The sequence below is a fragment of the Sporanaerobacter acetigenes DSM 13106 genome (assembly GCF_900130025.1).
GTDB classification, from domain to species: Bacteria; Bacillota; Clostridia; order Tissierellales; family Sporanaerobacteraceae; genus Sporanaerobacter; species Sporanaerobacter acetigenes.
This window is the reverse complement of record NZ_FQXR01000006.1, coordinates 1-57,671: the sequence shown is the minus strand read 5'-3', so window position 1 is coordinate 57,671 and position 57,671 is coordinate 1. Positions and strand designations below refer to the sequence as shown.

At 32.1% G+C, this 57,671-nt stretch carries 49 protein-coding genes, 1 other RNA gene and 2 riboswitches (1 of these 52 running past the window's edge); of the genes, 48 read left to right on the top strand and 2 right to left on the bottom strand.

All coding sequences use genetic code 11. The features are described from left to right. From queG to BUA21_RS07105, 46 genes are all read left to right on the top strand, one after another. On the top strand, positions 1–487 hold the 3' end of the coding sequence (queG, locus tag BUA21_RS07330; protein ID WP_072744165.1) for a tRNA epoxyqueuosine(34) reductase QueG. The gene continues 527 nt to the left of window position 1, outside the view; 487 of the gene's 1,014 nt are visible here — the last part of the coding sequence; its start codon lies off the left edge, out of view; the stop codon is at positions 485–487. A gap of 122 nt (positions 488–609) precedes the next feature. Further along, positions 610–1,797 (top strand): glycine C-acetyltransferase, encoded by a 1,188-nt coding sequence (locus BUA21_RS07325; protein WP_072744164.1) that lies wholly within the window; start codon positions 610–612, stop codon positions 1,795–1,797. An 82-nt stretch (positions 1,798–1,879) separates the two neighbouring features. Then, positions 1,880–2,161, top strand: a complete 282-nt coding sequence (locus tag BUA21_RS07320) for a DUF503 domain-containing protein (protein WP_072744163.1) — start codon at positions 1,880–1,882, stop codon at positions 2,159–2,161. Between the two features lie 8 nt (positions 2,162–2,169). Continuing rightward, the gene (gene nth / locus BUA21_RS07315) at positions 2,170–2,817 is read left to right on the top strand and encodes an endonuclease III (protein ID WP_072744162.1); all 648 of its coding nucleotides are present in this window, start codon (positions 2,170–2,172) and stop codon (positions 2,815–2,817) included. Between the two features lie 36 nt (positions 2,818–2,853). After that, entirely contained in the window at positions 2,854–4,845 is a 1,992-nt protein-coding gene (locus BUA21_RS07310; protein WP_072744161.1) for a cell division protein FtsA, read from the top strand. Between the two features lie 99 nt (positions 4,846–4,944). Beyond that, a complete protein-coding gene (locus tag BUA21_RS07305) occupies positions 4,945–6,336 on the top strand; it encodes a VanW family protein (protein WP_072744160.1) in 1,392 nt (463 codons plus the stop codon). 37 nt (positions 6,337–6,373) lie between these two features. Next, on the top strand, positions 6,374–7,045 hold the full coding sequence (locus BUA21_RS07300) for a DUF2225 domain-containing protein (protein WP_072744159.1): 672 nt from the start codon (positions 6,374–6,376) through the stop codon (positions 7,043–7,045). A gap of 46 nt (positions 7,046–7,091) precedes the next feature. Further along, positions 7,092–7,270, top strand: a riboswitch (cobalamin riboswitch). Between the two features lie 105 nt (positions 7,271–7,375). After that, positions 7,376–8,344, top strand: coding sequence for an ABC transporter substrate-binding protein (locus tag BUA21_RS07295; RefSeq protein WP_072744158.1), 969 nt, complete (start codon positions 7,376–7,378; stop codon positions 8,342–8,344). 15 nt (positions 8,345–8,359) lie between these two features. Continuing rightward, a complete protein-coding gene (locus BUA21_RS07290) occupies positions 8,360–9,409 on the top strand; it encodes a FecCD family ABC transporter permease (RefSeq protein ID WP_200796535.1) in 1,050 nt (349 codons plus the stop codon). Positions 9,410–9,425: 16 nt separating this feature from the next. Beyond that, the gene (locus tag BUA21_RS07285; protein WP_072744156.1) at positions 9,426–10,679 is read left to right on the top strand and encodes an ABC transporter ATP-binding protein; all 1,254 of its coding nucleotides are present in this window, start codon (positions 9,426–9,428) and stop codon (positions 10,677–10,679) included. Between the two features lie 77 nt (positions 10,680–10,756). Continuing rightward, complete coding sequence (locus BUA21_RS07280) at positions 10,757–11,590, top strand: Cof-type HAD-IIB family hydrolase (RefSeq protein WP_072744155.1); 834 nt, start codon at positions 10,757–10,759, stop codon at positions 11,588–11,590. A gap of 62 nt (positions 11,591–11,652) precedes the next feature. Then, positions 11,653–12,120, top strand: a complete 468-nt coding sequence (trmL, locus tag BUA21_RS07275) for a tRNA (uridine(34)/cytosine(34)/5-carboxymethylaminomethyluridine(34)-2'-O)-methyltransferase TrmL (protein ID WP_072744154.1) — start codon at positions 11,653–11,655, stop codon at positions 12,118–12,120. Positions 12,121–12,187: 67 nt separating this feature from the next. After that, the gene (locus tag BUA21_RS07270) at positions 12,188–13,789 is read left to right on the top strand and encodes a Na/Pi cotransporter family protein (protein WP_072744153.1); all 1,602 of its coding nucleotides are present in this window, start codon (positions 12,188–12,190) and stop codon (positions 13,787–13,789) included. A 121-nt stretch (positions 13,790–13,910) separates the two neighbouring features. Further along, positions 13,911–14,013, top strand: a riboswitch (glycine riboswitch). Positions 14,014–14,147: 134 nt separating this feature from the next. Beyond that, the gene (locus BUA21_RS07265) at positions 14,148–14,525 is read left to right on the top strand and encodes a GrdX family protein (RefSeq protein WP_072744152.1); all 378 of its coding nucleotides are present in this window, start codon (positions 14,148–14,150) and stop codon (positions 14,523–14,525) included. A 77-nt stretch (positions 14,526–14,602) separates the two neighbouring features. After that, positions 14,603–15,547 (top strand): thioredoxin-disulfide reductase, encoded by a 945-nt coding sequence (trxB, locus tag BUA21_RS07260; RefSeq protein WP_072744151.1) that lies wholly within the window; start codon positions 14,603–14,605, stop codon positions 15,545–15,547. A gap of 23 nt (positions 15,548–15,570) precedes the next feature. Next, positions 15,571–15,888: a thioredoxin TrxA gene (gene trxA / locus BUA21_RS07255; RefSeq protein ID WP_072744150.1), complete on the top strand. Its 318-nt coding sequence runs from the start codon at positions 15,571–15,573 to the stop codon at positions 15,886–15,888. Positions 15,889–15,954: 66 nt separating this feature from the next. Next, positions 15,955–17,241, top strand: coding sequence for a glycine/sarcosine/betaine reductase component B subunit (locus tag BUA21_RS07250; RefSeq protein ID WP_072744149.1), 1,287 nt, complete (start codon positions 15,955–15,957; stop codon positions 17,239–17,241). A 35-nt stretch (positions 17,242–17,276) separates the two neighbouring features. Next, positions 17,277–17,753 (top strand): glycine/sarcosine/betaine reductase complex selenoprotein A, encoded by a 477-nt coding sequence (gene grdA / locus BUA21_RS07245; protein WP_084604197.1) that lies wholly within the window; start codon positions 17,277–17,279, stop codon positions 17,751–17,753. Between the two features lie 39 nt (positions 17,754–17,792). Beyond that, positions 17,793–19,100 (top strand): glycine reductase complex selenoprotein B, encoded by a 1,308-nt coding sequence (gene grdB, locus BUA21_RS07240; RefSeq protein ID WP_084604196.1) that lies wholly within the window; start codon positions 17,793–17,795, stop codon positions 19,098–19,100. A 103-nt stretch (positions 19,101–19,203) separates the two neighbouring features. Then, positions 19,204–20,742 (top strand): glycine/sarcosine/betaine reductase complex component C subunit beta, encoded by a 1,539-nt coding sequence (grdC, locus tag BUA21_RS07230; protein WP_072744146.1) that lies wholly within the window; start codon positions 19,204–19,206, stop codon positions 20,740–20,742. Between the two features lie 10 nt (positions 20,743–20,752). Continuing rightward, on the top strand, positions 20,753–21,934 hold the full coding sequence (gene grdD, locus BUA21_RS07225) for a glycine/sarcosine/betaine reductase complex component C subunit alpha (protein ID WP_072744145.1): 1,182 nt from the start codon (positions 20,753–20,755) through the stop codon (positions 21,932–21,934). 135 nt (positions 21,935–22,069) lie between these two features. Then, on the top strand, positions 22,070–23,095 hold the full coding sequence (locus BUA21_RS07220) for a BMP family lipoprotein (protein ID WP_072744144.1): 1,026 nt from the start codon (positions 22,070–22,072) through the stop codon (positions 23,093–23,095). A gap of 60 nt (positions 23,096–23,155) precedes the next feature. After that, positions 23,156–24,721: an ABC transporter ATP-binding protein gene (locus BUA21_RS07215; protein WP_084604195.1), complete on the top strand. Its 1,566-nt coding sequence runs from the start codon at positions 23,156–23,158 to the stop codon at positions 24,719–24,721. Next, a complete protein-coding gene (locus BUA21_RS07210; RefSeq protein WP_072744143.1) occupies positions 24,702–25,781 on the top strand; it encodes an ABC transporter permease in 1,080 nt (359 codons plus the stop codon). The genes BUA21_RS07215 and BUA21_RS07210 overlap by 20 nt, the downstream gene beginning before the upstream one ends. A 28-nt stretch (positions 25,782–25,809) precedes the next feature. Beyond that, the gene (locus BUA21_RS07205) at positions 25,810–26,703 is read left to right on the top strand and encodes an ABC transporter permease (protein WP_072744324.1); all 894 of its coding nucleotides are present in this window, start codon (positions 25,810–25,812) and stop codon (positions 26,701–26,703) included. 169 nt (positions 26,704–26,872) lie between these two features. Further along, a complete protein-coding gene (gene rpoN, locus BUA21_RS07200; RefSeq protein WP_072744142.1) occupies positions 26,873–28,252 on the top strand; it encodes an RNA polymerase factor sigma-54 in 1,380 nt (459 codons plus the stop codon). A gap of 71 nt (positions 28,253–28,323) precedes the next feature. Continuing rightward, positions 28,324–30,315, top strand: coding sequence for a BglG family transcription antiterminator (locus tag BUA21_RS07195; protein WP_199228929.1), 1,992 nt, complete (start codon positions 28,324–28,326; stop codon positions 30,313–30,315). Between the two features lie 105 nt (positions 30,316–30,420). Continuing rightward, a complete protein-coding gene (locus BUA21_RS07190; RefSeq protein WP_327198040.1) occupies positions 30,421–30,744 on the top strand; it encodes a PTS sugar transporter subunit IIB in 324 nt (107 codons plus the stop codon). A gap of 29 nt (positions 30,745–30,773) precedes the next feature. Then, the gene (locus BUA21_RS07185; protein ID WP_072744140.1) at positions 30,774–31,094 is read left to right on the top strand and encodes a PTS lactose/cellobiose transporter subunit IIA; all 321 of its coding nucleotides are present in this window, start codon (positions 30,774–30,776) and stop codon (positions 31,092–31,094) included. 142 nt (positions 31,095–31,236) lie between these two features. Continuing rightward, complete coding sequence (locus BUA21_RS07180) at positions 31,237–32,628, top strand: PTS sugar transporter subunit IIC (protein WP_084604194.1); 1,392 nt, start codon at positions 31,237–31,239, stop codon at positions 32,626–32,628. Between the two features lie 52 nt (positions 32,629–32,680). Next, positions 32,681–34,036: a GH1 family beta-glucosidase gene (locus BUA21_RS07175; RefSeq protein WP_072744139.1), complete on the top strand. Its 1,356-nt coding sequence runs from the start codon at positions 32,681–32,683 to the stop codon at positions 34,034–34,036. A 17-nt stretch (positions 34,037–34,053) separates the two neighbouring features. Continuing rightward, positions 34,054–35,421: an alpha-L-fucosidase gene (locus BUA21_RS07170; RefSeq protein ID WP_072744138.1), complete on the top strand. Its 1,368-nt coding sequence runs from the start codon at positions 34,054–34,056 to the stop codon at positions 35,419–35,421. Between the two features lie 326 nt (positions 35,422–35,747). Beyond that, entirely contained in the window at positions 35,748–36,782 is a 1,035-nt protein-coding gene (locus tag BUA21_RS07165) for a sugar-binding transcriptional regulator (protein ID WP_268801901.1), read from the top strand. Positions 36,783–36,824: 42 nt separating this feature from the next. After that, entirely contained in the window at positions 36,825–37,829 is a 1,005-nt protein-coding gene (gap, locus tag BUA21_RS07160; protein WP_072744136.1) for a type I glyceraldehyde-3-phosphate dehydrogenase, read from the top strand. Positions 37,830–37,894: 65 nt separating this feature from the next. Next, positions 37,895–39,088 carry a phosphoglycerate kinase gene (locus BUA21_RS14925; protein WP_200796534.1) on the top strand — a complete coding sequence of 398 codons (1,194 nt, stop codon included), beginning with the start codon at positions 37,895–37,897 and terminating at the stop codon, positions 39,086–39,088. A 12-nt stretch (positions 39,089–39,100) separates the two neighbouring features. Beyond that, complete coding sequence (gene tpiA / locus BUA21_RS14920; RefSeq protein ID WP_200796533.1) at positions 39,101–39,847, top strand: triose-phosphate isomerase; 747 nt, start codon at positions 39,101–39,103, stop codon at positions 39,845–39,847. 13 nt (positions 39,848–39,860) lie between these two features. After that, positions 39,861–41,399 (top strand): 2,3-bisphosphoglycerate-independent phosphoglycerate mutase, encoded by a 1,539-nt coding sequence (gene gpmI, locus BUA21_RS07150; protein WP_072744135.1) that lies wholly within the window; start codon positions 39,861–39,863, stop codon positions 41,397–41,399. Between the two features lie 3 nt (positions 41,400–41,402). Then, positions 41,403–42,695 carry a phosphopyruvate hydratase gene (eno, locus tag BUA21_RS07145; protein WP_072744134.1) on the top strand — a complete coding sequence of 431 codons (1,293 nt, stop codon included), beginning with the start codon at positions 41,403–41,405 and terminating at the stop codon, positions 42,693–42,695. 157 nt (positions 42,696–42,852) lie between these two features. Next, on the top strand, positions 42,853–43,080 hold the full coding sequence (gene secG, locus BUA21_RS07140; RefSeq protein WP_143147147.1) for a preprotein translocase subunit SecG: 228 nt from the start codon (positions 42,853–42,855) through the stop codon (positions 43,078–43,080). Positions 43,081–43,100: 20 nt separating this feature from the next. Then, positions 43,101–45,080, top strand: a complete 1,980-nt coding sequence (locus BUA21_RS07135; RefSeq protein WP_072744133.1) for a sodium-translocating pyrophosphatase — start codon at positions 43,101–43,103, stop codon at positions 45,078–45,080. A gap of 184 nt (positions 45,081–45,264) precedes the next feature. Beyond that, positions 45,265–46,032, top strand: coding sequence for an alpha/beta fold hydrolase (locus BUA21_RS07130; protein ID WP_072744132.1), 768 nt, complete (start codon positions 45,265–45,267; stop codon positions 46,030–46,032). 1 nt (position 46,033) lies between these two features. Further along, positions 46,034–47,671, top strand: a complete 1,638-nt coding sequence (locus BUA21_RS07125) for a UDP-N-acetylmuramoyl-tripeptide--D-alanyl-D-alanine ligase (RefSeq protein WP_072744131.1) — start codon at positions 46,034–46,036, stop codon at positions 47,669–47,671. Between the two features lie 23 nt (positions 47,672–47,694). Next, positions 47,695–48,867, top strand: coding sequence for a D-alanine--D-alanine ligase family protein (locus tag BUA21_RS07120; RefSeq protein WP_072744130.1), 1,173 nt, complete (start codon positions 47,695–47,697; stop codon positions 48,865–48,867). A gap of 107 nt (positions 48,868–48,974) precedes the next feature. Then, positions 48,975–51,086 (top strand): ribonuclease R, encoded by a 2,112-nt coding sequence (gene rnr / locus BUA21_RS07115; RefSeq protein WP_072744129.1) that lies wholly within the window; start codon positions 48,975–48,977, stop codon positions 51,084–51,086. A 244-nt stretch (positions 51,087–51,330) separates the two neighbouring features. Then, positions 51,331–53,043: an ABC transporter ATP-binding protein gene (locus BUA21_RS07110; RefSeq protein ID WP_072744128.1), complete on the top strand. Its 1,713-nt coding sequence runs from the start codon at positions 51,331–51,333 to the stop codon at positions 53,041–53,043. A 44-nt stretch (positions 53,044–53,087) separates the two neighbouring features. Further along, the gene (locus tag BUA21_RS07105; RefSeq protein ID WP_072744127.1) at positions 53,088–54,788 is read left to right on the top strand and encodes an ABC transporter ATP-binding protein; all 1,701 of its coding nucleotides are present in this window, start codon (positions 53,088–53,090) and stop codon (positions 54,786–54,788) included. 75 nt (positions 54,789–54,863) lie between these two features. On the opposite strand, the gene BUA21_RS14710 is transcribed toward BUA21_RS07105, so the two are convergent. Together BUA21_RS14710 and BUA21_RS07100 are read right to left on the bottom strand one after the other, a co-directional pair. Then, positions 54,864–55,004: a hypothetical protein gene (locus BUA21_RS14710; RefSeq protein ID WP_158281618.1), complete on the bottom strand. Its 141-nt coding sequence runs from the start codon at positions 55,002–55,004 to the stop codon at positions 54,864–54,866. Then, positions 55,001–56,323, bottom strand: a complete 1,323-nt coding sequence (locus BUA21_RS07100; RefSeq protein WP_072744126.1) for a hypothetical protein — start codon at positions 56,321–56,323, stop codon at positions 55,001–55,003. The genes BUA21_RS14710 and BUA21_RS07100 overlap by 4 nt, the downstream gene beginning before the upstream one ends. Before the next feature lie 187 nt (positions 56,324–56,510). Between BUA21_RS07100 and smpB the strand changes: the two genes are divergently transcribed. Then, positions 56,511–56,972 (top strand): SsrA-binding protein SmpB, encoded by a 462-nt coding sequence (gene smpB / locus BUA21_RS07095; RefSeq protein ID WP_072744125.1) that lies wholly within the window; start codon positions 56,511–56,513, stop codon positions 56,970–56,972. A gap of 5 nt (positions 56,973–56,977) precedes the next feature. Beyond that, positions 56,978–57,328: a transfer-messenger RNA gene (gene ssrA / locus BUA21_RS07090) on the top strand. Positions 57,329–57,671 lie beyond the last annotated feature (343 nt).

Genomic DNA, 57,671 nt, shown 5'->3' with positions numbered 1-57,671 from the left:
TATTCTAAGTCAGTGTGGAGATTGCAATCTTTGTTTAAGAGCTTGTCCTACAGGAGCTCTAGAAGCACCTTATAAATTCAATCCCAAGAAATGTATATCTTATCTTACTCAAACTAAAGATGAAATACCTTATGAATTGAGAGAAAAGATGGGAATAAAAGTTTATGGATGTGATACTTGTCAAATTGTTTGTCCTAAAAATAAAAGTGCTTTAAATAGCAAAAACAATGAATTTGTTCCCGTCAATACGAAAGGATATATAGATATAGAAGAAATTTTTAATATGTCCAATAGTGAATTTAAGAAAAAGTATGGTTCTATGGCAGGAAGTTGGAGGGGGAAAAATATATTAAAAAGAAATTGCATTATAGCTATTGGAAATATGAAAGATGTAAACAATATTGAATTTCTAGAAAAAGCACTAAAAGATCCAAGCCCAATGATTCGGCAATATGCAAATTGGGCAATAAAGAAAATAAAGACCTAGAATTTGTTAAAATTTTTTCATAAATAAATGATTTATAGTTTGTGAAAATAAAAATATTTGTGATATACTATAAATTGATGATTGTAAACCTTTTCTCAAATTTAATTTTAGGAGGGGAAACCATGGGAAATGTACATGAATTGAATTTTTTAAAGGAAAAAATACAAGGATTAAAGGATGATGGAGTTTATAGAAAACTTCCTGTACTTGAAGGACCTAATGAGGCAGAAATTATTCTAAATGGCAAAAAGGTTATTAACTTATCTTCAAACAACTATTTAGGATTTGCCAATCATCCAAGACTTAAGAAGGCCAGCATTGAAGCTGTAGAAAAATATGGCGTTGGTGCAGGTGCAGTTAGAACTATTGTAGGAAATATGGATATTCACGAAAATTTGGAGAAATTGTTGGCTGAATTTAAACGTGAAGAAGCTGCTTTTATCTATCAATCAGGATTTAATTGCAATGCTGGAACTATTCAAGCTATAACTGAAAAAGGTGATCTAATTATTTCAGATGAATTGAATCATGCTTCAATTATTGATGGAACTAGGCTTAGTAAGGCTGACAAAGCAATATTTAATCACTCAGATATGGATAGCTTGGAAGATGTACTTAAAAAGAATAGAGATAAATATAGAAATGTTTTAATCATTACTGATGGTGTATTCAGTATGGATGGGGACATTGCAAAACTACCTGAAATAGTAGAATTAGCTGAAAAATATGAAGCTATGACTTATGTAGATGATGCTCACGGCTCAGGAGTATTGGGAGAAAGTGGAAGAGGAACTGTTGACCACTTTGGTCTTCATGGAAGAGTAGATTTTTCAATAGGTACTCTTTCAAAGGCTATAGGAGTAGTAGGAGGATATGTAGCAGGAAGCCAAACTATGTATGAATGGTTAAATCACAGAGCTAGACCAGTTCTATTTAGTACATCACTTCCTCCAGCAGCAGTGGGAGCCATAACTGAAGCTGTAACAATGCTTATGGAATCCACTGAATATACAGATAGACTTTGGGATAATGCAAAATATTTTAAAGCAAAGCTTGGTACACTAGGATTCAATACAGGTCATAGTGAAACGCCTATCACTCCAGTTATCATAGGAGACGAAGCAAAAACTATGGAATTCAGTAGAAAGTTACTTGAAGCAGGTGTATTTGTATCAGCAATAGTATTCCCAACAGTTCCAAGAGGAACAGGAAGAGTTAGATGTATGGTGACAGCAGCGCATACAAAAGAACAACTTGATAGAGCAGTAGCTGCTTTTGAAAAGGTAGGAAAGGAAATGAATATTTTATAAGATTTAGGAAAGGGGGTTGTACCCCCTTTTTATATATTCTAAAATAGATTGTATAAACTTAAAATATAACGAGGTGATTTCTATGATAATTGGTGCATGCACTATAAAATTAATTATATATGAATCAAATTCTTTGAAAGATAAAAGACATGTGATAAAAAGTATCATAGGGAAAATACAATCTAGATTTAATGTATCTATTGCAGAAATTGATTTAAATGACAGTTGGCAAAGTTCTATCATTGGTTTTGCTTGCGTCACAAATGATACTACTCATGCCAATCAGATAGTAAACAATGTGTTGAAGTTTATAGATGGAGATAGTAGAGTGGAGATTATAGACTATAATATTGAAATACTGTAGGTGATAATATGGGAAAAAATTTAAGTAAAAAACAAGTAAAAGAGGTATTAAATATACTTGAAGAACTTTATCCTCATGCTAAAGCTGAACTAAATTTCTCAAACCCCTTTGAACTTTTAATAGCTACAATTCTTTCTGCTCAATGCACTGATGTGAGAGTCAACAAAGTTACACAAAAGCTCTTCAAAGAATATAAAACTCCTGAAGATTATTTAAAATTGAGTGAAGAAGAATTAGGAGAGAAAATTAGAAGTTGTGGGTTTTATAACAACAAAAGTAAGAATATTTTGGGAACTTGCGAAATGTTAGTTAAAGAATATGGTGGAAATGTTCCAGATACGAGAGAGGAACTTATGAAACTTCCTGGGGTGGGGAGAAAAACAGCCAATGTAGTTTTAAGTAATGCTTTTTCTAAAGATGCTATTGCTGTTGACACCCATGTATTTAGGGTATCAAATAGAATAGGATTGTCAAATAGTGACAATGTGTTAGACACAGAAAAAGATTTAATGAGAAATATTGAAAAAAGCATGTGGTCTAAAGCCCATCATTTATTGATTTTTCATGGAAGACGTATATGCAAAGCTAGAAAGCCCCTATGTGAAAAATGCCCATTAGATAGTTATTGCATATATTATAAAGAAAACGTACAATAAAAGAGAGAGGAAAAACGAAAGAAAGGGTTGTTAGGGATGTTAGATTTCAATGCAACTGTAAAAAATCCTGAAGATTTAATATTTTCACTTGATATAGGCACTAGAACTGTCATAGGTATAGTTGGCATATATGAAGACGAAAAATTCAAAGTTTTAGAAAGCTGTATCAAGGAACACAACAAAAGAAATATGTATGATGGTCAAATCCATGATATAGAAGGAGTAACCAAAATAGTTAAAGAAGTCAAAGAAGAATTAGAAGAAAAACTAGAATTGCCTTTGAAAAAAGTTTCTATTGCTGCTGCAGGCAGAGCTTTGAAGACTAGTAGAATTAGGATAGATAAAGAAATTGATAAAACTGTTGAGATAAGTAACAATATGATAGAAGCTTTAGAGCTTGAAGCAGCACAAAAATCTCAGGAATTAATAGATGAAGAAAAAAGCAAAAATGACTTAAAGTATTATTGTATTGGTTATAGTGTAGTAAATTACTATTTAGATGATAGCTTTATTGAAAATTTAGAGGGGCATAAAGGTGAAAAAATTGGGGTAGATCTTTTGGCGACATTTTTGCCACAAGTAGTTATAGATAGTTTATATGTGGTAGTCAATAGAGCTGGTCTTGAAGTTTCGAATATTACATTGGAGCCTATTGCAGCTATAAATGTAGCTATAAAAGAAAATTTAAGATTGCTAAATTTAGCATTAGTAGATATTGGTGCTGGGACATCAGATATTGCCATAACCAAAGATGGTACTATAATGGCTTATGCTATGACAGCTACTGCAGGTGATGAACTGACAGAAAGTTTAGCAAGAGCATATCTTTTAGATTTTGATTCAAGTGAAAAACTTAAAATTAATTTAAATAAAGAAAACACTCATGAATTTTCTGATATAGTAGGGGTAAAATATAAATTAACTACAGAAGAGATTATTTCAAATATTGAAAATGAAATAGATAAATTGGCTAAAGAAATAAGTGAAAAAATAATTGAGTACAATGGGAAGGCTCCAAGTGCAGTATTTTTAGTAGGTGGTAGTAGTCAAATTCCTACATTAAATGAACATATTGCCAATTGTCTGGGACTTCCAAAAGAAAGAGTTGCCATTAGAGATATTAGTTTTATTGAAAATGTAGAAGGCATTGAAGATGAGCTTAAAGGACCAGATATAGTTACTCCTATTGGGATTGCCATGGAAGGAGTCAACAGCAAATACAAAAATTTTATTCAAATATATATAAATGGAGAGGAGATAAGGGTATTCAATACAGAAAATATAAAGGTATCGGATGTACTGATTCTTATTGGATACAATCCTAGAAAATTGATTCCTCAAAGGGGAGAAGATTTCATATATTATGTAAATGGGAAGAAAAAGCTCATAAAGGGAGAGCTGGGAAAACCAGCAGAAATATATGTAAATGGTACATTTGCCAATTTGAATACAGAATTAAAGGATAGAGATTTTATTGATTTGAGAGATAGTACCAAAGGAGATAAAAAAATATTATATCTTTATGATTGCATTCCTAAATCTAAAGTGATAGTTTTAAATAATGAAGAAGTAAATTTGATTAGGGAATTGCAAATAAATGGTCTAGAAACAGAAGAAAATATAATCATAAAAGAAGGAGACAGAGTAGAATATTTTGAAATAAATACTGTTTATGAATTGATAGAATATATGAATATGAATATACATGATTTGAAAATATATAGAAATTCTAAAGAAGTGGATTTATATACTGAATTGGAAAATGGCGATGTATTGACGATTGGAACCCAAAATGGGACAAGCAATATAAAAGATAGCCAAAGGGAAATATGCTTGAGTATAAATGGAAAAGAAAGAAATTTTCAACATGAAAAGAAAGAATTTGTTTTTGTTGACATATTTAACTACATTGATTTTGACCTTTCAAAACCTAGAGGGAAACTAGTACTTAAATTGAATGGAAGAGATGCAGAGTATTTGGAAAGGTTAAAAGATGGAGATACGATTGAAGTCTATTGGGAAAATTGATTTGTGTCCGCACCTTTAATAGATTACATAACTTCCATATTATGAAAATACAATTTAATTAAACAAACAAATAAAAATATTAAAGGGTGGAGGCATGGCATGAAAAAAGAAAAACAGAACAATAAAAAAAGAAATTTAATTTTACTTTATATTGTAATAGTATTGGTACTATTAGGTGTTGGCAGCTATGGAATATCATCTGTATTGAAGAGAGATACGATATATGAAGGAATAAAAATAGGGAAGTTTGATGTAAGCAATATGACAAAGGCTGAAGCACTAAATAAGATAAAAGGAGAATTGGAAGAAGATTTAGCTGGAAAACAGATGATCTTAAGATATGAAGACAAAACTTATAATGTGAAAATCACCGATCTTGGCTTTCATTACAACTATGAAAAGGCAGTAAACGAGGCTTATAGTATAGGTAGAGAAGGAAACATTGTAAATAAGTTAAAGACTATAATTGACACAAAAAAATATGGGAAAACTCTAGGATTAGAGACGTCTTATGACAAAAATCTTATAAATGATTTAGCTCATGAAATATCTCAAGATATAAATCTAGAAAGTAAAGAGGCGGTATTTAATTTTAATGGAGGAAAAATGCATGTTACTGATGAAATAGTTGGTAGAAAAGTAAATACAGAGTTGTTGAAGCAATTGATTGATGAGAATGTGTATAAGTTGGAGGATGTTGATATACCAGTTGAGAAAATCCAACCAAAGGCTACTAAAGCCCAATTAAGTAGAATAAATGGAGTTATAGGCCAGTTTAGTACTTCTTTTAAAACTAGCAGTAGTGATAGGAAAGAAAATATAAGAGTTGCTGCAAAATCTATAGATGGCAAACTTTTAATGCCAGGAGATAATGTTTCATTTAATGAAACTACTGGTCCAAGAAGCAAGCAAAATGGATATAAGGAAGCAAATGTCATTTTAGAAGGTGAATTTACTCCAGGGACTGGTGGCGGTGTATGTCAGGTATCTACTACATTATATAATGCCCTTTTGAGTGCAGATGTAAAGGTTGTTGAAAGACATCCTCACTCAATACCAGCAAAATATGTAAGCTATGGTCAAGATGCAGCAGTGTCTTTTGGTAGTCTTGACTTGAAGTTTAGAAATGATTTTGATTTTCCTATTTATATTCATACCAAAGTATCAAGTGACACTATTTATATTTATATATATGGCGATTTAAATACTAAGAACTACAATGTAAAAATAGATTCTGAACTTGTAGAAAAAATAGAACCTTTGGTTGAAACAATATTAGATAACAGCTTAAAACCAGGAGAAAAAGTTCTTCAACAAGCAGGAAGAACGGGATATAAGACTAAAACTTATAAGTCAATAATAAAAAATGGCAAAATAGTTAAAAAGGAATTATTGCATTCTGATTATTACAAATCAAGAAAATATATTTATAAGATTGGACCAAAGGTAGAAGAGAAAATTGAAACATCTACAGAAGAAGCTGAAGAATAGATATTGTTATACTATTAGGAGAAATGAGGGAAGGAAATTGGCAGAAGTAGGAGAACTATATGAGAAAAAAATAAATTGTCCAGTGTGTGGTAAAGAGTTTAAGACTAGCAAGGTAAGGCTTTCTAAACTCAGATTAGTTAAAAGAGATTCGGATTTTTTGCCTTATTATGAAGGGGAAAATCCTGTGTTTTATGGTGTGTTTGTGTGTCCACATTGTGGATATGCTGCATTAGAAGAAAATTTTAATAAAATAAATTTTCAAGGAAGAGAGACAATAAAAAAAGAGGTTTCATCTAAATGGAACGAAAGAAGTTTTTTAGGAAAGAGAACCATTGAAGAAAGTATTGCTGCATATAAACTGGCGCTATTTTGTGGAGAACTCTTGGAGGATAAAAATTATGAACTTGGAAATATATGCGTTAGATTGGGATGGCTTAATAGATTAAAAGAAGATGAGGATGAAGAAGAGAGATTTTTAAGTTTAGCTAGAGAACTTTTTAGCAATGCTTATTATAATGAACCTTTAAACAATGAATCTATGAATCCATTGACTGCAGCTTATTTGATTGGAGAAATTTCCAGAAGAATGGGAGATAGAGATGAAGCAATAAAGTGGTTCAATACGGTACTTAAGGATCCTGAAATTAAGAGTAATATTGCATTAGAAAAAATGGTTAGGGAACAATGGCAAGTAGTTAAGGAAGAATAAATGGCCTTGAATGTTTAAAAAATATTTGATATTATTTTTGAGAGCTAAATTAAATATTAAATTGGGTGTTTCTAATGAAACTTAAAAGGGAAAGTGGTGAAAATCCACTGCAGCCCCCGCTACTGTGTGTGAGGACGAATCAACAGAAGCCACTGGATTTCTGGGAAGGCGTTGATAGTAGGAAGATTCACAAGTCAGGAGACCTGCCTAAATTTAGAGCCTCGGAGGGAGGGATGTATAGAATTGTATAGTTTTTGCCCTATTCTCTAGTTACTGAGGACTAGGGTTTTATTTTTGACTAGAAAAGATCATAAAATGGAGGGAAAACTTATGAAAAAAATTAGCTCTAAAAAATTAATTGTATTATTTTTAGTTTTGGCAATGGCTTTAACTACCTTTACAGCTTGTGGCAAAACAAATTCAAATGAAGATGTAAAACAAAATGAAGAAGTAGTAGAGGAAAAGGAAAATAAAGTTCAATATCCTATGGAAGTAGAAGATCAGTTTGGAAATAAAGTGACAATAGAAAATGAACCTAAAACAATAGTTTCATTGGCTCCAAGTCATACTGAAATACTTTTTAGTCTTGGATTAGGAGATAAAATCGCAGGTGTAACTGAATACTGTGATTATCCAGAAGAAGCTAAATCAAAAGAAAAGGTTGGAAGTTTTACTGGAGTAAATATTGAAAGAATAATTGAATTAGATCCTGACATTGTATTTCAATTTGGTCCTGGCGATGAAGAAGTAAATGCAAAAATAAGAGATGCAGGAATTGTTCTTTTGTGCTATGAACCAGATTCTATTGATGAAGTCATGAATTTGATTCAAAGTATTGGCACTGTGACAAACACTGAGGATGAGGCCACAAAAGTTGTAGATGATATGAAAGCAAAAAAAGATGAAATTGTAAATAAAGTAAAAGATGAAGAAAAAGTTAAGGTGTTCTATGAAATATGGAATGATCCATTGATGGCAGCAGGTCCTGGTTCTTTTATGGATGAACTTATGACTCTAGCTGGAGGCGAAAATATAGCAAGTGATGCAGAAGGAGAATATCCACAGTTTGATATGGAACAATTAATAGAAAGAAATCCTGATGTTTATTTAGGAGCTAAAGATAGCGAAGAAAAAACTGTTGAGTCAATAAAAGAAAGACCTGGGTTTGAAAATATAAATGCTGTAAAAAATAATAGAGTGTACTTATTGGATCCAAATATAGTTTCAAGACCCGGACCAAGAATAATAGATGCATTGGAATTAGTTGCAAAGTCTATTCATCCAGATGCATTTAAATAAAAAGTAGGGATTTTTATGAGTTTAAAAAGGTCTAAAAATAAATATGCTACTATTGTTGTATCTTTGGTGCTTGCATTGATATTTTCTGTAGTGCTTTTTTCTACTATTGGGACAGCAAATATAAAAATTTTAGATACTTTTAAAATAATTGGCTCTAAGCTTCCCTTTATTGGTGGGAAAATAAATATTGATGGTATACCAGACTCTCACAAAACTATAATTCTAAAAATAAGGTTGCCTAGAGTTTTGCTTGGGGTCTTAGTTGGAGCTAGTCTATCAAGTGCAGGAGTTGCTTTTCAAGGAATGTTTAAAAATCCTATGGCTGATCCCTATGTTATGGGAATTTCATCAGGGGCGGCCTTAGGGGCTTCTCTTGCTATAATTTTGGGCATGAGAAAAACAATATTTGCAATATCACCTATATCATTTTTTGCTTTTATAGGTTCTCTTATAACGGTATTTTCTGTGTATTTTATTTCTAGAGTAAAAAATAAAGTGCCAGTTACAAATTTATTGCTTTCAGGAGTTGCTATTGGTCAATTTTTAACTGCTATAATGTCTTTTTTGATGGTCATATATTCAAAGGATATGGAAAAAATAATATTTTGGACTCTAGGCAGCTTATCGGGGAAGGGATGGGAACCCCTTATAAGAATAGCTCTTCCGACTATAGCATCTATTGCAATTTTAAATTTTTTTGCGAGAGACTTAAACATTATTTTAACTGGTGAAGAATCAGCCAAAAGTTTAGGTGTAGAGGTTGAAAAAATAAAAATATATATATTGGTATTGTCATCTTTTATGACTGCTATGGTGGTATCTGTAAGCGGTATAATAGGTTTTGTGGGGCTTATAATACCTCATATTGTAAGGCTTTTGGTTGGACCGGATCATAGAATATTGCTTCCATCTGCTGCTCTAGTAGGGGGAATATTTATGATATTTGCAGATACTATAGCTCGAACTATCATTTCTCCTGTTGAAATTCCTGTAGGAATTATAACTGCCATGTTTGGAGGACCGTTTTTTATATATTTGCTGAGAAAGAAAAAGAAAGGAATTTAAATTTAGGAGTGAAACTATGGTTAAAGCAATAGAAGTCCAATCATTAAATTTTGGATATAAAGATGATTTAGTACTTAAAGATATTTCTTTCTCATTAGAAGAAGGACAATTTATGAGCATCATCGGACCCAATGGGTCTGGAAAATCTACATTACTCAAAAACATATGCAATTTAGAAAAGCAAAATAGTGGGAAAATAGAAATCCATGGTAAAAATATTGTTCAATATAAATCCAAAGAATTGGCAAAAAAGATTGCTCTTGTTCCTCAAGATACTTTTATATCCTATGATTTTCCAGTATTTGATGTAGTACTCATGGGTAGATTCCCTTATTTAGGTAGATTTGATAAAGAAACAGATGAAGATTTTGAAATAACTAAGGAAGCTTTAAAAATCACCAATACTTTTTATTTAAGAGATAGAAATATAAATGAAATAAGTGGAGGGGAAAGACAACGTGTCATTATAGCTAGAGCATTAGCACAAGAACCAGAGATCATATTTTTAGATGAACCAACCAGTCATTTGGATATAAATCACCAGATGGATTTATTAAATATCTTAAGAAATTTAAACAAAGAAAAAAATACAACTATTGTATTGGTTATTCATGATATAAATTTGGCTTGCAGATATAGTGATATAATTATGCTTTTAGACAAAGGCGAAATCTTAAGTATTGGAAGTCCTAAAGAGGTAGTGACTAGAGAAAATATTGAAAAAGCTTATGGATTAAATACCATAATAGAAGAAAATCCTTATACAAATAGTCTTTATATAGTTCCATTATCGTTAAATGGTATAGTCAAAAAAGCAAACAAAAAAGAAAAAATTCATATCATATCGGGTGGAGGTACGGGTAGAGAGATAATCAGCAAATTAGAAGAAGCAGGATATGATCTTTCTCTAGGAGTAATAAATGTAGGAGATAGTGATTGGCAATTGGGGAAAAAGCTGTCCATAAAGATGGTGGAGGAAGAACCATTTTCTCATATCAGCGAGAAAGCTTTCAAAAGAAATATTCAGTTTATAAAAAAAGCGGATATAGTAGTCTTAGGTAGTACTCCTTATGGAAAAGGAAATATGAAGAATTTAGAGGCAGCACATTTAGCACTTAAGATGGGGAAAACAGTGTATTTTTTAGATGCTTATTCTAAAGATAATAAGTTTGACTATGCAGACGGAGAGGCAGAAAAATTGTTGAATGAAATGAAGAAAAAAGGACTTCTGGCGATAAATTCTATAGATGAAATAATTAAAAAGGCTTAACATAAGCCTTTTTTGTATTATATTTCGCATACTTTTATGGTATACTTTATGTGATTTATAGAAATGGAGGTAGAAATATGAGTTATAAATTAATTGCAACTGATATGGATGGAACATTATTAAATAGTCAAAACAAGATAACAGACAGGAATAAAGAAGCGATTTTAGAAGCTTTAGAGGAAGGAGTTAAAGTGATTCTCTGTACAGGTAGAATATTTACCTCTGCTCTTTATTATGCAAAAGCCTTGGAACTTGATACTCCTATAATTGCTTGCAATGGTGCATATATAGGAGAACAAGATAAATCAAAAATAATTTATGAAGAGCCAATTTCGCTTCAAACTTTTAGAAAAATAGTAGAAATTGCAGAAGAGGAAAAGATGTATTATCATTTCTATGATGATAGTACTTTTTATGCAAGGGAGTTAAATGATACTATAATGAATTATATGAATTGGAACAAAGAAAGAGATGAAATGGATAGAATAGATATTAGAATAGTAGAAGATCCATTAGATGCAATTGAAGAAGAAAATAGCAAGGTATATAAAATAGTATTTGTAGATGAAAATAGGAGGAAACTGAAAAATTTTAGAAAGAAGATATCAACAATTGAAGGAATAGAAGTGGTGAGTTCCTGGTGGAGCAATATAGAAATCATGAATGAGGGTGTTTCTAAAGGAAAGGCTTTAAACAAATTGTGTGAAATGTTAAATATAAGTATGGATGAAGTAATAGCCATTGGAGATAATGAAAATGACATACCCATGTTAAAAACTGCAGGACTTGGAGTAGCTATGAAAAATGGAGAAGAAGTTGCTAAAGAGGCTGCTGATTATATTGCTGATACCAATGATGAAAGTGGAGTTGGAAAAATTATTGAGAAATTCATATTAAAAAAAGATAAATAGTTAGGATTATGTTATAATTTTTTTAGATGCTTGAAAACTTAGAAAAGAGGGGATAATGTATTATGGCTTTAAATATTGTTTTGGTAGAACCAGAAATACCACAAAATACGGGCAATATCGCAAGAACTTGTGCTCTTACTGAAACAGTTCTTCATTTAGTAAGACCTTTGGGGTTTTCTGTAGATGATAAACACTTAAAAAGGGCAGGGCTTGACTATTGGGACTTAGTTGAAATACATTATTATGACAGCTTTAAAGAATTGCTTGAGGTAAATAGTAGAGAACACTTTTTTTATTCTACAACCAAAGGAAAGCAAAGATATACTGATATGAAGTATTTTGATGGATGTTTTTTAGTGTTTGGGAAGGAAACCAAAGGACTTCCTATGGATTTGCTTGAAGAAAATTGGGATAGAACTATTAGAATTCCAATGAAGGAGGGAATTCCAAGATCATTGAATCTTTCCAATTCTGTAAACATAGTCCTCTATGAAGCATTGAGACAAATTAATTTTCCTGGGCTAGAATAAATTTCTGATGTATTGTATATAAGGTTTATTTGGTATGTTCAAACAAAAGAGTTAGGGGGATTATTAAATGGAAATAGCTTTTGGAGTTTTAGGTGGTTTAGGACTTTTTTTATATGGTATGAATATTATGGGTACAGGACTACAAAAAGCTGCTGGAGAAAGACTTAAAAAGCTCATAGAAGTATTAACTAACAACCGCCTTATGGGAGTGCTGGTAGGTGCACTGGTCACCATGATTATTCAAAGTAGTAGTGCTACTACTGTAATGGTTATTGGTTTTGTAAATGCAGGGCTTATGACTTTAAATCAAGCGGTTGGAGTTATAATGGGAGCGAATATTGGAACTACTATTACAGCTCAACTTATAGCTTTTAATCTCACTGACATGGCTCCAGTGGCCGTAGCAATAGGAGTTGCAATTTGGATATTTACGTCTAAAAAAAGAGCTAAGGATTTAGCTGAAATACTTATTGGATTTGGTATTTTATTTATAGGAATGGACATGATGAGTGGTAGTTTAGCTCCATTAGCCGACAATCCTTCGTTTGTTAATATTATGACAAGCTTGAATGATTCTTTTTTAGGAGTACTTGTAGGACTTGGACTTACAACTATACTTCAAAGTAGTAGTGCTTCTATTGGACTTTTACAAGCTCTTGCAAAACAAAATTTGATAAGTATAAATATTGCATTTCCAATATTATTTGGAGATAATATCGGGACTACAACCACTGCACTATTGTCAAGTATAGGAACCAATAAAACTGCCAAAAGGGCCGCTATTATACACTTTTTATTTAATCTTATAGGAACAGTTATTTTTATGACTATATTGAGGATACCAATTCAAAAAATTGTTGTAGCCTTAAATCCCGGGAATGTACAAAGGCAAATTGCCAATGCTCATACATTGTTCAATATCATAAATGTAATGATTCAATTTCCATTTGCTAATTTTTTGGTTAAAGTTGCCAATAAATTAGTTCCGGGAGATGTTGAGGAAGAAACAGCTGGGCTTAAATTTTTAGATTCACGTATTATTGAAACACCTTCTATAGCAGTAGGTCAAGCTTCAAAGGAAATATATAGGATGGCCAGGATAGTTGAAGAAAATTTAAAGACTTCAGAAAGAGCTTTCATGGAGAAAGATGAGAAATTAATAAATGAAGTATTTGAACAGGAAAAAGTTATCAATAGGCTTGAAACAGATATTACAGGGTACATAGTGGAGCTTTCTAAAGCTCCATTGACAGATGAACAACATTCTACAGTTAATATATTGCTAAATGCCATAAATGATATTGAAAGAGTTGGAGATCATGCAGACAATTTAGCAGAACTGGCTCAATATAGAATTGACAATAAAATATTGTTTAGTGATGAAGCTATTGAAGAGTTAAAGATAATGTTTGGAAAAGCAGAAAAAGTTTATATAGAAGCAATTGATGCTTTTAAAACTGATGATATGGACAAAGCTGAAGATGTACTTAAACTTGAGGAAGAAGTGGATTATTTAGAGAAAAAATATAGAGCAAACCATATTGAAAGATTAAACAATCAATCATGTCAACCTAGTTCAGGAGTGGTTTTTTTAGATATAATAAGTAATTTAGAAAGAGTTTCTGACCATTCATCTAATATAGCACAATATGTATTAGGAATAAATTAAAAAAGAATGTTAGAAATTTGTCTATTTATAAATTTTATAGTTGTAATTAATAATTTTATATATTATAATAGTGGTGAAATGGTAAGGCAAACATTTAGTTAAATAAATATGCATAAACTGGATGAAAAATGCGGGAGAGATCAAGTTTTTTGACGCCGAAGGAGTAAGTATGGGATTTGCCATTCTATTACGAAGCTCTCAGGCAAAGGGACCGTGTTTGGACAGTTCTCTGGGAAGCGTAAGCACCGAAGGAGCAATCCTTATATAAAGGAGAAACTCTCAGGTTATGAAACAGAGTAGATGGGCACAGGGATGTCTTTCTATTCTGTTTTTTTATCAAGTTTTAAGGAGAGTATATATGGGTAAAAATATTGTGATAACCAATAATCCATTAGTAAAATCAAAGTATCAAGATGAAATTTCTTTAGAGTATTATGATATAGGATATTTAGAATTGCTCATGAAAGTGAGAGATAAAGTTCATTTAGGATACAAATTGTTAACTCATCCCTTGTCCAGCAGCGTAAAGCCAAATGAAACTCCATATAAGACTATTATTATTTCAGAGAATAGTAGTTTAGATGCAGATTCCCTTTTAATTATTGAAAACAGCATATTGACTACAAAAAAATTTTTAAAAGATATAGCTGTGTCCAATTGGGAAGATAAAATATTGGAGGATTTTCAAGTGGTAGATTTGTCAATAATAGAACCGGCAATAAATAAGATTTTATAGTATAAGAATGAGTATTTTTGGTAAATTTAATACCAAACTGCAAAATAAATTAACTTTATTTAGAGGAGGAGATGGAGATGTCAGACATTTATGATGTTGTCATAATAGGAGCTGGTCCTGCAGGACTTGCAGCAGGACTATATGCAGCAAGAGCAAAGCTTAAAACTCTAATAATAGAGAGAGAAAAAGCTGGTGGGCAAATAGTAGTTACAGAAGAAGTAGCAAATTATCCAGGTTCAGTTGAAAATGCTAGTGGACCATCGTTAATAGCTAGAATGGTTGAACAAGCAGATGAATTTGGAGCAGAAAGAATTCTTGATACAATTGTTGATATGGAATTAGATGAAAAGATCAAAGTACTTAAAGGTAAGAAAAATGAATATAAAGCCAAAGCTGTTATATTAGCCACTGGAGCAAAACCAAGACCAATAGGTTGTCCAGGAGAAAAAGAATTAACAGGCAAGGGAGTTTCATATTGCGCTACATGCGATGGAGCATTTTTCACAGATTTAGAAGTATATGTTGTTGGTGGTGGAGATGCAGCTGTAGAAGAAGCTATGTACTTAACTAAGTTTGCTAGAAAAGTAACTATAATTCATAGAAGAGATGAACTAAGAGCAGCTAAATCTATTCAAGAAAAAGCATTTAAAAATGAAAAGATGGATTTCATGTGGAATTCAGTAGTTACAGATTTAAAAGGCGACGGTATTTTAGAATCAATGACTGTAAAGGATACTGTTACAGGAGAAGAAAGAGAAATTGTAGCTGATGAAGAAGATGGAACTTTTGGTGTATTTGTATTTATTGGTCTAGTGCCAGCAACTGCTATTTTTGAAGGTAAGGTTGATATGGAAAGAGGATATATACCTACAGACCAAGATATGAAGACAAATATACCTGGTGTATTTGCAGCAGGAGATTGTAGAGTTAAATCCTTAAGACAAGTAGTTACAGCTACTGCAGATGGAGCTATTGCTGCTACTCAAGCAGAAAAATATATAAATGAAGTTTTTGATGTTTAAAAAAATTTATAGGAGGGATTCTAATGTTAGAACTGACTAAAGAAAATTTTGAAGAAGAAGTTTTAAAGGCTGAAGGATATGTATTGGTAGATTTTTGGAGTGATGGATGTGAACCATGTAAAGCTTTAATGCCACATGTTCACGGTTTTGAAGAAGTATATGGAGATAAAATTAAATTTTGTTCATTAAACACAATGAAAGCTAGAAGACTAGCTATATCACAAAAGATAATGGGATTGCCAGTTATAGCAATATATAAAGATGGCGAAAAAGTAGATGAAAGAGTAAAAGAAGATGCTACAGTTGAAGGCGTAGAAGAAATGATTAAAAAGTATATTTAGCTTTTAGTTCCAGGCTATGACTTGGAATTAAAATAAATATTTTTCAAATTAAGGGGAGGTGACTATATGCGTCTAGAATTAGGTTATGTATTTATTAAAGACGTTCAATTTGGCAGTGAAAGCAAAGTAGAAAATGGAACATTGTATGTAAACAAGGAAGAATTGATTAATTTAATCAAAGAAGATGAACACTTTGAAAGTGTTGATATTGAACTAGCTAGACCAGGTGAAAGCGTTAGAATTACTCCTGTAAAAGATGTCATTGAACCAAGAGTTAAAGTGGAAGGTCCAGGAGGGATATTCCCTGGAATGATTTCCAAGGTAGATGTCGTTGGTTCAGGTAAGACTAATGTACTAAAAGGTTGTGCAGTAGTTACAACAGGTAGGATTGTTGGTTTCCAAGAGGGAATCATAGATATGACAGGACCAGGAGCAGAATATACACCATTTTCCAAATTGAACAATATTGTTTTAGTTTGTGAACCTAAGGAAGGATTGAAACAACACGAGCATGAAAAGGCCTTAAGAATGGCTGGATTCAAGGTAGCTGCTCATTTAGGTAAATTAGCAAAAGAAATTAAACCTGAGGAAGTTGATACTTTTGAAACATTGCCAATGCTTGAAGGTATAAACAAATATAGCGACTTACCAAAAGTTGCTTATGTTCAAATGCTTCAAAGTCAAGGATTGTTGCATGATACTTATGTATATGGTGTAGATGCTAAACAAATTGTACCAACGATTCTTTATCCAACAGAAATAATGGATGGTGCTATAGTTAGTGGAAACTGTGTTTCTGCATGTGATAAAAACACAACTTATCATCATCTAAACAATCCAGTAGTTCAAGACTTGTATAAAAAACATGGAAAAGAATTAAACTTTGTTGGTGTGATAATTACAAATGAAAATGTTTATCTTGCAGATAAGGAAAGATCATCTAACTGGACAGCTAAACTAGCTGAATTTTTAGGATTAGATGGTGTAGTTGTTTCACAAGAAGGATTTGGAAACCCTGATACTGACCTTATTATGAATTGCAAGAAGATTGAACAAAAAGGAGTAAAAACAGTTATTATTACTGATGAATATGCTGGTAGAGATGGAGCCAGTCAATCTCTTGCAGATGCTGACAAATTAGCAAATGCAGTAGTTACAGGTGGAAATGCAAATGAAGTTATAACATTGCCACCTATGGATAAAGTAATTGGTCATGTAAAATTTGTTGATACAATTGCAGGTGGATTTGATGGTAGTTTGAAAGAAGATGGCTCTATAGTTGTAGAGTTACAAGCTATAACAGGAGCAACAAATGAACTTGGATTCAATAAATTGACAGCAAAAGGATTTTAAAGATAGAAAAAACATATTGAAAGGAGAGTGTTGAAATGTCATTGTTTGATGATAGAAAAATTATTATCATTGGCGACAGAGATGGTATTCCAGGACCAGCTATGGAAGAATGTCTAAAGAGTACATCTGCTGAAGTTGTTTTTTCATCAACTGAATGTTTTGTCTGAACTGCAGCAGGTGCTATGGACTTAGAAAATCAAAAGAGGGTTAAAGAATTAACTGAAAAATACGGTGCAGAAAATATAGTAGTATTAATCGGTGCTGCTGAAGGAGAAGCTGCAGGATTAGCAGCTGAAACTGTAACAGCAGGAGACCCAACTTTTGCAGGTCCATTAGCAGGAGTCCAGTTAGGACTTAGAGTATATCATGCTGTAGAACCAGAATTTAAAGAAGCAGTTGATCCAGAAGTTTATGATGAACAAATAGGTATGATGGAAATGGTTTTGGATGTAGATGATATAATTAATGAAGTAAAATCTATAAGAGATCAATATTGTAAATTTAACGATTAATAAGTATACCCGTCGAAATACGAGAGAGGGGGGAAGACGATGGAAAAAATAAGAGTTGTTCATTATATAAATCAGTTCTTCGCTGGAATAGGTGGAGAAGAAAAAGCTGATTATAAACCAGAAGTAAGAGAAGGCGTTGTAGGGCCAGGTATGGCTCTAAATGCAGGATTTAAAGGTGAAGCAGAAATAGTAGCAACAGTAATATGTGGTGATAGCTATTTCAATGAAAATTTAGAAGAAGCTAAAAAAGAAGTAATTGAAATGGTTAAAAAGTATAATCCAGATTTATTCATTGCTGGGCCAGCATTCAACGCAGGTAGATATGGTGTTGCTTGTGGAACTATAACTGATGCTGTACAAAGTGAACTTGGTATACCAGTACTAACAGGTATGTATGAAGAAAATCCTGGTGCTGATATGTTCAAAAAGAGTGTATACATTGTTTCAACTAAAAACAGTGCAGCAGGTATGAGAGATGCCGTTAGCAAAATGGTACCATTGGCGCTTAAACTTGTTAAAAATGAAGAAATTGGCTCACCTGAAGAAGAAGGATATATGTCAAGAGGCATAAGAAAAAATTTCTTTGCTGAAAAGAGAGGTTCTGAAAGAGCTGTTGAAATGTTGATTAAGAAGTTAAAAGGTGAGGAATTTGTCACAGAATTCCCAATGCCTGATTTTGACAGAGTTGAACCAAATCCAGCAGTTAAAGATTTGAGCAAAGCAAAGATTGCACTAGTTACTTCAGGAGGTATAGTTCCTAAGGGAAATCCAGATCATATTGAATCTTCCAGTGCTTCAAAATATGGAAAATATGATATTGAAGGATTCGACAATTTAACTAGTGAAACTCATGAAACAGCTCATGGTGGATATGACCCAGTATATGCAAATGAAGATCCAGATAGAGTATTGCCTGTAGATGTATTAAGGGATCTTGAAAAAGAAGGTAAAATTGGTAGCCTTCACAGATATTTCTATACAACTGTAGGTAATGGAACTGCTGTTGCAAGTGCTAAAGGTTTTGCAGCAGAATATGCAAAAGAATTAGTAGCTGATGGCGTAGACGCAGTTATATTGACTTCAACCTGAGGCACCTGTACACGTTGCGGTGCAACAATGGTTAAAGAAATTGAAAGGGCAGGAATTCCTGTAGTACACATGTGTACTGTAACTCCTATTTCCATGACTGTAGGAGCTAACAGAATTGTACCTACTATTGCAATTCCTCACCCATTGGGAAATCCAAAGCTTGATCCTGAAGAGGAAAAAGCACTTAGAAGAAAATTAGTAGAAAAAGCACTAAAAGCTTTAACAACTGAAGTAGAAGAACAAACAATTTTCGAGTAATAAAAAATTGAATTAAAGAATATTTCATAGATGAGTAGTATTTATACTACTCATCTATGAGTAATAAAACTATATTTAATTATACTGTCGGAGGTGGAATATTATGACTTATGCTGTAGTAAAAGGTGCTGGATATATATTAGTACATACACCAGATATGGTGCTACACAATGGAACTACTCAATCAACTGAAAGAATTATCAATCCAGATTCAGATTATTTAAAAGAATTGCCAAATCATTTAAGAAGTTTTGACGAAGTAGTAGAATATTTACCTAATCAAGTTTATATTGGAAACATGACTCCAGAAGAATTGGGAAAATATGAACAACCTTGGGTTGACAAGAAAGCTGAAGGTGCAAATAAGGTTGGAAAATTCGGAGAAATAATGCCACAAGATGAATTCATCGGACTTATGAAAATAGCGGATACTTTTGATTTGGTGAAATTAAGCAAAGAATTTTCTGTAGATGTAATTAAAAAATTAGGAGATCATCATTTCATAAGTGAAGAATTGATTTCAAGAATCAAAGAAGGAGAAGAAATTGAAGAAATTAAAAAGCTTATAAAAGAGCAAGGGGCTGAACCATTATATAATAATGGAGAAGTTGTAGGTTGTGTAAAAAGAGCTCATGATGTAGATACAAACCTTAGTGCTCATGTTATATTTGAAAATTTAGCAGTAAAAGCTTCAGGAGTATTAGCTGCATTAAATTTAGTAGAGAAGAATAATATAAATCCAGAAGATGTTGAATATGTAATTGAGTGTTCAGAAGAAGCATGTGGTGACATGAACCAAAGAGGTGGAGGAAACTTTGCAAAATCAGTTGCTGAAATGGCTGGATTTGTGAATTCAACAGGCTCAGATACAAGAGGATTCTGTGCTGGACCTACTCATTCACTTATTGAAGCAGCAGCACTTGTTCAATCAGGTATATATAAAAATGTAGTAGTAGTTGGTGGAGGCGCTACTGCTAAACTTGGAATGAATGGTAAGGACCATGTGAAGAAAGGTTTGCCAATATTGGAAGACGTACTTGGAGGATTTGCAATATTAATAGGTCAAAATGACGGTGTAAACCCAGTTCTTAGAACAGATTTAGTTGGTAGACATACTGTAGGAACAGGTTCATCTCCACAAGCAGTTATAACTTCTCTTGTTACTGCACCTCTTGACAAAGGCAATTTAAAAATCACAGATATAGATAAATATTCAGTAGAAATGCAAAATCCAGACATAACAAAACCAGCTGGAGCAGGAGATGTGCCAAAAGCAAACTATAAGATGATTGCCGCATTAGGTGTTAAGAGAAATGATATTGAAAGAACAGAATTAAATTCCTTTATTGAAGAACACGGTATGGAAGGATGGGCACCAACTCAAGGACATATACCTTCAGGAGTACCATATATAGGATTTGGAAGAGAAGATATATTGTCAGGTAAAATAAATAGAGCTATGATAGTTGGTAAAGGAAGTCTTTTCTTGGGTAGAATGACAAACCTATTTGATGGTGTTTCTATAGTTATGGAGAAAAACTCAGGAAAAGTAGAAGAAGAAAAGGGAGCATCAGAAGAAGAGATAAGGAAACTTGTAGCAGAAGCTATGAGAGGTTTTGCATCTCATTTATTAGAAAATTAGAGGTGATAAAATGGCTGAAAACAATGTAAATAAAATGATAGGAAAAGTTTTTAATGACATAGCTGATGCAATAGAAACAGGAGAATTTGGAGAAAAGATAAGGGTAGGTATAACTACTTTTGGAAGTGAACATGGTGTAGATAATGTTGTTAAAGGAGCAGAAATAGCTCAAAATAGAGATTCTTCCATAGAAGTTGTTTTAATTGGACCAAAAGTTGATAGTCCATTAACTCAAGTAGTTGTAGAAAACGAAGAAGAAGGCTACAAAAAGATGGAAGAGCTATTGGATTCTGGAGAAATTCATTCTGCAGTAACTATGCACTACAGTTTTCCAATAGGTGTTTCAACAGTAGGAAGAGTTGTAACTCCGGGCAGAGGAAGAGAAATGTATATTGCTACTACTACTGGAACATCTTCTCCTCATAGAGTTGAGGCTATGGTTAAAAATGGTATTTATGGCATAATAGCAGCAAAGACTATGGGAATAGAAAATCCTACAGTTGGAATTTTAAACTTAGATGGTGCTAGGCAAGTAGAAAGAGCATTGAAAGATCTTGACAAAAATGGGTACAAAATAAACTTTACAGAGTCTTTAAGAGCAGATGGCGGTTGTGTCATGAGAGGAAACGACTTGTTGGCAGGTGTACCAGACGTTATGATTACAGACACTCTTACAGGGAATATTTTGATGAAAGTATTCTCATCATATACAACTGGAGGAGACTTTGAAGCTATGGGTTATGGCTATGGACCTGGAATAGGGGAAAACTATGATAGATTAGTTCTCATATTGTCAAGAGCTTCAGGAATACCTGTCGTAGCCAATGCAATCAGCTATGGTGCTAGTTTAGCTAAAGGAAATGTAAAAGAATTGGCAAAGAAAGAGTTTGCTAAAGTAAATAAAGCAGGATTTAAAGAAATATTAAAGGGTCTAAATAAAGAAACTAAAAAACAAGATGATGAAGAGGAAGTAGTTGCTCCACCAAAGGAAACTGTAACAGGAACTATTGCAGGTATAGATATAATGGAACTTGAAAATGCAGTAAAGGCTCTTTGGAAAAAAGGCATTTATGCTGAAAGTGGAATGGGATGTACAGGACCAATATTGATGGTCAACGAAGGAAAATTAGAAGCTGCAATAAATATTTTAGCAGAGGAAGATTATATTACAAAAGAGTCTACAATTTGTTAATACTTCACAAAAACATTCCTATGAATTGAGTTGATTTTTGTGGAAATAAACAAAAACAGTTGAAGGATTTTAGAAAATGGTGTAGAACTATATATAGTAGACTAAATTAATAATCCATTAAAGGGGGAGTCAAAAATGCCAAAAAAGGTAATGGCAGTAGTCATGATTGCAGTATTAGCATTTAGTCTTGCTGCTTGTTCCAGTGGTGGCGGTGGAGACAAGTTGAAAGTTACTATGGTTACAGATGTTGGTGGGGTGAATGACCAGTCATTCAACCAATCTGCTTGGGAAGGACTTCAACAAGCAGGAAAAGATTTAGATATAAAAGTATCATATCAAGAGTCACATCAAGATGCTGACTTTGTTCCAAACTTAGAAACTGCCCTTGATGCAGGTAATGATCTTATCTGGGGAATTGGATACAAACTTGGTGATCCTATATTAGAAGCTGCAAAAAAGAGTCCTGATACTAAATATGCTATAGTAGACTTTGCATATGAGGATACTCCTGAAAATGTAGTAGGCGTTGTATTCAAACAAGAACAACCTTCATTTTTAGTAGGCTATATAGCTGCTAAAATGACTCAAACTGGCAAAGTAGGCTTTGTAGGTGGTATGGAAGGCGACGTTATAAGTGCTTTTGAAAATGGATACCATGCTGGAGTTGAATATGCAAACAAAGTAAATGGTACAAATGTAGAAGTTATAATTCAATATGCTGAATCATTTACTGATGCAGCAAAAGGTAAAGCTATTGCAAACAGCATGTACCAACAAGGAGCAGATATAGTATTCCATGCTGCTGGAGGAGTTGGCGATGGTGTTATAGAAGCAGCTAAAGAACAAGACAAATTTGCAATAGGTGTAGATAGAGATCAAAACTATATGGCACCTGACAATGTTATTACATCAGCTATGAAACGTGTAGACGTAGGTGTTTATAATGTAGTTAAAGACTTAAAAGACGAAAAATTCCCTGGTGGAACAACTGTAGTTTATGGTCTTGAAGAAGGAGCAGTAGATATAGCTCCAACATCAGACAAACATGTTCCAAAAGAAATACTTGATGAAGTCGAAGATTTAAAGAAAGACATCATTGATGGGAAAATTGAAGTTCCATTTAACGAAGATACTTTCAATGATTTCGTAAATTCACTATAATAGGAAAATGGGCAGCTCAGGCTTTTGCCTGGGCTGTTATATTAGATAGGAGGGGCCCTATTGAACAACATAGATTTTTCAACTAAAGTCATTGAAATGAAAGGCATCACAAAGAAATTTGGAGATTTTGTGGCAAATGATAATATTGACTTAACAGTTCATAAGGGAGAAATTCATGCACTACTAGGGGAAAATGGGGCAGGAAAAACTACTCTCATGAATGTGCTATATGGATTGTATTTGCCGACAGAAGGAGAAATATTTATAAATGGCGAAAAAGTTCAAATTACAAATCCAAATATTGCTATAGAAAAGGGAATTGGAATGGTTCACCAGCACTTTATGTTAGTGGACAAGTTTACTGTTGTAGAAAATATAATCTTAGGTAAGGAAACAACAGTGAAGAAAGGAAATTGGAATACAGGACATTTAGATATAAAAAGAGCGACTAAAGAAGTTGAGGAATTATCTCAAAAGTATGGATTATATGTAGATCCAAATGCTAAAATTGAGGATATTACGGTTGGAATGCAACAAAGGGTAGAAATATTGAAAGCTCTTTATAGAGGAGCGGATATATTGATACTAGATGAGCCTACTGCCGTTTTAACACCTCAAGAGATAGAAGAACTTATTCAAATCATGAAAAGTTTGACCGGTCAAGGGAAAACGATTATCATCATTACTCACAAATTAAGAGAAATAAAACAAGCTGCAGATTATTGTACTATAATTCGTAGAGGAAAGAAAATTGATACTGTTAAGGTAAGTGATGTTTCAGAAGAAGATTTAGCTGAAAAAATGGTAGGAAGACAGGTAAATTTTGTTGTTGATAAAAAAGACATTGAAAAAGGTGAAGTGGTTTTAAATGTAGATAATATTGTTGTAAAAGATAATAGAAAGTTAAAAGCAGTAGATGGGCTGTCCATTGAGCTTCACAAAGGTGAAATACTGGGAATAGCAGGAGTTGACGGAAATGGCCAAAGTGAGTTAATTGAAGGACTCACGGGACTTAGGCCTATTGAATCTGGGCAGGTCATATTAAATGGAGAAGACATTACTAACAAAACACCTCAACACATCATAGAAAAAGGAATGAGTACTATTCCTGAAGACAGACAAAGAAGAGGATTGGTAATGGATTTTAGCATGGCTGAAAATTTTATTTTAGAAAAATATCACAAAGAGCCATTTTCTCATGGGAACAAATTAAATCATGATGAAATTAGAGAACATGCAAAAGAATTGATAGATAAATTTGATGTAAGGCCTCGAAATGAGGATCAGCTTGCTAAAGCATTGTCGGGTGGAAATCAACAGAAGGTCATTATAGCTAGAGAAGTGACAAATGACCCAGATGTTCTTATAGCAGCACAACCAACAAGAGGACTTGATGTTGGGGCAATTGAATTTGTTCATAAATCACTGGTTGAACAAAGAGATAGAGGAAAGGCAGTACTCCTAATTTCCTTTGAATTAGATGAAGTAATGAATTTATCAGATAGAATAGCAGTCATATTTGATGGGAAAATAGTAGCTGTACTCGATGCAAAGAAAGCCGATGAAAAAACCTTAGGATATTTAATGGCAGGAGGAGGTGTAGACGATGAAAGAAAACAGGCTTAAATTTACTCTTATTGCAATTCTTATAGGTCTTGTAATTGGAGCAATAATATTATTAGCAGTAGGATACAATCCACTGGAGGCTTATGGAATAATGATTGCAGGCGTATTTGGTAGCCCTAAATATATTTCATGGACTATCATAAAGTCTACACCACTTATTTTAACAGGTATCTCTGTAGCATTTGCTTTTAAAACTGGACTTTTCAATATAGGTGCAGAAGGCCAATTTATAGTAGGAGCTTTGGTGGCAACAATGGTAGGATATTTTTGGCATTTACCACCAGTTCTTCATGCAATAGTGGCACTATTGTTGGCTTGTTTAGCAGCGGGACTTTGGGGAGGATTTGCTGGATTTTTGAAATCTAAATTTGGCGTCAATGAAGTTATAACTACTATAATGCTCAATTGGATTGCACTATATTTGAGTAACTTTTTTGTGTATTGGGATAAATTCAAGAGACCAAATAGTGAAGCTTCTCAAAAAATATTAAGCTCTGCAAGTATTGCTTTTCCTAAAGGATTGGGTAGTTCATTGGGTAGCTTTTTCGATGCACCTGTAAATTTTGGTTTCATAATAGCCATATTAGTTGCATTCCTCATAAAATATATATTAAATGATACTACACTTGGGTATGAATTGAGAGCAGTAGGATTCAATAAAGATGCTGCTGAATATGGTGGTATCAATGTCAAGAAAAATATGGTTACTGCCATGATGATTGCTGGGGCTATATCAGGGCTTGCAGGAGCTGTTCATGTACTGGGAGTGACAAATGAAATATCAATACTATCTGCTATGGAAGGCAATGGTTTTGATGGTATAGCTGTATCTTTAATAGGAGGTAATAGTCCTATAGGATGTATATTTGCTGGATTATTGTTTGGAGCTCTTAAATATGGTGGATACAAGATTCAACCAATGATGGGAGCGCCATCTGAAATAATCAACATAGTCATTGGCATTATAGTATTTTTCATAGCTATGCCTAAGATGATAGAAGGACTGACAACTATGAGGTCTAGAAGAAAGAGGGGTGGAGAAGTTGAACGCTCTAAATGATTTAGGTTTAATAATAGGAATTAGTTTAATGTATGCTGCACCTCTTATGTATACAGCTCTTGGAGGAGTAATGACAGAAAACTCTGGAGTTGTAAATATAGGTCTTGAAGGGATGATGACCATAGGAGCTTTTGTTGGTGCAACAGTAGGTTTTTATTCAGGAAATCCTTGGTTAGCTTTTTTGTGTGCCGGACTTGCAGGGGGAGTATTGGCGTTACTTCACGCAGTGGCATGTGTGACGTTTTCAGCAGATCAGGTAGTTTCTGGTATTGCTATAAACTTTCTAGGACCTGGACTATCTCTTTTCTTAAGTAGAGTATTTTTTGATGGGGCTACTATGACTAAACCTATACCTTTGGATCAAAAGATGCCAAGGCCATTAAATGGAGTATTTGCTCAAAATTCGTTTTTAGATCTAGTATTTAATCAATATGCAACGGTTTATCTTGCATTTTTGCTAGTTTTTATAGTTTGGTATATATTGTATAAGACTAAAATTGGTCTTAGAATAAGAGCAGTTGGAGAACATCCAAGAGCAGCAGATACATTGGGAATTGATGTCTACAAGGTAAAATATCTAGCTGTAATCTTATCTGGAGTTTTTGCTGGATTTGGTGGAGCAGCTATGAGTTTGGCTGCAGTATCAAATTTTAGAGCAACTCTTATTTCTGGACAAGGCTTTATAGCATTGGCTGCTATGATATTTGGAAAATGGACGCCACAAGGTTCTATGTGGGCATGTTTGTTATTTGGTGTGGCTCAAGGTTTGGTTGTATATTTAGGTGGAACAGATATAAGAGTTTCATCACAACTATTAGCTATGATACCTTATGTAATCACGCTCATAATTCTTATGAGTTTTGTTGGTAAAGCAACAGGTCCAGCAGCAAATGGAATACCGTATGAAAAAAACGAGGAATAATATAAGAAAGCTTTCAATTCAATTTTGGATTGGAAGCTTTTTTGATGTAATAGAAAAGCTTATATATAAAATGAAAATGTCGAATAATAAATAATTTTGTTTATTATTTATTTTTTTGATATAATAATCATATATAAGTATTAAAACCTATTAGTGGGAGTGAGCTTTAATGAGATTAGGTTATGATTTGACCCTTGAACAAGCTCAGAAATTAGTGATGACACCTGAGTTGAGACAAGCGATTCAACTACTTCAATTTACTAGTCAAGAATTAAATGAATATTTAGAAAACCAAATTGAAATAAATCCTATGCTAGAAAAAGAAAGCATTTCTGATGATTATGAAAACATAGAGGAAATTACGAATGAAACTGAAGAAATAGATTGGAAAGAGCTTTTAGAAAGTTATGATGATATAAGTTATACTGGTCCAAAAGGGAAAAATGATAAAGAAATAACTTATGAAAACTTTGTTTCTTATTCTGCTTCTTTGAAAGAGTACTTGCTTATTCAACTTGGTCTTACTATTTGTGAAGGTCTTGAAAGAAAAATAGGAAAATATATAATTGAAAACATTGATGAAAATGGTTATTTAACTGTTTCAATAGAAGATATTTCTGAAACTTTAAATGTTTCTACTGAACAAGTGGAAAAGGTTTTACTCGAGATACAGTGTTTTGACCCTGTAGGAGTAGGAGCTAGAAATTTAGAGGAATGTCTATGTATTCAACTTAAAGATAAAAGTATAGAGGACAAAAATATATATGATGTAGTTGAAAATTATTTAGAAGATGTGGCTCAAAATAGACTTCAAAAAATATCCAAAGAACTGGGATTAGAGCTGGAAGAAGTTCAAAATATTTGTGATTTCATAAAAACATTAGAGCCAAAGCCAGGCAGGAGTTTTTCTATAGATGGAGGAGAAGTGAAATATATTACTCCAGATGTTATACTCCAAGAAATAGATGGAGAATATTTGGTAGTACTAAATGATATTACGGCACCTAGACTTAATATAAATAGTTTTTACAAAGAACTCATGCTTAAATCAGATGATACAAATATCACTTCGTTTTTGACAGACAAGTTGAATTCAGCAATGTGGATTATAAAAAGCATTGAGCAAAGAAAAATGACTATTTATAATGTGGTATATTCTATATTGAAGTTTCAAAAGGATTTTTTTGAAGAAGGTGAAAAGGGACTAAAGCCATTGACTCTTAAAGATGTAGCTGATGACATAGGTGTCCATGAATCAACAGTGAGCAGAGCTACAAGTGGAAAGTATATTCAAACTCCAAGAGGATTGTTTGAACTAAAATATTTTTTTACTACTGGAATTTCTGGAAATGATGGAGATGTTTCTTCTATCTCAATAAAATCAATGATAAAAGATTATATTGAAAAGGAAAATCCAAAGAAACCACTAAGTGATCAACAAATAGCAAATATGCTAAAAGAAAAAGATATATCAATATCCAGAAGGACTGTTGCAAAGTATAGAGATGAACTCAATATACCATCTTCATCAATGAGAAGAAGATATTAAAAGCTACTTTTCTAAAAAAAGAATAGTAGCTTTTATTTTTATGACTTATGGGACGTATGGTATAATATACTGTGGATATTATAGCTATTGAAATGGCTAGCTATGGAGTTTTTTTCATAGCTATGTTTTTTCAACATCTTGAAACAGGGGGTATAAATTTGTTTTCAGAGCGTCAGAAAGAAATTTTATCATATTTAATAGAAAGTAATGAGGAAGTAACTGCAAAGTGGATAGCAAAACAATTGGGACTTAGCGATAGGACTATTCGCAATGAAATTCAGTATATGAAAGCTGATTGTGATTCAGTAGGTGTATCTATTGAATCTATAAGAGGGAAAGGCTATGTAGTCCACATTACAGATCGGGAGTTATTTGAAAGTAGCTTTAACAAGATTGTTAAAGTTAAGGATAATACCAGAACTGTTAATTTTTCATACAAAAAGAATAGAATAGAGTATTTAATAAGAAGACTTATATTGGAAAGGGATTGTATAAAGATAGAAGATCTTGCAGATGAACTATTTGTATCCCAATCTACAATGCAAAATGATTTAAAGGCAGTGAAAGATATATTGAGTGAATATAGTTTGAAGCTTGTCAATAGACCCTATTATGGGACATATGTTGAAGGTCATGAATATATGAAAAGGGTTTGTCTATCAAGTTTTATGCTTGGCAATGATGGGGTTTTAAATATTGATACTGCAGCATTTGAGCTCTACGAAAATATTAGAGATGTTATCATAAAGAAAGTAAATAAATATAATGTGGAAATATCTGATCTTTCCCTTTGTAATTTAACTATTCATATTATGATTGCATGTAAAAGAATTGAAAAAGATTTAATTATAGAAGATTTAAATGATTATTTAGTTGTAGAATATCCTATGGAAAGAAAAATGGCTGCTGAAATTGTTAAAGAAGTGGAAGAGCATACTGGGTTAGTATTTCCAAACTCAGAGGTGGATTACATTATCATCCACTTATTAGGGACAAAACTATTATATAAAGAGACATTAATTGAATATAGAGGATTTAATGACGCTAAAAGCATTGTTCAATGTATGGTAAATAGACTGAAAAGAGAATTAAATTGGGATTTGAAAGATGATAATGAATTTATGCAAGCATTAACTTTACACATTCGTTCTGCAATAAATAGACTTAAATATAATATGAATATAAGGAACCCACTATTAGATGAAATTAAGACAAAATATCCTGATGCATTTGATGGTGCTGTTATTGCTAATAAGTGTATAGAGGACTATTTGTCTGTAGAGGTGGGAGAGCATGAAATTGCCTATATTGCAATACACATTGCTGCAGCTTTAGAAAGAATGAAATTAAAAAGAAAAGAACCAAAAAGGGTTGTAATAGTATGTGCTTCAGGGGTTGGAAGTGCAAAATTGTTATACTATCATTTGAAAAAATTATTTGAGCATAATTTACAAGTTGTGGATTCAATTAATTATTATGAATTAAGTAAATATGACTTATCTACAATTGACTTTGTAATTAGCACAATACCTATTAAAGAGGATTTAGGAGTACCTGTTCAAGTGGTAAATACATTCTTAGGTGAAGATGATATTGTCAATATAAAGAATAGACTATTTTTAGGTGAACAGGATAGAATATCTCCCTTCTTACACCCTTCAAGAGTTTTTGTTCATATGGAATTTGATAATAAGGAAACTGTTTTAGAATTCATGTGCAACGAATTATATAAACAGGGGATAGTACCAGAAAATTATCTAAATCTAGTGCTAGAAAGGGAATCAGTTGCAGCAACTTGTTTTGGTAATTTAGTGGCAATTCCTCATCCTATAAAATTGGTAACAGAAGAAACTTTTTGGACTGTTTGTACACTGAAATATCCAATACTGTGGGATGACAATCAAATGGTACAGTTTATATGTTTGTTGAACATTCAAAAGGATAAAAAAGAAGATTTAAATAGTATGTATACCAAGTTGATTTCTGTCGTTGAAGATAAAACAGTTGTTCAAAAGTTAATTAATAGTAATTCTGTTGATGAAATCATTAATATTTTAATTTAGGAAGAGAAAGTTTCCGTTATTAAAGGAAAAGTATTGTGTTCAAGATCAAAGATTTTTTAGGTATACTGAGAATGTAAGATAATAAAGTGAGTTAGGAGGATGTATATGAAAACGATTATGTTAGTTTGTACAGCTGGTATGAGTACAAGCTTAATGGTAAACAAGATGAAAAAGGTAGCAGTAGAACAAAATATAGATGCAGATATTTTTGCAGTTCCAGCTATTGAATTAGAAAGTATTATAGATACTAAAGATATTGATGTAATATTGTTGGGTCCACAAGTAAAATACATGAAAAGTAAATTTGAAAGTAAGTTAGAAGGGAGAAATATTCCTATAGATGTAATTAATATGCAATATTATGGAATGATGGATGGAAAAAAGGTTTTAGAACAGGCTTTAGATATAATCAACAAAAATAGCAACTAATGAACTTTATAGGGAAAAGGAGATGTACTATGTTAGACGAAAAATTAGAGAGAGCTGCCTTTACTATAATAAGTAATGTAGGTACAGCAAAGAGTTTGACTATGGAAGCATTGTATAATGCAAAAAAAGGGAAATTTAATTTAGCAGAAGAAAAACTAAATGAAGCCAAACAATACTTTTTGGAAGGTCATAAGGGTCATGCGGCACTTATACAGAAAGAAGGCAGTGGAGAACAATTAGATTTTTCTATTATACTTATGCATGCTGAGGATCAACTTGCAACTACAGAAACCACTTTTGAGTTAGTTAAAGAAATGATTGAGATGTACAAGAAGTTTGGTATCAATTAAGAAAAATATAATTAATTTATATAAGTGTACAAGCTGAATAGCTTTAGTTTTGCTTGCTAATGTAAAAAAGAAACATATTTGTATTTCTTTACATATTACAAATATGTTTAAATTTAAACTGTTAAACTAAGGAGGAGTATAAATGAGCAAAGAAAACGGTGTCATGGCTAATTTTACAAGTCTATTGGAAGAGAAATTAGTACCAATAGGAGAAAAAGTTTCATCACAGCGTCATTTAAGGGCAATAAGGGATGGAATGGTTGCAGCAACACCATTGACATTATTGGGGGGTGCTATTTTAATTATTAGTTCTCCACCAGTAGATCTTAATGTAATACAACCTACTAATTTTTTCTATAGGTTTTTGATTGCATGGAAAAAGTTTGCAATGGCATATGGTATGGAGCTGGAATTGCCTTTTAGAATGACCATGGGTATTATGGCTCTTTTTATAGCAATAGGAGTTGCATATAATTTAGCAAAATCATATAAGATGGATCCTATTGGATCTCTTGTTGTATCAGCAGTTACATTTTTAGTTGTATCTGCTCCATCTGATTTAGGAGTTATGTCTAGTTTAATTAATGAGAATATGACTGGAGCGGAAGTTTTAAAAAATCAATCTATCTTAATACCTTCCCAATATTTAGGAGCAGAAGGAATTTTTACAGCAATTATTATTGGTATTGTTACAACCGAAATTACACGTTTGTTAAAGGATAAAGGGTTTGTTATAAAGATGCCTGATTCTGTACCACCTGCAATTACAGCATCTTTTGAATCTATTATTCCAATGACTGTATCTGTACTATTGTTTTATGGTATTAGTTTACTTGTTCAATCAAAATCAGGTATGCTTATTCCACAAGTTATAATGAAGGGATTACAACCAATAGTTGGAGCAGTAGATTCCCTTGGTGGAATTATTGTAATATCAATTATTACTCAATTGCTATGGCTGGTTGGATTACATGGTTCTAGTATAGTAAGTGGTGCCGTTGGTGTATTTGAAATTGGGAATTTAGCTAATAATGCAGATTTAATAGCAGCAGGTAAAGCACCTATCTTTATTTATACTCAATCCTTTAGAGCATTTTTCATGATAATAGGAGGTGCAGGTGCAACTTTTGGTTTAGTGCTATTATTACTTAGAAGCAAGTCTTCTCAATTGAGGAATCTTGGCAAATTAGCTATTGTACCTTCAATCTTTAATATTAATGAACCAGTTATATTTGGTGTACCATTAGTTTTTAATCCTGTTTTAGCTATACCTTTTATATTAGTTCAAATAGTAAATGGAACAATAACATATGGTCTCATGAAAGGGAATATCATAAGAAAAACTTTTGCAAATGTACCTTGGACAACTCCTGCTCCAATTGGTGCAGCACTTGCCACCATGGACTTTAAGGCATTCTTTTTAGTATTAATATTATTAGGAATAGATGTACTTATTTGGTATCCTTTCTTTAAGGCATATGAAAGACAGTTATTAAAAGCAGAGAATGAACAATTAGATAATGAGATATCCTAGTTTAGGATATCTCTAATATTAAATAACAGTTTAGTATACTAGGAGGAATAATATGAAATTAGAATTTCCAAAGGATTTTTTATGGGGCTCAGCTACAGCCTCTTATCAAGTTGAAGGAGCAGTTAATCAAGATGGTAAGGGAATGACATCTTGGGATAAATACTATCACATGCCTAATAGAAAGTATAATGGGGATGTTTCAACTGATCATTATAATAGATATAAAGAAGATATTAAGTTGTTGAGTGAAATCAATCAAAAGACATATCGTTTTTCAGTTTCCTGGGCAAGAATATTTCCAAATGGAAGCGGAGAAATAAATGAAAAGGGATTACAATTTTATGACAATTTAGTAGATGAGTTATTAGCTAACAATATTGAACCAAATTTAACACTATATCATTGGGATATGCCACTGGCTCTAATGTATAAAGGGGGCTGGTTAAATAGAGAAGTTGTTGATAATTTTGTAGAATATTCAAAAGTACTTTTTACCCATTTTAGGGGACGTGTTAAATTGTGGTCAACAATAAACGAACCTGCTTCTGAAGTTATGGGTGGCTATATTCAAGGGGCACATCCACCTTTAAGAAAAAATTATACAGAAGCACTACAAGTTGCACACCATTTAAATTTAGCCCATGCTAAGGCAGTTAAACTTTTTAACGAAATGAATATGGAAGGAGAAATTGGTATAGTATTAAATCCAATACCAATTCATCCAGCATCTAATAAGGAAGAAGATATAATTGCAGCAAAAAGAGCTTATGATTTTTATTCTGATTGGTATATTGCTCCTATTTTGGCTGGTAAGTATCCAGAAATAATGTTGGAAGAATGTCAAAAAAAATATAATTCTCCCAAAATTGAACCAGGAGATATGGAAATTTTAAAGGGAGCTAAGGTGGATTATTTAGGAGTTAACTATTATATGCGTCGAGTTGTTGCTAACAATCCAGATTCTACAGGAAATATTGATGATTGTTTCAAAAATGTTCGTGTAAAAGATGGTAATTATACTGAATGGGGATGGGAAATATATCCGGAAGGATTGTATGAACTTCTAAGTAGGATTCAAAAGGATTATGGGAAAATAGACTTTTATATAACTGAAAATGGAATGGGATTCTATGACAAGGTAGAAAGTAATGGACAGGTCGTTGATGATGATAGACTTGACTATATCAGACAACATATTATCCAAATACATCGCTGTCTAGAAGATGGAATTAATATTAAAGGCTATTATGTATGGTCTGCAATTGACTTATTATCTTGGACAAATGGATTTGAAAAGAGATATGGATTGATTAGGGTAGATTTTGATACATTAGAGAGAAGTATTAAAAAGAGTGGACGTTGGTATGCTGATTTTATAGCTAATAATTATATTGAATATAATGAGTAAATAGGTGGTGGTATAATATGGTAAAAAAGTATTTACCCAATTGGGAATCATTAGATAGTAGAACAATACCAAGTTGGTTCAACGATGCTAAGTTTGGAATATTTCTACACTGGGGAGTTTATTCTGTACCTGCGTGGAGAAAGATAAATGACGAGCGATTTGGTTCATATGCAGAATGGTATTATGCAAGTGTTTATGGAAATTATAAAAACAATGACGACGATTTTCATAAAAAAGTATATGGGGAAGACTTTGAGTATAGAAAATTTGCTAATTATTTTAAGGCTGAATTATTTGATCCAGAGTTGTGGGCAGATATATTTTATAATGCTGGGGCTAAATATGTAGTTTTGACATCAAAACATCATGAGGGATATTGTTTATGGCCAACTAAAAATAAACATAAAGTTAATTGGAGAGTGACAGATGTAGGACCTAATAAAGATCTTCTTGGAGAACTATCTAAAGCTGTAAGAAAAAGAGGAATGAAAATGGGTGCCTATTATTCAATGATAGATTGGGAAACGAACAAAAGTCATAGACCCGAAAATGGATATTTTGTACCAGAAAAGGATAGAAAGAAATATGGTATAGAAGAATCAAGATATGTGGATGAAATATTAATACCCCAATTAAAGGAATTGGTCAATAATTATGAACCAGCTGTGATTTTTACAGATGGTGGGGAATGGGATTTGACAGAAGAAGAGAGCAAGGTTAAGGAATTTTTGGCTTGGCTTTATAATAATGCTCCTAATAAGGATGAGGTAGTTATAAATGATAGATTTTGTGTAGGTATGCCTGGGAATCATGGAGATTATTATAGTACAGAATATAAGGATATAGACGGTTTTGAAAATATCCACCCTTGGGAAGAGAGCAGAGGTATAGGCAAATCATATGGATTTAATAGAGCTGAAAATTTAGAGGATTATAGTACTTCTGAAGAGTTAGTACATGAACTTATAGATATTGTGTCAAGGGATGGTAACTTGTTGTTAAATGTAGGCCCTACTGCGGATGGCAGGATTCCTGTAATTCAACAACAAAGATTATATGATATTGGGGAATGGTTAAAAGTGAATGGAGATTCCATTTATTCAACTACATCTTCAAAAGTGTTTAATTCTGGGAATTCAAATATTTACTTTACTCAGGATAAAGGTGGAAAGAATATATATTGTATTTTGACTAAATGGTGTGATGATGAGTTTGTAATTTACTGTAATGAGGATGTAAATATAAATAGTATCAATTTATTAAATTATGGTGGAGATATAACATACAGTCAAAATGGAAATGAAATAATTATCAATTCACCTACAATAGCACCAAATACATATGGTGGTAAATATGCATATGTATACAGAATAAAATTAGATTAATTTATGGTAGAAATTTTTAAAAAGCAATCATATTAAGCTAATGATTGCTTTTTTTAATTACAACAGCAGGTAACTTCCTATTTTCACATCATTACCACTTATATTATAACGCATAACAATGGATAATCTAAAAAAAGAATAGTAGCTTTTATTTTTATGACTTGAAAAATAAAAATTTTTATCTTATAATGATAGTGAGAAGTGAGACTATATTTTTTTATGGATAGTGGGACAAATAATTCACATAGGGACAAATAATGACCACATAATTGAAATGTTATTTATATATTTAATAGCTGATATTTTGGTTATGATAGATTTAAGAGGTGTTTTCATTGAATGATTTGATAGAATTAGAAAAAAAGATAGTTCCTGAAATAGTTGATATTCTTGAAAAAAGATATGATATTTTAAGAAGCGTATATTTATGTCAACCTATTGGGAGAAGGGCATTAGCTACTCAACTAAATATAGGCGAAAGGACAATCAGAACTGAAGTTGCTGTTTTAAAAGACCAAGGACTATTAAATATTGAATCTATGGGTATGTATGTAACAGAAGATGGGAAAAATGTATTAGATGATTTAAAAGATGTTATTCACAGTTTAAAGGGTTTAAGCGATTTGGAGATGTCATTGGAAAAAGTACTAGGAGTTAAAAAAGTAATAATTGTCCAAGGAAATTCAGATGAAGATGAGTTAGTTTTAAAAGATATGGGAAGGGCTTCAGCCAAATATTTAAGAAGTGTTATTTCATATAATTCTGTCATTGGAATTACTGGTGGAACTACTATGGCACAGGTTGCAGAAGAAATGTGTCAAGAAAAGAAATATAGTGATGTACTAGTTCTTCCTGCAAGAGGAGGGCTTGGGAAAAATGTTGAAATTCAGGCTAATAGTATAGCTGCAAAATTAGCTCAAAAATTGGGAGGAAATTATAGACTTCTACATGTACCAGACAATATTGAAGAAGAAACTATAGCAGCCCTTTTAAAGGTGCCAGAAGTAAATGAATTTGTAAATACAATGAAGAATATTGATGTATTGGTATTTGGTATGGGTAGAGCAGATGAGATGGCTAAAAAGAGAAAATCATCAGAAGAAAAAATAGAAAAATTGATAGAAAAAGGAGCAGTAGCAGAAGCTTTTGGACATTATTTTGATAGAAATGGCGATACTGTTTGGGAGTCCATGACTGTGGGACTATCACTTATAGATTTTAAAAAAGTAGGTAATGTAATTGGTGTAGCAGGAGGAGAAAGAAAAGCTGAAGCTATTATTTCAATTTGTTCTATCAGAGAAGATATGATATTAGTAACTGATGAAGGTGCTGCAAAGAAAATATTAGACATTGTTAATTAAGCTACATATGTAGCTAAAATATATATTAAGGAGGAATATATTATGGCTTTAAAAGTAGGTATAAGTGGATTTGGTAGAATAGGAAGAGACGTTTTGAGAATTTATATGGAAGAGGGAATTGATGATTTTGAAATAGTAGCATTAAATGCTTCTGGAGATTTAAACACATTAGCACATTTGTTTAAATACGATTCACTTTATGGAAAATTCAATGGAACTATGGAAGTAGTAGAAGATGGATTTATTATCAATGGAAAGAAAATTAAAGTAGTAGCTCATAGAAATCCAGAAGAAATTCCTTGGAAAGAACTTGGAGTAGATTTAGTTATTGAATCAACAGGTGCATTTAGAGACAGAGAAGGCGTTATGAAACATATAAATGCAGGAGCCAAAAAAGTACTTATTACTGCGCCAGCTAAAAATGAAGATATAACTATAGTTATGGGAGTAAATGAAGACAAATATGATCCAGCAAAGCACAATATAATATCAAATGCTTCTTGTACAACTAACTGTTTAGCACCAGTAGCAAAAGTAATAGTTGATAAATTTGGAGTAAAGAAAGGTCTTATGACTACAGTTCACTCTTATACAAATGATCAACAAATTCTAGATAAGAGACACAAAGATTTGAGAAGAGCTAGAGCAGCTGCAGAATCAATTATCCCAACAACAACTGGAGCAGCAAAAGCTGTTGCACTTGTAATTCCAGAACTTAAGGGAAAATTAAATGGATTTGCAATGAGAGTACCTACTCCAACAGTATCTGTAGTAGATGTTGTATTTGAAGTTGAAAAGGCAACAACAGCAGAAGAAGTAAATCAAGCACTAAAGGAAGCTAGTGAAGGCTCAATGAAGGGAATACTAGGATTTTCAGATGAACCACTAGTATCAGTAGACTATAAGGGAGATCCACGTTCATCAATAGTAGATGGACTTTCTACAATGGCTATAGACAATATGGTGAAAGTTGTTTCTTGGTATGACAATGAATGGGGATATTCTCGCAGAGTTGTTGATCTAGCAGGCTATATTGCAAACAAATAAGTATATTAAACCGGTCTTGATTTCAAGACCGGCTTTTACCAATTACTAAAATTAGGGGTGATAATATGCTAAATAAAAGAACCGTTGAAGATTTACAGCTTGAAGGAAAAAAAGTATTAGTTAGATGTGATTTCAATGTTCCTATGGATGAAAATAAAAACATTACTGATGATAGAAGAATAACTTCTGCTCTTCCAACTATAAATTATTTACTAGACCATGGTGCAAAAGTAATACTTATGTCTCATTTAGGAAGACCAAAGGGACAACCAAATCCTAAATATAGTTTAGAACCAGTGGCAAAGAGATTGTCTGAACTATTAAAAAAGGAAGTAATATTTGCAGATGATGAAAAAGTAGTTAGTGAAAATGTAAAAAATATAGTAGCTAATATGAAATCAGGAGATGTAGTTCTATTACAAAATACTAGATATAGAAGTGAAGAAGAAAAGAATGGTGAAGAATTTGCAAAAGAACTAGCTTCTCTTGGAGATCTATATGTAAATGATGCTTTTGGAACTTCTCATAGAGCTCATGCCTCAAATGTAGGAGTATCCAACTTCTTGCCATCAAGTGTTGGTTTTTTAGTTAAAAAGGAAATTGAAGTTATGGGAAAGGCTCTAGAAAATCCTGAAAGACCTTTTGTAGCTATATTGGGTGGTGCAAAGGTATCAGATAAAATTGGTGTTATAGAGAATTTAATTGAGAAAGTTGATACCATACTTATTGGTGGAGGAATGGCTTATACTTTCTTGAAAGCTAAAGGCTACAATATAGGTAAATCTCTTCTTGAAGAAGATAAAATAGATTTAGCTAAAAGTTTAATGGAAAAAGCCAATGCAAAGAATGTAAAATTGCTGTTGCCAGTAGATACAGTAGTAGCTAAAGAATTTAAAAATGATACAGAGTATAAAACAGTTAATGTAGATAGTATTCCAGAAGATATGATGGGATTGGACATAGGAGAAAAAACAGTTAAGCTATTTAGTGAGGAAATTGAGAATGCTAAAACTGTTGTATGGAATGGACCTATGGGAGTATTTGAAATGGAGAACTTCAAAGTTGGAACTGATGAAATAGCTAGAGCTATGGCAGAAACTTCTGCTGTGACAATAGTTGGAGGTGGAGACAGTGCTTCAGCTATTGAAAAGGCTGGATTTGAGGACAAAATGACTCATATTTCAACAGGCGGTGGTGCTTCATTAGAATTTTTGGAAGGAAAAGTATTGCCAGGTATTGCAGCTATTAGCGAAAAATAAGGGGGAGAAGTTATGCGTACTCCAATAATTGCAGGAAATTGGAAGATGAATAATACAGTAGATGAAGCGGTGAATTTGATTAAAGGTATAAAAAATGGAGAAAGAAATGCTGATGTGGAAGTAGTTGTATGTGTTCCTTTTACTGATTTATGGCAAGTAAAAAAAGAAATAGAGGGAACAAATATAAAACTTGGTGCACAAAATATGCATTGGGAAGACAGTGGAGCTTTTACAGGAGAAATTTCTCCACTTATGCTTAAAGAAATAGGGATAGATTATGTGATTATAGGTCATTCAGAAAGAAGACAGTATTTTAATGAAACAGATGAAACTGTAAATAAAAAAGTGAAATCTGCATTGAAATATGATATAAGGCCTATAATATGTGTTGGAGAGACTTTAGAAGAAAGAGAAAAAGGTACTGAAAAAGATGTAGTTAAAAGACAAGTAAAAGCTGCATTGGAAGATATAGAAGGAAAATATATAAAGGATATAGTCATAGCTTATGAGCCCATTTGGGCTATAGGAACTGGGAAAACTGCTTCAAACAAAGATGCCAATGATATGATAAGTTTTATTAGACAGACAGTTTCTGATAAGTATGGTGAAGAGATTTCTCAAAAGATGAGAATCCAATATGGTGGAAGTGTTAAACCAAACAATATAAAGGAACTTATGGCTGAAAGTGATATAGATGGAGCACTAGTAGGTGGAGCTAGCTTGAAAGCAGATGATTTTTTGAAACTTATAAATTTCTAATGGAGGCTTTATTATGCACAATAAAAAACCAGTAATGCTCATGATATTAGATGGCTGGGGATTGGAAGAGAAAAAAGAAGGAAATGCAATTAAACTTGCAAAAACACCTAATTATGATAGACTTTTAAAAGAATATCCCAATACAAAATTAAGTCCCAGTGGACTTTCTGTAGGATTGCCAGATGGGCAAATGGGAAATTCAGAAGTAGGCCATTTAAATATTGGAGCAGGAAGAATTGTATACCAAGAATTAACCAGGATAACTAAATCTATTGAAGATGGAGATTTTTTTCATAAAGAAGAATTCTTACAAGCTATAGAAAGCGCAAAAGCAAATAATAGCAAGATTCATGTAATGGGTTTGGTATCTGACGGTGGTGTACATAGCCACAATACCCATCTTTATGCACTATTAGAGTTATTCAAAAAGGAAGGCATTGAAAATGTGTGTATTCATGCTTTTCTAGATGGAAGAGATGTATCTCCGACAAGTGGCAAAAACTATATTGAAGAACTAGAGAAAAAGATAAATGAAATAGGCGTAGGGAAAATTGCTACAGTATCAGGTAGATACTATGCTATGGATAGGGACAAGAGATGGGAAAGAGTGAAACTTGCCTATGATGCTATGGTGTTAGGGAACGGTAAAAAAGAAGTAGGTGCTGTAGAAGCCATTGAAAAATCCTATGCAGAAGATGTTACAGATGAGTTCGTAGTGCCAACAGTTATTTATAAAGATGAAAAGCCTGTAGCAACTATTGAAGATGGAGATTCTATTATATTTTTCAATTTTAGACCTGATAGAGCCAGAGAAATAACTAGAGCTATAGTTGATGAAAAATTTGAAGGATTTGAAAGACAAAAGAAAGTTGAAACTTTTTATGTTACAATGACTCAATATGATAAGACTATTGAAAATGTCCACATAGCATATAAACCAGAAAAATATAAAAATACATTAGGTGAATATGTAAGCAAACTTGGAATGAAACAGCTAAGAATTGCAGAGACTGAAAAATATGCTCATGTGACTTTCTTCTTTAATGGAGGAGTAGAAGAGCCAAATGCAAATGAAGATAGAGTTCTCATTCCGTCTCCTAAAGTAGCTACTTATGACATGCAGCCAGAGATGAGTGCTATTGAAGTAAAAAATGAAGTTATAAATAGAATTAAAATGGATGAATATGATCTTATCATTTTAAATTTTGCAAATCCTGATATGGTAGGGCATACAGGTGATTTAGAAGCTACCATAAAAGCTGTAGAGACTATAGATACTTGCATAGGAGAAATAGTAGAAGAAATTTTAAATAGAAATGGAAAACTTATGATTACTGCAGATCATGGAAATGCAGAAAAAATGATTGATGAAGAAGGTCATCCTGTTACATCTCATACAACAAATAAAGTTCCTTGTATCATTATAGGAGAAGGAAAAGTTCATTTGAGAGAGGGAAAACTTGCAGATATTTCTCCAACATTACTTCGTATGATGAATATTGAAATTCCAAGTGAGATGACAGGTCAATCACTAATTTTGAAGGAGGAATAAAAAATGACAATGATAACTGATATTTATGCAAGAGAGGTACTAGATTCAAGAGCAAACCCTACTGTAGAAGTAGAAGTTTGGACAGAAAATGATGCTTTTGGTAGAGCACAAGTTCCATCAGGAGCTTCAACAGGAGCTTTTGAAGCTGTTGAGCTTAGAGATGGGGACAAAGCTAGATATTTGGGAAAAGGTGTTATGAATGCAGTAGATAATGTAAATAATATTATTGCTCCAGAAATTATAGGAATGGATGTATTTGATCAAGTTGGAATAGACATGAAAATGATTGAACTTGATGGAACACATAACAAGGGGAAACTTGGAGCAAATGCAATACTAGGAGTTTCTTTGGCAGTAGCTAAAGCTGCAGCTAATGAACTTGGACTTCCACTTTATCAATATATTGGAGGAGTGAACGGGAAAGTACTTCCAGTTCCAATGATGAATATATTGAATGGTGGGAAACATGCTGACAACAATGTAGATATCCAAGAATTTATGATATTGCCAGTTGGAGCAGTAAACTTTAGGGAAGCTCTAAGAATGGGTGCGGAAGTATTCCATAATTTGAAAGCAGTATTAAAAGGGAAGGGTTTAAATACTGCGGTTGGTGATGAAGGTGGATTTGCTCCAAACTTGACAAGCAATGAAGAAGCTCTTGCTACTATAGTAGAAGCTATAGAAAAGGCTGGATATAAACCAGGAAAAGATGTTTGTTTAGGAGTAGACGTAGCTGCTACAGAAATATATGATGAAGAAAGAAAAATCTATAAATTAGCTGGAGAAGGAAAAGAATTAACTGTAGAAGAAATGGTTGATTTTTATGAAGAATTAGTAAACAAATATCCAATAATATCTATTGAAGATGGTCTAGCTGAGGAAGATTGGGATGGATGGAAGCTATTGACTGACAGATTAGGAGACAAGGTACAAATAGTTGGAGACGATTTGTTTGTTACAAATACTGAAAGAGTAGAAAAGGGTATCCAATTACAAGTTGCAAATTCAGTGCTTATAAAATTAAATCAAATAGGTACACTTACAGAAACATTAAATACTATAGAAATGGCTAAAGTTCATGGATATACTGCAGTTGTATCTCATAGATCAGGTGAGACAGAAGATACAACTATTGCAGATTTAGTAGTTGGTGTAAATGCAGGACAAATAAAAACTGGTGCACCATCTAGAACAGATAGAGTTGCAAAATATAATCAACTTTTAAGACTTGAAGATTTTCTAGGAGATACTGCAGAGTATAGAGGAATGGATGCTTTTTATAATTTAAAAAAGTAAAATGGGAATAAATAAATAGTAAGGGTATCCTTACTATTTATTTATGTTCTAGACCTTTTACCATTTTCTATTGATTTTATATAGTCTCTGTGTTAAAATATTGTTGTTTATGAATAGGAAAGGTATATTTTTTACATATAGAACAGGAGGTGGAAAAGTGCAAACATTATTTTCAATAATTGTTTTACTTGCAAGTGTGGTGTTGATATTTACTGTCATGCTACAACCAAGTAAATCAGAAGGACTTGGAACTATTGGTGGTGCAGGTGAAAGTATTTGGGGAAAAAGCAAAAGCAAAAATTATGAAGATAAACTAGCTAAAGCAACAACTATAGCAGCCATTGTATTTATGGTTTCTGCAATAGTATTAGCTGCAATACAATAAAACAAAGGAGGTATTATAAAATGGACAATGCTATTATAATAGCACCTATTGTTGGCGTACTAGCGCTATTTTTTGCTCTTTATAAGGCAAATTCAATCAATAAAGTAGCGCCTGGCACAGATAGGATGAAGGAAATTTCATCTTATATACAAGAAGGTGCTATGGCATTTTTAAAGAGAGAGTACAGATCTCTAGCAATTTTTATTGTTGTACTATTTATAGTATTAGCTATTGGTATTAGTCCAAAAACGGCATTATGTTTCTTATTAGGAGCAATATTTTCTATATTGGCAGGCTATTTTGGAATGAGAGTTGCCACAAAAGCCAATGTAAGAACTGCCAATGCTGCAAAAGAAGAAGGTATGAACAAAGCTCTAAATGTTGCTTTTTCAGGTGGAGCAGTTATGGGAATGTGTGTAGTAGGCCTTGGAGTATTAGGAGTAGGTTTATTATACATAATATTTGAGGATCCAGAAATCATAACTGGATTTGGACTTGGCGCTTCATCAATAGCACTTTTTGCTCGTGTTGGTGGTGGAATTTATACAAAAGCTGCTGACGTTGGAGCTGACCTAGTTGGGAAAGTTGAAGCTGGAATTCCAGAGGATGACCCAAGAAATCCTGCTGTTATCGCAGATAATGTTGGAGACAATGTAGGGGACGTAGCTGGAATGGGTGCTGATTTATTTGAATCCTATGTTGGTGCAATTATTTCAGCAATCACTCTTGGAATAGCTGCTTATGGAGATAGTGGTGTTAATTATGCATTAGCACTTGCATCTGTAGGTATTGTTGCTTCAATCATTGGTGTTTTCTTTGTAAGAGGAAATAAAGATCCACAAAAATCTTTAAATACAGGTACAGCTGTAAGTTCAATCATTACTATCATATTTGCATTTATATTGAGTAATTCAATGTTAGGATCTTATAGACCATTTGTATCAATACTATCTGGTCTTGCAGTAGGAATTATAATAGCAAAGATAACAGAATATTATACATCTGCTGATTATAAACCTGTAAAGAGAATAGCAGATGAATCAGAAACTGGAGCATCAACAAATATCATAGGTGGACTTTCTGTAGGTATGATGTCTACAGGAGGACCAATCATTGTTATAGCAATTGGAATATTAGTTGCATTTTATGCTTCAAATGGAGCAACAAATGCAGCAGAAGGATTATATGGGATAGCATTAGCAGCTGTAGGGATGCTTTCAACTGCAGGAATGACAATAGCAGTAGATGCTTATGGTCCTATCGCTGACAATGCTGGTGGAATTGCTGAAATGTGTGATTTGCCAGAAGATGTACGTAAAATTACAGACAAACTTGATTCAGTAGGAAACACTACTGCTGCTGTAGGTAAGGGATTTGCAATAGGTTCAGCTGCTCTAACGGCTCTTGCACTATTTGCTTCTTATACACAAGCAGTTGGATTGTCAGGAATAGATTTGACTAGTCCAAAAGTTATAGCTGGGTTGTTTATAGGTGGAATGTTGCCATTTATTTTCTCAGCAATAACAATGGAAGCAGTAGGAAAAGCTGCTTTTAGTATGATTGAAGAAGTAAGAAGACAATTTAAGACAATTCCAGGAATCATGGAAGGTAAAGCTACTCCAGAATATGGTACATGTGTTGACATTAGTACAAAAGCTGCACTAAAAGAAATGATTGTACCAGGATTGTTGGCTGTTGTAGTGCCTATATTGGTAGGTGTTATACTAGGACCAGAAGCTCTTGGAGGATTGCTTGCTGGAGCATTAGTTACAGGTGTTCTTATGGCAATATTTATGGCCAATGCAGGTGGTGCTTGGGACAATGCTAAGAAATATATAGAAGAAGGAAACCATGGTGGGAAAGGAAGCCCAGCTCATAAAGCAGCTGTAGTTGGAGATACAGTAGGAGATCCATTTAAAGATACATCAGGTCCATCAATAAACATATTGATTAAGCTTATGACAATTGTATCATTGGTATTTGCTCAATTGTTTATATAATGAATAAAAAATCCCTCTCGAATTTGAGAGGGATTTTTCAATACATACTATAAAAAAAGGCATATATGTGATATAATCTTATAGTTAATATCTTTCTTATGTAATAAAAAACAAATATTTGTTATAATCATAAATAGTAAGTTAATAATATAGATTAAGTTAAAATTAGTGAGGAAGGTAATGTATGAAAGTTAATATAGAAGGTATAGACATAAATTATATTGTTGAAGGCAATGGGCCAAATGTTTTGCTTCTTCATGGTTGGGGAGCAAATATTGATACAATGATGCCTATATTTAATTTACTTGTGAAGAATTTTAGAGTATATGCCATAGATTTTCCAGGTTTTGGACAAAGTGAAGAACCTAGTGAGGTATTTGGGGTATATGACTATGCAAGGGTAGCTAAAAAGTTTATAGATAATTTTAATATGGATGAAGTCATCTTGATAGGTCATTCTTTTGGTGGAAGAGTATCCATAGTACTATCTAGTCAGTATAAAAATATTGTAAAGAAAATGATCTTAATAGACAGTGCCGGTCTTATTCCAAAAAGAGGAGCCAAATATTACATAAAAGTTTATAGTTTTAAGATTTTAAGAGCTGTATACAATATATTGTTTTTTTGGATAGACAAAAAAGAAAGAATGGAGAAATTCTACAAAAAATTTGGCTCCACCGATTATCAAAATTCTTCTGGAATAATGAGAAAAGTACTTGTGAAAGTAGTTAATGAAGATTTAAAGCCACTTTTGAAGGAAATAGAAGCTTCAACTCTTCTCATATGGGGAGATAAAGATACGGCAACACCATTGTATATGGGAAAGATCATGGAAAATGAAATAAGAGACAGCGGATTAGTTGTCCTCGAAGGTGCGGGACATTATTCGTATTTGGACTCATTTGGCAGATTTTCTATCATATTAGAAACCTTTTTATTGGGAGGTGAATAAGGTGGAAATAAATATTTTATTTTCTGTTTCCATTGCCCTGTGTATTGTTGCAGTTGTTTTCAGGTCAAAATTTTTCCTACATATGATGCAACTTGAGGGATATAAAAATGAACAATATAAAAAATGGATGAATAGTTCTTCAAAAGTATATACAAAAAAATTGAAGAACAGTTTGATATTTTTAACTGTTTTGACAGTGGCATATATTATAATTGCTGGATTTAACAAGAGTATATTTTTATTTTATGGATATTTAGGAATATTTATTGTGGCAATCTTGTATACAACTGATTTTAAAAAGGAAGAAGCAAAAAAAGAATTAGTTTTTACTCCACGAGCTAAAAGACTTTATGTTTCAAATTTCATTATAATATTTCTTGTACTACTGATTGTATCTTTGATATACAAAGGAGTAGTCAGTGATAAACAGTTTTATTTGCCTATTGTACTTTATATGTTTTTTATTTTAGATTATTTTCAACCTAAAATAATGATATTGGCAAATATATCAGTTGCTCCAATTGAGAAAAAGATAAATATGTACTATTATGAAAAAGCTCAAGAAAAGGTAAAATCCATGGAAAAATTAAAGGTTGTAGGTATAACAGGAAGCTTTGGAAAGACTAGTACAAAATTTGTTACAGCTACAATACTAGATGAAAAATATAATGTTTTAAAAACTCCTGAAAGTTTCAATACTCCTATGGGAATAAGCAAAGTCATAAATAGTGACTTAAATGACGATGTAGAAGTATTTGTTGCTGAAATGGGAGCAAGAAATATTGGGGATATAAAGGAATTAGCGAAACTTACAAATCCTAGTATTGGTGTTTTAACATCTATAGGTCCAGCTCATTTAGAAACTTTCAAGAATATAGAAAATATAATGAAGACTAAATATGAACTTATAGAAGAATTGCCTGCTGATGGAGTAGCTATTTTTAATTATGACAATGAACATATAAAAAAATTAGCAGATAAGACTTTTAAAGAAAAGATACTTTATGGATTAGAAAATATAGATGAATTAGATATTTATGCTGCAGATATTGAAGTTTCCAAACTTGGTTCAACATTTACTCTAAAAGACAAGGAAGGAAATGAGATAAAATGTACAACAAGATTATTGGGTAAGCACAATATTTACAATTTGCTAGCTGGAGCTAGCGTTGGAAAGGCCTTGGGACTTTCTTTTGAAGAAATAAAAAGAGGCATTGAAAAAGTTGAACCTATACCTCATAGATTAAATATTATAGACCCAGGTACTGGAATTATAATTATAGATGATGCCTTCAATTCAAATCCAATAGGAGCAAGGGCTGCGTTAGAGGTTTTGAGTCAATTTAAAGAAGGTAAAAAAATAATTATAACTCCTGGAATGGTTGAATTGGGGGAAAGGGAAGAAGATGCCAATAGAGAATTAGGAACTAATATAGGAAAGGTTTGTGACTATGCTATATTGGTAGGAGGGAAACGAACTAAGCCAATTTATGAAGGATTGATGGAAGTTGGTTATAGTGAGGAGAATGTATTTGTTGTAGACAATTTAGACGAAGCAACTGTAGAGTTACAAAAAATTGTTAAGCCTAAAGATGTAGTATTATTTGAAAATGATTTACCTGACAATTATGATGAATAATTTTCTCTTGAGGAGGGAATGAAATGAAAAAAAGAGTTGGTGTAATATTTGGTGGAAGAAGCGTTGAACACGAAGTATCTGTCATTACAGGCATTCAAATAATGGAAAATATAGATAAAGAAAAATATGATATAGTACCTATATATATAAATAAGGAAGGAAGATGGCTTACTGGAGATAGTCTATTTAAGTTTGAAAATTTCAAAGAAAACAATTTGAAAGATTTAAAAGAAATAGTTTTTACTCCATTTCATGATGATCACAATTTCTATTCTCATCCAAATGAAAAGGGGGGACTTTTTAGCAATAAAAAAATTGTAGAAAATATAGATGTGATTTTTCCAGCTCTTCATGGAACAAATGGGGAAGATGGGACTATACAAGGCTTGTTTGAACTCATGAATATTCCATATGTAGGAGGAGGAGTACTTACTTCTAGTGTTGGAATGGATAAAATACTTATGAAAGATGTATTTAAAGCAAATGAACTTCCAGTAGTTGATTATATGTGGTTTTATAGATCAGAATGGGAAGAACATAAAGAAGAAGTATTGAAAATTATAGAAGATAAGCTAAAATACCCTCTATTTGTGAAACCAGCAAATTTAGGTTCCAGTGTTGGAATATCAAAAGCTGTTGACAATGAGAGTTTGGATAGAGCAATTGAGATAGCTATTAGATACGATAGAAAGATAATCATAGAAAAAGCTGTAGAAAATCCAAGAGAAATAAACTGTGCAGTTATAGGTTACGACAACAACTTAATGGCTTCTCTATGTGAAGAACCTCTTGGATTTGATGAACTTCTTTCATATGAAGATAAATATGTAAAGAGCAATATGAAAGGTGCAAAAGGAGAGAGAAGAAGAATTCCTGCTGATATAGGAGAAGCTAAAACAAAAGAAATAGAAGAAATAGCAATGAAGGCTTTCCACTCTATAGATGGAAGAGGAAATGCCAGAATAGACTTTTTACTAGATGAAGAAAACAATGTCTATATAAATGAAATAAATACTATGCCAGGTTCTATTGCTTACTATCTGTGGGAAGGGAAAGGCATATCTTTCAAAGAATTGGTAAATAGGATGATTGATATTGGACTTAAAGCGCATGAAGATAAAAATAAAAACATGTATTCCTATGATGTAGATCTTTTCAATAAGGTGCAATTTGGAGGAAAAGCTCGAAAAATGTAAGATATTTTATATATCTTACATTTTTTTCACGATGAGGGTTAAGAATATGTCTTCAGGGTAAAATATAAATAGATGTATCTACTAATAAAAAAGGTGGAGGAAAACTTATGAGCGTTAGAGAAAACATTGTATTGTTCATGGAAGAAAAACTATATAAGCCTATGACAAGAGAAGAATTGGCTAAATCTTTTGAAATAGATGACAAAGACATGAAAGATTTTTTTAAAATTCTAGACAGTATGGAAAAAGAAGGAGCCATAATTAAGACTAGAAATGAATTATATGGACTTCCTGAAAAGATGAATTTAGTAGTTGGAGTATTAGAAGGTAATGAGAGAGGATATGGCTTTGTCATTCCAGATGACAAAGAAAAGGCAGATATATATATATCTGCAGAAGATATGAATGGAGCCCTTCATGGAGACAAAGTTATAGCTAGAATACTGAAAAAAGGAGAAAATGGGAAAAGAGAAGAAGGAGAAATCTTAAGGGTACTTTCAAGAGCCAATGAGACTATTGTGGGAACATTTGAACATAACAAGAATTTTGGTTTTGTACTTCCTGATGATTCCAAAATAAGCATGGATGTATTTGTATCTAAAGCAGATATGAATGGAGCTAAGACCAATCAAAAGGTAGTAGTAGAAATAACTAGATGGCCTGAAAAAAGAAGAAATCCTGAAGGAAAAATTGTTGAGGTATTGGGATATATAGATGAAAAAGGAACTGATATACTTTCTGTAATCAAACAATTCAAATTGCCAGAACAATTTCCAAACAAGGTATTAGATCAGGCAGATAGGCTAGAGGACAGCGTATCTAATGAGGAAATGGGAAAAAGAGTAGATTTAAGGGATATGACTATTTTTACTATAGATGGTGCAGATGCAAAGGATTTTGACGATGCTGTTTCCATAGAAAAATTAGGCAATGGGAATTTTAAATTAGGAGTACATATTGCAGATGTATCCTACTACGTAAACGAAAATTCCATTATTGATAAGGAAGCATTAAAAAGAGGTACCAGTGTTTATTTGTTAGATAGAGTTATACCGATGCTGCCTGAAAAGCTTTCCAACGGAATTTGTAGTTTGAATCCCAATGTGCCAAGACTTACATTATCTGTTTTCATGGAAATTGATAGAAATGGTAAAGTAGTTAATCATGAAATAGTAGAGAGCGTCATTGAAAGTAAGGAAAGGCTTGTATATGATGACATATCGGATTTGTTGGAAAAAGATGATGAAAAGTTGAAAGAAAGGTATTCTCACATATATGATGATTTAAAACTCATGGAAGAGCTATGTCATATATTGAATGAAAAGAGGGAAAGAAGAGGTAGTTTAGATTTTGATTTTCCTGAAGCTAGAATAATACTTGATGACAAGGGCATTCCTGTTGAGATAAGAGAAGAAGAAAGGCGAATTGCAAATAGAATGATTGAAGAGTTCATGCTTGTATGCAATGAGACAGTTGCAGAATACATGTATTGGTCTCAAGTTCCATTTATATATAGAATTCATGAAGACCCTGATATGGAAAAAATAAATGAATTCAATAAATTTATTCACAATTTTGGATACAATCTAAAAGGCTCACAAGAAGTTCATCCAAAAGAACTTCAATCTCTTATGGATAAAATGAAAGGCAAAAAAGAGGAAAGCCTCATAAATACTCTCATGTTGAGATCACTTAAAAAAGCAAGATATAGCAGTGAAGTAGCTGGGCATTTTGGATTGGCAGCTAAGTACTATTGTCATTTCACATCGCCTATAAGAAGATACCCAGACCTTCAAATTCACAGAATAATAAAGAGCTACATAAAGGGAAAATTAGCTCCAGACAAAATGGATGTATTGGAAAATAGACTTGCCTATGTAGCAGATATATCATCAACCAATGAGAGAATTGCAGAAGAAGCTGAAAGAGCAGTAGAGGATTTGAAGAAAGCAGAATACATGAAAGAAAGAGTAGGAAATGTGTATGAAGGTATGGTTTCTTCATTGACTCATTTTGGAATGTTTGTTCAGCTTGACAATACCATAGAGGGTCTTGTACATTTCAGCAATATGATTGATGACTATTATTTTTATGATGAAGAAAAATACTATATCATTGGAGAATTGAGCAAAAAACAATATAGAATTGGAGATATGGTAAATATAAAAGTAATAGGAGCAGATGTGCTAAAGGGAACTATCGACTTCATGCTTGTCTAAAATAAAAGAGCCATTCAAGATAGAATTTCTATTTTGAATGGCTCTTTTTTATATTGTCTACCTTCTTGATTTTATAAGAGGGAAATATTATAAAAAAATAGAGTAAATCTATTTATTTTTTGAAAAGCTTGTACTATAATACTATCAATAGGTAAAATAATTTACTGGAAATATTTCTTGTAATTACAATGCTATTGTATAATTTTCTATAAATACTATCCAAATATAGAAAGGATGTTGTCATGTGTATAAATACCTTTTTAAATTTAAAGGGCTGTGTGTTGCAGCATTGGCTTTTATTTGTATATATTCAATTTTAAATACATTTATTGCATTGGCAGAAAAATTTATAATAGATATTATTTTTGAAGTAAATGGTCTAAATATGATATTTAAAGTATTGTTATTTATAGTTGGACTTTTGCTTGCCATAGCTGTAGTCAATGTAGTGCGTACTGCTCTTGTTTCAAAACTAAATAAGAATGTCATTAAGTCTATAAGGCAGGATATTTTTGAAAAAGTTATCAATATGGATATAGTTGAATTTCAAAAAAACTATGGTAGTGATTTTATTTCTATTTTAAATAATGATGTAGCTATTTTAGAAGAAAATTATTTTGCTCCTATATACAATAGTGTAACCATTGTGTTAATGATTGTGGCATCTTTTATAATGCTTATGAGACTAGATAAGACATTAGCATTAGTAGGGCTGGTATTAAGCATAATTTCTATAGTCCTACCTAAAACGACGGAGAAGAAGGCTATTGAAAGTCAAAAAAAGGTTTCTGAAAGTTATGGAGTGTTTAGCAGGAAAACTAAAGACTATTTTCAAGGATTTAGAGTTGTAAAGAGTTTTAATATTTTGGGAGAAATCAAAAAAGAGTTCAAGGAATATAATGATTATCTTGAAAGTAGCAAGTACAAATATTCAAAAGTACAAGCAATGACTATTGCTATTTCATATTTTGGCAATGTGGGAATGTATATTGCTATGCTAGTTATTGGAGTGTATCTTGCTATAAAGGGAAAAACTACTCTTGGAACAGTCATGGGTGCTGCTCAACTTACAAATAATTTGAAAATGATAGCTAATGTAGGAGCAAATATAAATCAGATAAAATCCACAAAATTTGTAGTTGATAAGTTCGCAGATATTAAACATATAGACAATACAAGTCAAAATTGTGGGGACAAGCTTGAAGTATTTAATGACTCTATAGAGTTAAATGATGTAAATTTTAGCTATGATGGAGAAAAAAATGTTTTAGATGGAATAGATATGAGATTTGAAAAAGGACAAAAGTATGCTATTGTTGGAGAATCGGGTTGTGGGAAAACTACTCTTCTGAAAGTTTTAATGGGATACTTTCCTAATATGGGTGGAAAAATAATGATAGACAAAAGGGATGTAGGGAAATTAAATATAAAGTATATGAGCAATATATTGTCAATAATGCAGCAAAATGTATTTTTATTTGATACTACTATAAAAAATAATATAACTCTTTTCAAAGATTATCCTGAAGAAGAAATAGAAGATGTGATTGAAAAAACACAGTTAAAAATGCTGGTTGAATCTCTTGAAGATGGTCCTGATACATATATAGGAGAAGCAGGAGACAAGCTTTCAGGTGGAGAAAGGCAGAGAATATCTATGGCAAGAGCATTTTTAAAGAAAAAGCCAATATTGTTGTTAGATGAAGCTACATCATCTCTTGACAATTTGACGGCAAATGAGATAGAAGAAACCGTATTTACTATGGAAGATGTGACAGTCATAAGTGTGACTCATGTGTTAAATGAGGAAAGGCTTAAGAGATATAATAAAATATTTGTTCTTAAAGATGGGAAAGTCATAGAAGAAGGCAATTTTGATGAACTTATGAATAAAAGTGAATATTTTTATAGTATGTACAATATAAATCAAATCAGTGAATCTAGTAGTATTGAATAAAATAATATATTTTGTTTTCCACAATCAAGGAGGAAAATTTAATTATGAAAAAATATTTATTTAAACATAAAAAGGCTTTATTTATATTGGCTATGGTATTTACTATATTGGAATCTATATTTTATACAGGAGAAGCATATATTTTTAAAAACATACTAGACTTGGTGTCTTTAGATATGAGTATGGATAAATTTTATGATACAGTCTTAATTTCCATAGTTTATACACTTGTTCATTGTGTTGTAATTTATATATATAGAAATGCATTGTCAAAATACTCAAAGAGTGTAGTTACTGAAATGAAAGAAGATATTTTTTCAAATATTTACAGCTATGATTTAAAAAGTTTTTCAGAAAATAATACGGAAAGTTATGTATCTATAATGTTGAATGATATAAAGATGATAGAAAAGGATTATATTTTAAATTTATTTGGCATTGTAGGATATATGTTTGACATAAGCTTTGCGATAATCTTGTTATTTAAATTTGATGTCAAAATAGCCTTAGTGGCTATAGGATTTAGTGTTTTGCTTAGTATAATACCTAAATTTTTTTCAAAAGAATTGGCAAGATTGAAAAAAAATTTATCTGATGGAATGAAAACCTTTTTAGTTAAAGTGAAGGAAATTTCAGAAGGGTTTGAAACTATAAGAACTTATGATATTGAAGATGAGGCATATGCCCAATTTTCTGTATATAATGATGAGGTGGAAAATGTAAAATACAATATTGGGGTTATGGATGCAAAAATAGATTCAGCTTTAGAGTTCTTTTCTTTCCTTATACAATATTTAGTTTTAAGCATAGTTGTATATTTCATTATAAAAAATGATTTGACTATAGGCTTGATAGGTTCGGTTGGTCAGTTGATGGTCAATATCTGTGAGCCTATGACTGGATTTTCTGGAAGGTTCAATAGATTAAAAACTGTAAAGCCAATAATTGATAATGTCATAGGAGAAAATCAGGTAGAAACAGAGAAGAGTGGAAGGAGTATTCAAATAGATGAATTTAGGGAAAGTATATGCTTTAGGGATGTGAAATTTAGCTACGATGGAAAAAGAAATGTATTGGATGGGATAAATATATGCTTTGAAAAGGGTAAAAAATATGCTATTGTTGGGGAATCTGGCAGTGGAAAGAGTACTATTTTGAAACTTATATTGGGAGATTACTGGTGTGATGAAGGAAGATTAACTGTTGATGGAACTGATATAGATGATCTAGATGCAGATTCTTTAAGTCAACTTATATCGGTCATACAGCAAGATGTATTTTTGTTTGATACTACTATAAAAAATAATATAACTCTTTTTAAAGATTATCCTGAAGAAGAAATAGAAGATGTGATTGAAAAAACACAGTTTAAAATGCTGATTGAATCTCTTGAAGATGGTCTTGATACATATATAGGAGAATCAGGAGACAAGCTTTCAGGTGGAGAAAGGCAAAGAATATCTATAGCTAGAGCTATGCTTAAAGATACACCTATATTATTATTAGATGAGGCTACATCTGCATTAGATAATATAACTGCTAATGAAATAGAAGAGATGGTATTAAATATGGATGATACAACAGTTATAAGTGTAACACATAGATTGAATGAAGAAAGGTTGAAAGGATATGATAAAATATTGGTTATTAGAGATGGGAAAATCATGGAAGAAGGAAAATTTGACAAACTTATAGATGAAAAGGAATATTTCTTTGAATTGTTTACTTTGAATTCAGCAATATAAATAATATGAAGAAAAAGCAATTCATTATAGAAAATATTTTCTATAATGAATTGCTTTTTTGTATCTATGCGTATATTATTGTTGGTTGTAGTATATGATATTTTCGACTCTTTCAGGATCTGGTTTTGCTTCTGATAATGGATTTATGATATTTAAATTTAGAAAAACTGCAAAATATAAAAATAATGTTAGGAATAAATTTTTATATTTTGTCATTTTCGAACCTCCTTTTTCAATAGTTCTTGAACTAATTGTTTTGCTAAATCTATATCATTATGTTCAAGATAATATAGTATTAGATTCAAGAATAAGCTTAATTTTTCATCTACAGAAATATTTAGTATTTCTTCTGAGAGTTTATCTTTTAGTTTGTATATTTTTTCTTTTTCATTTTCTTTAACATAGAAATTGAACAATTTCAATAGATATTGCTCATATAAATTTTTTTCATTATTTTTTTCTGCTAGATAGAGTGATTTTTTTAAACATTCTTCCGCGGAAGCATAATTTTTTAAAAAGAAAAATCCATCGGAAATTGAGAAAAATACTCTTGCTAGATAAGGTGAATTTTCATCTATATTGGAAATATGTTTGCTGATGGTATTTAAATATTCAGCTACTTTATCAACATCCTTTTTTTCTACAAACAAATCAACAATATTAGCATATACTAAATAAATTTCATCATGTTTTTTTTCTAAATTAAATATATCAATAGCTTGATTATATGTATTTAGAGCTTTATCATATTCTTTTTTATTTGAATAACAAATTCCTTCAAGTACTAGCATTTTTATAAACAATTTGCTGTTTATATCTTCTATATGTTTTTTAGCTATATTTAACTCTTCTATACTACTATCAAATTTTTCTAAATTTTCATATGCAAGGGCATTGTTGTAGTGAAATATGCCTTTGACTTTTTCAGGCATGTTTTTTTGACTTGATAGTCCAAAGTTTCCCAATCGAAGAGCTTCTTTATATTTTTCTGTATTGATACAATTAGATATCAATTTTGATAATATTTTATAATTATTTTTTCTATTTGGAAGCATAAAAGCACATTCTAAAGCTTTTGTTAAATAGATAAATTCTTTGTCAAAGTCATGAGAATAGTAGTATATATCTCCTAGAAGTTCATATATTTTAGCTTTTTTATCATTTAAATTCCAATGATTTAGGAACAATTCTATTTCTTGTAGTTCTTTTGATTCAATTTCAAAATTTTTTTCATTTAATTTGGTCTTAAAATTTTCAATATATAGGTCAGCCTTTTTTTTAGCTTCATATCTTTCTGGATTCAGAATATCTTCAGGCTCAATATAAATGTCTAGTCCTCTTTCTTCCATGATTGAATTCATATTTTCTGAAATTATTCTAGCATTAGTTTCATATAGTGGTGTCTTGTCATTTTCAATGATGCTGATTAAATTTCTCGTGATTTCTCCACCAGTTATTTCATATTGTTTTAAGCCCAATTCTTTTCTGATTTTTTTTAAATTTTGTCCTATAGTTATTTTACCTTGGTTTTCCATCATACCATCCTCTGTTTTTATATTTTAAATATATTATATCATAGGAATATTTCTTGTAAATAAATTTACGTTCAAGATTATCTACTATTATGTGTTAAATTTTGGATTACAACAAGGAGTTATTGACATAGTGGAAAAAATTTGATAAACTAAATACTAGACTCAAAAAAGTAATGTGGTGATTGTTATGGTTAATGAAAATTCTAAAATAATGGCTACCAATAGAAAAGCAAAGCATGAATACTTTGTGGAAGATACTATAGAAGTGGGTATAGTTCTCACCGGAACAGAGGTTAAATCCATAAGAAAAGGTAGATGCAATATCAAGGATAGCTATGTTCTTATTGAAAATGGAGAAGCTTATATTTACAATATGCATATAAGTCCTTATGAACAAGGGAATATATACAATCAAGATCCCCTTAGAACTAGAAAACTTCTTCTTCATAAGAGGGAAATTGGGAAATTGGCAGGATTCATTTCACAAAAAGGATATGCGTTGATTCCGTTGACAGTTTATATAAAAGATGGATTAGTTAAAATTGAACTATCTATTGCTAAGGGAAAGAAATTATATGACAAGAGAGAAGATATTGCCAAAAAAGAAGTTGAAAGAAAAATTCAAAGACAAGTAAAAGAAAAATATTAATTAATGGGGGCGAATTTGGTTTCGACGGGGATGTGGAGTAAAGAGCAGCGAGTCGTTGTCGCCAAGCAACGTTAAAAGTGGCAACTTAAAATTAAACGCAGACGATAATTACGCATTAGCTGCCTAGTTAGGTAGCCGTCCTACTTGAGAATCCCACGACTTGAGATAGGGCGTCAATTTAGTGGGGACCCGAGCCCTACAAAGCTTTGAGTAGGGAACGGAAATCATGAAGCTACTGAAGCTTGAACCCTGTCAGTAGGGGTCAAGTAGAGGGAATGAAAAAATACTGACTGCACTCGGAGAAGCTCTTTATAAAGCGTTTTCGGACGTGGGTTCGACACCCACCGCCTCCACCATAAAAGAACTTAAATATTGATACAATAGAAACTCCTTGATTTCAAGGGGTTTTCGTTGTTTTTGGGGATAAATTTAATATGAAGTTTCTATATTTGCACACCCTTATGCTAAATTATGCACACGGGTGTGCAGTTTTTTTGGGTGTGTGCACTTTTTAGCGATAAGGTTTTCTTAATAAACAAGCTCTCTATTTTTTAAAAAAATTGTGTTAAAATATAAAATATGAGTGAGTTTTACATAAAGGGGGTGGAGAGAAATAAAACCTAGTAGGGATTTAATTATGGGGTATTGATTAATTTTTTTGTATATCATAAGAAACAATTAATTATTGAGGGGATATAG

Bases quoted from the DNA above. Each gene is read 5' to 3' on its own strand.
- BUA21_RS07325 (WP_072744164.1), top strand. From the start codon at position 610: ATGGGAAATGTACATGAATTGAATTTTTTAAAGGAAAAAATACAAGGA.
- BUA21_RS07320 (WP_072744163.1), top strand. From the start codon at position 1,880: ATGATAATTGGTGCATGCACTATAAAATTAATTATATATGAATCAAAT.
- nth (WP_072744162.1), top strand. From the start codon at position 2,170: ATGGGAAAAAATTTAAGTAAAAAACAAGTAAAAGAGGTATTAAATATA.
- BUA21_RS07310 (WP_072744161.1), top strand. From the start codon at position 2,854: ATGTTAGATTTCAATGCAACTGTAAAAAATCCTGAAGATTTAATATTT.
- BUA21_RS07305 (WP_072744160.1), top strand. From the start codon at position 4,945: ATGAAAAAAGAAAAACAGAACAATAAAAAAAGAAATTTAATTTTACTT.
- BUA21_RS07295 (WP_072744158.1), top strand. From the start codon at position 7,376: ATGAAAAAAATTAGCTCTAAAAAATTAATTGTATTATTTTTAGTTTTG.
- BUA21_RS07290 (WP_200796535.1), top strand. From the start codon at position 8,360: ATGAGTTTAAAAAGGTCTAAAAATAAATATGCTACTATTGTTGTATCT.
- BUA21_RS07285 (WP_072744156.1), top strand. From the start codon at position 9,426: ATGGTTAAAGCAATAGAAGTCCAATCATTAAATTTTGGATATAAAGAT.
- BUA21_RS07280 (WP_072744155.1), top strand. From the start codon at position 10,757: ATGAGTTATAAATTAATTGCAACTGATATGGATGGAACATTATTAAAT.
- trmL (WP_072744154.1), top strand. From the start codon at position 11,653: ATGGCTTTAAATATTGTTTTGGTAGAACCAGAAATACCACAAAATACG.
- BUA21_RS07270 (WP_072744153.1), top strand. From the start codon at position 12,188: ATGGAAATAGCTTTTGGAGTTTTAGGTGGTTTAGGACTTTTTTTATAT.
- BUA21_RS07265 (WP_072744152.1), top strand. From the start codon at position 14,148: ATGGGTAAAAATATTGTGATAACCAATAATCCATTAGTAAAATCAAAG.
- trxB (WP_072744151.1), top strand. From the start codon at position 14,603: ATGTCAGACATTTATGATGTTGTCATAATAGGAGCTGGTCCTGCAGGA.
- trxA (WP_072744150.1), top strand. From the start codon at position 15,571: ATGTTAGAACTGACTAAAGAAAATTTTGAAGAAGAAGTTTTAAAGGCT.
- BUA21_RS07250 (WP_072744149.1), top strand. From the start codon at position 15,955: ATGCGTCTAGAATTAGGTTATGTATTTATTAAAGACGTTCAATTTGGC.
- grdC (WP_072744146.1), top strand. From the start codon at position 19,204: ATGACTTATGCTGTAGTAAAAGGTGCTGGATATATATTAGTACATACA.
- grdD (WP_072744145.1), top strand. From the start codon at position 20,753: ATGGCTGAAAACAATGTAAATAAAATGATAGGAAAAGTTTTTAATGAC.
- BUA21_RS07220 (WP_072744144.1), top strand. From the start codon at position 22,070: ATGCCAAAAAAGGTAATGGCAGTAGTCATGATTGCAGTATTAGCATTT.
- BUA21_RS07210 (WP_072744143.1), top strand. From the start codon at position 24,702: ATGAAAGAAAACAGGCTTAAATTTACTCTTATTGCAATTCTTATAGGT.
- BUA21_RS07205 (WP_072744324.1), top strand. From the start codon at position 25,810: ATGTATGCTGCACCTCTTATGTATACAGCTCTTGGAGGAGTAATGACA.
- rpoN (WP_072744142.1), top strand. From the start codon at position 26,873: ATGAGATTAGGTTATGATTTGACCCTTGAACAAGCTCAGAAATTAGTG.
- BUA21_RS07190 (WP_327198040.1), top strand. From the start codon at position 30,421: ATGAAAACGATTATGTTAGTTTGTACAGCTGGTATGAGTACAAGCTTA.
- BUA21_RS07185 (WP_072744140.1), top strand. From the start codon at position 30,774: ATGTTAGACGAAAAATTAGAGAGAGCTGCCTTTACTATAATAAGTAAT.
- BUA21_RS07180 (WP_084604194.1), top strand. From the start codon at position 31,237: ATGAGCAAAGAAAACGGTGTCATGGCTAATTTTACAAGTCTATTGGAA.
- BUA21_RS07175 (WP_072744139.1), top strand. From the start codon at position 32,681: ATGAAATTAGAATTTCCAAAGGATTTTTTATGGGGCTCAGCTACAGCC.
- BUA21_RS07170 (WP_072744138.1), top strand. From the start codon at position 34,054: ATGGTAAAAAAGTATTTACCCAATTGGGAATCATTAGATAGTAGAACA.
- gap (WP_072744136.1), top strand. From the start codon at position 36,825: ATGGCTTTAAAAGTAGGTATAAGTGGATTTGGTAGAATAGGAAGAGAC.
- BUA21_RS14925 (WP_200796534.1), top strand. From the start codon at position 37,895: ATGCTAAATAAAAGAACCGTTGAAGATTTACAGCTTGAAGGAAAAAAA.
- tpiA (WP_200796533.1), top strand. From the start codon at position 39,101: ATGCGTACTCCAATAATTGCAGGAAATTGGAAGATGAATAATACAGTA.
- gpmI (WP_072744135.1), top strand. From the start codon at position 39,861: ATGCACAATAAAAAACCAGTAATGCTCATGATATTAGATGGCTGGGGA.
- eno (WP_072744134.1), top strand. From the start codon at position 41,403: ATGACAATGATAACTGATATTTATGCAAGAGAGGTACTAGATTCAAGA.
- BUA21_RS07135 (WP_072744133.1), top strand. From the start codon at position 43,101: ATGGACAATGCTATTATAATAGCACCTATTGTTGGCGTACTAGCGCTA.
- BUA21_RS07130 (WP_072744132.1), top strand. From the start codon at position 45,265: ATGAAAGTTAATATAGAAGGTATAGACATAAATTATATTGTTGAAGGC.
- BUA21_RS07120 (WP_072744130.1), top strand. From the start codon at position 47,695: ATGAAAAAAAGAGTTGGTGTAATATTTGGTGGAAGAAGCGTTGAACAC.
- rnr (WP_072744129.1), top strand. From the start codon at position 48,975: ATGAGCGTTAGAGAAAACATTGTATTGTTCATGGAAGAAAAACTATAT.
- BUA21_RS07105 (WP_072744127.1), top strand. From the start codon at position 53,088: ATGAAAAAATATTTATTTAAACATAAAAAGGCTTTATTTATATTGGCT.
- BUA21_RS14710 (WP_158281618.1), bottom strand. From the start codon at position 55,004: ATGACAAAATATAAAAATTTATTCCTAACATTATTTTTATATTTTGCA.
- BUA21_RS07100 (WP_072744126.1), bottom strand. From the start codon at position 56,323: ATGGAAAACCAAGGTAAAATAACTATAGGACAAAATTTAAAAAAAATC.
- smpB (WP_072744125.1), top strand. From the start codon at position 56,511: ATGGTTAATGAAAATTCTAAAATAATGGCTACCAATAGAAAAGCAAAG.